The sequence below is a fragment of the Streptomyces sp. NPDC091292 genome (assembly GCF_044757265.1).
GTDB lineage: Bacteria > Actinomycetota > Actinomycetes > Streptomycetales > Streptomycetaceae > Streptomyces.
Window position 1 is genome coordinate 56979 of record NZ_JBIVUQ010000015.1, and the last position, 57036, is coordinate 114014.

52 protein-coding genes, 1 tRNA gene and 1 riboswitch (1 of these 54 cut by a window edge) are annotated in these 57036 nt (G+C 70.9%); of the genes, 29 read left to right on the forward strand and 24 right to left on the reverse strand.

Going from position 1 to position 57036, the window contains the following annotated elements; translation table 11 throughout:
* Positions 1-233: 233 nt before the first annotated feature.
* Positions 234-989, forward strand: a complete 756-nt coding sequence (locus ACIQNU_RS31585; protein WP_401372947.1) for a LuxR C-terminal-related transcriptional regulator — start codon at positions 234-236, stop codon at positions 987-989.
* A gap of 48 nt (positions 990-1037) precedes the next feature.
* Here the strand turns inward: ACIQNU_RS31585 and ACIQNU_RS31590 are convergent, their stop codons facing one another.
* On the reverse strand, positions 1038-1535 hold the full coding sequence (locus ACIQNU_RS31590; protein WP_401372948.1) for a MarR family winged helix-turn-helix transcriptional regulator: 498 nt from the start codon (positions 1533-1535) through the stop codon (positions 1038-1040).
* 108 nt (positions 1536-1643) lie between these two features.
* Between ACIQNU_RS31590 and ACIQNU_RS31595 the strand changes: the two genes are divergently transcribed.
* The gene (locus ACIQNU_RS31595; protein WP_401372950.1) at positions 1644-2462 is read left to right on the forward strand and encodes a trans-aconitate 2-methyltransferase; all 819 of its coding nucleotides are present in this window, start codon (positions 1644-1646) and stop codon (positions 2460-2462) included.
* Between the two features lie 25 nt (positions 2463-2487).
* On the opposite strand, the gene tgmC is transcribed toward ACIQNU_RS31595, so the two are convergent.
* The 6 genes from tgmC to ACIQNU_RS31625 form a co-directional block, all read right to left on the reverse strand.
* Complete coding sequence (gene tgmC, locus ACIQNU_RS31600; protein WP_401372952.1) at positions 2488-3624, reverse strand: ATP-grasp peptide maturase system methyltransferase; 1137 nt, start codon at positions 3622-3624, stop codon at positions 2488-2490.
* On the reverse strand, positions 3614-4585 hold the full coding sequence (gene tgmB / locus ACIQNU_RS31605; protein WP_401372953.1) for an ATP-grasp ribosomal peptide maturase: 972 nt from the start codon (positions 4583-4585) through the stop codon (positions 3614-3616). The genes tgmC and tgmB overlap by 11 nt, the downstream gene beginning before the upstream one ends.
* Positions 4582-4830 carry a putative ATP-grasp-modified RiPP gene (gene tgmA, locus ACIQNU_RS31610; protein ID WP_401372955.1) on the reverse strand — a complete coding sequence of 83 codons (249 nt, stop codon included), beginning with the start codon at positions 4828-4830 and terminating at the stop codon, positions 4582-4584. Before tgmA ends, tgmB begins: the two co-directional genes overlap by 4 nt.
* Positions 4831-5015: 185 nt before the next feature.
* Positions 5016-5570, reverse strand: coding sequence for a GNAT family N-acetyltransferase (locus ACIQNU_RS31615; RefSeq protein ID WP_401372957.1), 555 nt, complete (start codon positions 5568-5570; stop codon positions 5016-5018).
* A 147-nt stretch (positions 5571-5717) separates the two neighbouring features.
* Complete coding sequence (locus tag ACIQNU_RS31620; RefSeq protein ID WP_401372959.1) at positions 5718-5930, reverse strand: DUF397 domain-containing protein; 213 nt, start codon at positions 5928-5930, stop codon at positions 5718-5720.
* Positions 5930-6799, reverse strand: a complete 870-nt coding sequence (locus ACIQNU_RS31625) for a helix-turn-helix domain-containing protein (protein ID WP_401372961.1) — start codon at positions 6797-6799, stop codon at positions 5930-5932. Before ACIQNU_RS31625 ends, ACIQNU_RS31620 begins: the two co-directional genes overlap by 1 nt.
* Before the next feature lie 256 nt (positions 6800-7055).
* Between ACIQNU_RS31625 and ACIQNU_RS31630 the strand changes: the two genes are divergently transcribed.
* The 3 genes from ACIQNU_RS31630 (at position 7056) to ACIQNU_RS31640 (ending at position 8621) form a co-directional block, all read left to right on the forward strand.
* Positions 7056-7499, forward strand: coding sequence for an ATP-binding protein (locus tag ACIQNU_RS31630; RefSeq protein ID WP_401372963.1), 444 nt, complete (start codon positions 7056-7058; stop codon positions 7497-7499).
* On the forward strand, positions 7499-7915 hold the full coding sequence (locus tag ACIQNU_RS31635; RefSeq protein WP_401372964.1) for a DUF6415 family natural product biosynthesis protein: 417 nt from the start codon (positions 7499-7501) through the stop codon (positions 7913-7915). Before ACIQNU_RS31630 ends, ACIQNU_RS31635 begins: the two co-directional genes overlap by 1 nt.
* A 313-nt stretch (positions 7916-8228) precedes the next feature.
* Entirely contained in the window at positions 8229-8621 is a 393-nt protein-coding gene (locus tag ACIQNU_RS31640) for a hypothetical protein (protein WP_401372965.1), read from the forward strand.
* A gap of 10 nt (positions 8622-8631) precedes the next feature.
* Here ACIQNU_RS31640 and ACIQNU_RS31645 read toward each other — a convergent pair whose 3' ends face one another.
* Together ACIQNU_RS31645 and ACIQNU_RS31650 are read right to left on the reverse strand one after the other, a co-directional pair.
* Complete coding sequence (locus ACIQNU_RS31645) at positions 8632-9309, reverse strand: TetR family transcriptional regulator (RefSeq protein WP_401372967.1); 678 nt, start codon at positions 9307-9309, stop codon at positions 8632-8634.
* The gene (locus ACIQNU_RS31650; RefSeq protein ID WP_401372969.1) at positions 9306-10286 is read right to left on the reverse strand and encodes an acyl-CoA desaturase; all 981 of its coding nucleotides are present in this window, start codon (positions 10284-10286) and stop codon (positions 9306-9308) included. Before ACIQNU_RS31650 ends, ACIQNU_RS31645 begins: the two co-directional genes overlap by 4 nt.
* Before the next feature lie 287 nt (positions 10287-10573).
* Between ACIQNU_RS31650 and ppc the strand changes: the two genes are divergently transcribed.
* The gene (gene ppc, locus ACIQNU_RS31655) at positions 10574-13306 is read left to right on the forward strand and encodes a phosphoenolpyruvate carboxylase (RefSeq protein ID WP_401372970.1); all 2733 of its coding nucleotides are present in this window, start codon (positions 10574-10576) and stop codon (positions 13304-13306) included.
* Positions 13307-13331: 25 nt separating this feature from the next.
* Here ppc and ACIQNU_RS31660 read toward each other — a convergent pair whose 3' ends face one another.
* From ACIQNU_RS31660 to ACIQNU_RS31690, 7 genes are all read right to left on the reverse strand, one after another.
* A complete protein-coding gene (locus ACIQNU_RS31660; protein ID WP_401372972.1) occupies positions 13332-13835 on the reverse strand; it encodes a hypothetical protein in 504 nt (167 codons plus the stop codon).
* A gap of 93 nt (positions 13836-13928) precedes the next feature.
* Positions 13929-14534 carry an aminoacyl-tRNA hydrolase gene (pth, locus tag ACIQNU_RS31665; RefSeq protein WP_401372973.1) on the reverse strand — a complete coding sequence of 202 codons (606 nt, stop codon included), beginning with the start codon at positions 14532-14534 and terminating at the stop codon, positions 13929-13931.
* A gap of 77 nt (positions 14535-14611) precedes the next feature.
* Positions 14612-15205 carry a 50S ribosomal protein L25/general stress protein Ctc gene (locus tag ACIQNU_RS31670; protein ID WP_401372974.1) on the reverse strand — a complete coding sequence of 198 codons (594 nt, stop codon included), beginning with the start codon at positions 15203-15205 and terminating at the stop codon, positions 14612-14614.
* Positions 15206-15407: 202 nt separating this feature from the next.
* Positions 15408-16382, reverse strand: a complete 975-nt coding sequence (locus ACIQNU_RS31675; RefSeq protein WP_401372976.1) for a ribose-phosphate diphosphokinase — start codon at positions 16380-16382, stop codon at positions 15408-15410.
* Between the two features lie 137 nt (positions 16383-16519).
* A complete protein-coding gene (gene glmU, locus ACIQNU_RS31680) occupies positions 16520-17965 on the reverse strand; it encodes a bifunctional UDP-N-acetylglucosamine diphosphorylase/glucosamine-1-phosphate N-acetyltransferase GlmU (protein WP_401372977.1) in 1446 nt (481 codons plus the stop codon).
* A gap of 118 nt (positions 17966-18083) precedes the next feature.
* Positions 18084-18155, reverse strand: a tRNA-Gln gene (locus tag ACIQNU_RS31685).
* Positions 18156-18193: 38 nt separating this feature from the next.
* The gene (locus ACIQNU_RS31690) at positions 18194-18919 is read right to left on the reverse strand and encodes a helix-turn-helix domain-containing protein (protein ID WP_401372979.1); all 726 of its coding nucleotides are present in this window, start codon (positions 18917-18919) and stop codon (positions 18194-18196) included.
* A 177-nt stretch (positions 18920-19096) separates the two neighbouring features.
* Between ACIQNU_RS31690 and ACIQNU_RS31695 the strand changes: the two genes are divergently transcribed.
* Entirely contained in the window at positions 19097-20440 is a 1344-nt protein-coding gene (locus ACIQNU_RS31695; protein WP_401372981.1) for a sensor histidine kinase, read from the forward strand.
* 23 nt (positions 20441-20463) lie between these two features.
* Here the strand turns inward: ACIQNU_RS31695 and ACIQNU_RS31700 are convergent, their stop codons facing one another.
* Together ACIQNU_RS31700 and ACIQNU_RS31705 are read right to left on the reverse strand one after the other, a co-directional pair.
* Positions 20464-21096 (reverse strand): SUKH-3 domain-containing protein, encoded by a 633-nt coding sequence (locus ACIQNU_RS31700; protein ID WP_401372983.1) that lies wholly within the window; start codon positions 21094-21096, stop codon positions 20464-20466.
* Between the two features lie 56 nt (positions 21097-21152).
* Positions 21153-21653: a YwqJ-related putative deaminase gene (locus tag ACIQNU_RS31705; protein WP_401372984.1), complete on the reverse strand. Its 501-nt coding sequence runs from the start codon at positions 21651-21653 to the stop codon at positions 21153-21155.
* 310 nt (positions 21654-21963) lie between these two features.
* On the opposite strand from ACIQNU_RS31705, the gene ACIQNU_RS31710 reads away from it, so the two are divergent.
* From ACIQNU_RS31710 to ACIQNU_RS31720, 3 genes are all read left to right on the forward strand, one after another.
* Positions 21964-22950, forward strand: a complete 987-nt coding sequence (locus ACIQNU_RS31710; RefSeq protein ID WP_401372986.1) for an SMI1/KNR4 family protein — start codon at positions 21964-21966, stop codon at positions 22948-22950.
* Between the two features lie 7 nt (positions 22951-22957).
* A complete protein-coding gene (locus ACIQNU_RS31715; RefSeq protein WP_401372987.1) occupies positions 22958-25552 on the forward strand; it encodes an SUKH-4 family immunity protein in 2595 nt (864 codons plus the stop codon).
* Positions 25553-25771: 219 nt separating this feature from the next.
* Positions 25772-26656 carry a cellulose-binding protein gene (locus tag ACIQNU_RS31720; RefSeq protein ID WP_401372989.1) on the forward strand — a complete coding sequence of 295 codons (885 nt, stop codon included), beginning with the start codon at positions 25772-25774 and terminating at the stop codon, positions 26654-26656.
* Between the two features lie 71 nt (positions 26657-26727).
* Here ACIQNU_RS31720 and ACIQNU_RS31725 read toward each other — a convergent pair whose 3' ends face one another.
* Positions 26728-28383, reverse strand: a complete 1656-nt coding sequence (locus ACIQNU_RS31725; protein WP_401372990.1) for a cation acetate symporter — start codon at positions 28381-28383, stop codon at positions 26728-26730.
* Complete coding sequence (locus ACIQNU_RS31730) at positions 28380-28928, reverse strand: DUF485 domain-containing protein (RefSeq protein WP_401372991.1); 549 nt, start codon at positions 28926-28928, stop codon at positions 28380-28382. Before ACIQNU_RS31730 ends, ACIQNU_RS31725 begins: the two co-directional genes overlap by 4 nt.
* Positions 28929-29534: 606 nt before the next feature.
* Between ACIQNU_RS31730 and ACIQNU_RS31735 the strand changes: the two genes are divergently transcribed.
* The 4 genes from ACIQNU_RS31735 (at position 29535) to ACIQNU_RS31750 (ending at position 37892) form a co-directional block, all read left to right on the forward strand.
* Entirely contained in the window at positions 29535-30323 is a 789-nt protein-coding gene (locus tag ACIQNU_RS31735; protein ID WP_401372993.1) for an ABC transporter ATP-binding protein, read from the forward strand.
* Entirely contained in the window at positions 30320-32887 is a 2568-nt protein-coding gene (locus tag ACIQNU_RS31740; protein WP_401372994.1) for an ABC transporter permease, read from the forward strand. Before ACIQNU_RS31735 ends, ACIQNU_RS31740 begins: the two co-directional genes overlap by 4 nt.
* A gap of 436 nt (positions 32888-33323) precedes the next feature.
* Positions 33324-36932, forward strand: coding sequence for a transcription-repair coupling factor (mfd, locus tag ACIQNU_RS31745; protein ID WP_401372996.1), 3609 nt, complete (start codon positions 33324-33326; stop codon positions 36930-36932).
* A 261-nt stretch (positions 36933-37193) separates the two neighbouring features.
* Positions 37194-37892 carry an HNH endonuclease family protein gene (locus ACIQNU_RS31750; protein ID WP_401373148.1) on the forward strand — a complete coding sequence of 233 codons (699 nt, stop codon included), beginning with the start codon at positions 37194-37196 and terminating at the stop codon, positions 37890-37892.
* An 84-nt stretch (positions 37893-37976) separates the two neighbouring features.
* Here ACIQNU_RS31750 and ACIQNU_RS31755 read toward each other — a convergent pair whose 3' ends face one another.
* Both ACIQNU_RS31755 and ACIQNU_RS31760 read right to left on the reverse strand, forming a co-directional pair.
* Positions 37977-38768, reverse strand: coding sequence for a hypothetical protein (locus tag ACIQNU_RS31755; RefSeq protein ID WP_401372997.1), 792 nt, complete (start codon positions 38766-38768; stop codon positions 37977-37979).
* Between the two features lie 125 nt (positions 38769-38893).
* Positions 38894-39355 carry a hypothetical protein gene (locus tag ACIQNU_RS31760; RefSeq protein WP_401372998.1) on the reverse strand — a complete coding sequence of 154 codons (462 nt, stop codon included), beginning with the start codon at positions 39353-39355 and terminating at the stop codon, positions 38894-38896.
* 218 nt (positions 39356-39573) lie between these two features.
* On the opposite strand from ACIQNU_RS31760, the gene ACIQNU_RS31765 reads away from it, so the two are divergent.
* From ACIQNU_RS31765 to ACIQNU_RS31825, 13 genes are all read left to right on the forward strand, one after another.
* Positions 39574-41808 (forward strand): N-6 DNA methylase, encoded by a 2235-nt coding sequence (locus tag ACIQNU_RS31765; RefSeq protein WP_401373000.1) that lies wholly within the window; start codon positions 39574-39576, stop codon positions 41806-41808.
* Between the two features lie 223 nt (positions 41809-42031).
* A complete protein-coding gene (locus ACIQNU_RS31770; RefSeq protein WP_401373002.1) occupies positions 42032-42817 on the forward strand; it encodes a hypothetical protein in 786 nt (261 codons plus the stop codon).
* A 29-nt stretch (positions 42818-42846) separates the two neighbouring features.
* Entirely contained in the window at positions 42847-44358 is a 1512-nt protein-coding gene (locus tag ACIQNU_RS31775) for a protein kinase (RefSeq protein WP_401373149.1), read from the forward strand.
* 198 nt (positions 44359-44556) lie between these two features.
* Complete coding sequence (locus tag ACIQNU_RS31780) at positions 44557-45216, forward strand: SurA N-terminal domain-containing protein (RefSeq protein WP_401373003.1); 660 nt, start codon at positions 44557-44559, stop codon at positions 45214-45216.
* Positions 45217-45455: 239 nt separating this feature from the next.
* A complete protein-coding gene (locus ACIQNU_RS31785; protein ID WP_401373005.1) occupies positions 45456-46442 on the forward strand; it encodes a nucleoside triphosphate pyrophosphohydrolase in 987 nt (328 codons plus the stop codon).
* On the forward strand, positions 46439-47698 hold the full coding sequence (locus ACIQNU_RS31790; RefSeq protein WP_401373006.1) for a cytochrome P450: 1260 nt from the start codon (positions 46439-46441) through the stop codon (positions 47696-47698). The genes ACIQNU_RS31785 and ACIQNU_RS31790 overlap by 4 nt, the downstream gene beginning before the upstream one ends.
* A gap of 144 nt (positions 47699-47842) precedes the next feature.
* Positions 47843-48838: a transglycosylase family protein gene (locus tag ACIQNU_RS31795; protein WP_401373007.1), complete on the forward strand. Its 996-nt coding sequence runs from the start codon at positions 47843-47845 to the stop codon at positions 48836-48838.
* 164 nt (positions 48839-49002) lie between these two features.
* A riboswitch (cyclic di-AMP (ydaO/yuaA leader) is annotated at positions 49003-49235 on the forward strand.
* A 4-nt stretch (positions 49236-49239) separates the two neighbouring features.
* On the forward strand, positions 49240-49956 hold the full coding sequence (locus ACIQNU_RS31800; RefSeq protein ID WP_401373009.1) for a transglycosylase family protein: 717 nt from the start codon (positions 49240-49242) through the stop codon (positions 49954-49956).
* Between the two features lie 316 nt (positions 49957-50272).
* Positions 50273-51553 (forward strand): phosphopyruvate hydratase, encoded by a 1281-nt coding sequence (gene eno / locus ACIQNU_RS31805; RefSeq protein ID WP_401373011.1) that lies wholly within the window; start codon positions 50273-50275, stop codon positions 51551-51553.
* 112 nt (positions 51554-51665) lie between these two features.
* Complete coding sequence (locus tag ACIQNU_RS31810; RefSeq protein WP_401373151.1) at positions 51666-52142, forward strand: septum formation initiator family protein; 477 nt, start codon at positions 51666-51668, stop codon at positions 52140-52142.
* Positions 52143-52233: 91 nt separating this feature from the next.
* On the forward strand, positions 52234-52758 hold the full coding sequence (locus tag ACIQNU_RS31815; RefSeq protein ID WP_401373012.1) for a DUF501 domain-containing protein: 525 nt from the start codon (positions 52234-52236) through the stop codon (positions 52756-52758).
* Positions 52755-53696 carry an exopolyphosphatase gene (locus ACIQNU_RS31820; RefSeq protein ID WP_401373014.1) on the forward strand — a complete coding sequence of 314 codons (942 nt, stop codon included), beginning with the start codon at positions 52755-52757 and terminating at the stop codon, positions 53694-53696. Before ACIQNU_RS31815 ends, ACIQNU_RS31820 begins: the two co-directional genes overlap by 4 nt.
* Positions 53693-53866 carry a hypothetical protein gene (locus ACIQNU_RS31825; RefSeq protein ID WP_401373016.1) on the forward strand — a complete coding sequence of 58 codons (174 nt, stop codon included), beginning with the start codon at positions 53693-53695 and terminating at the stop codon, positions 53864-53866. Before ACIQNU_RS31820 ends, ACIQNU_RS31825 begins: the two co-directional genes overlap by 4 nt.
* 18 nt (positions 53867-53884) lie before the next feature.
* Here the strand turns inward: ACIQNU_RS31825 and ACIQNU_RS31830 are convergent, their stop codons facing one another.
* Together ACIQNU_RS31830 and ACIQNU_RS31835 are read right to left on the reverse strand one after the other, a co-directional pair.
* The gene (locus ACIQNU_RS31830; protein WP_401373017.1) at positions 53885-54154 is read right to left on the reverse strand and encodes a type II toxin-antitoxin system RelE/ParE family toxin; all 270 of its coding nucleotides are present in this window, start codon (positions 54152-54154) and stop codon (positions 53885-53887) included.
* Positions 54151-54444, reverse strand: a complete 294-nt coding sequence (locus ACIQNU_RS31835) for a type II toxin-antitoxin system Phd/YefM family antitoxin (protein WP_401373019.1) — start codon at positions 54442-54444, stop codon at positions 54151-54153. Before ACIQNU_RS31835 ends, ACIQNU_RS31830 begins: the two co-directional genes overlap by 4 nt.
* 444 nt (positions 54445-54888) lie before the next feature.
* Between ACIQNU_RS31835 and ACIQNU_RS31840 the strand changes: the two genes are divergently transcribed.
* Complete coding sequence (locus ACIQNU_RS31840) at positions 54889-56298, forward strand: NAD(P)/FAD-dependent oxidoreductase (RefSeq protein ID WP_401373021.1); 1410 nt, start codon at positions 54889-54891, stop codon at positions 56296-56298.
* Positions 56299-56530: 232 nt separating this feature from the next.
* Positions 56531-57036 carry the beginning of a class I SAM-dependent methyltransferase gene (locus tag ACIQNU_RS31845; protein ID WP_401373023.1) on the forward strand. 790 nt of this gene lie beyond the right edge of the window, so only the first 506 of its 1296 coding nucleotides appear in the window; its start codon is at positions 56531-56533; the stop codon falls past the right edge of the window.

Sequence of the window (57036 nt, forward strand, 5' to 3'; positions counted from 1 at the left end):
TCACCTTCCGCTCCCGGCCCCCGCCCGTACTCTGAGGGTCATGCACCGGTGGGGGCCGGTGTTGATCAGGGGGCGAGACAGTCGGGTACGACGCCCGGAGTGGGGGTAGCAGTCCCAGCACGGCGGCGGCCGTGCGGCTGCGGCGACCCGTTCCCGGGCCCTTCAGGGGTCCGGGCTTCACTCCGGGCGCCGTACCCGTTCCGGTCGCCCCCCGGCCAGTGGGGGGTAATCACATGGTTCGCATCCGAGTTCTGGTCGTAGACGACCATCGCATCTTCGCCGAGTCCCTTGCCGCGGCGCTCGCCGCGGAGCCCGACGTGGACGTGTCCGCGGCGGGCAGCGGCCCGGCGGCGCTGCGCTGCCTTGAGCGGGCGGCGGCCGAGGGCCGCAGATTCGACGTGCTGCTCGTGGACGCCGATCTGGGGGCCGCCGCCGTCGGCGTGGTCAACGGTCGGCGTCCGGCGGTCGCCGTCGCCGACAGCGCGGCGGACGGTCTGGTCGACGGCATCTCGCTCGTCGCGGGGGTCCGCCAGGGCCAGCCCGCCGTACGCAGCGTGGTGCTCGCCGAGCGGGACGATCCGCGCCGCGCGGCCCTCGCCCTTCAGGCGGGCGCGAACGGCTGGGTCGCCAAGGACTGCTCGCTGTCCCGGCTGCTCACGGTGGTCCGGGGGGTGCTGCGTGAGGAGACGCATCTGCCGCCGGCGCTGCTGACGGGCGTGCTGCGGGAGCTGACGGCGGCCCGAAAACACCGTACGGAGTCCGAACGCCTGGTGGAGTCGCTGACTCCGCGTGAGCGGGAGGTGCTGCGGTGCATGGTCGCGGGGCTGGGCCGCAAGGCGGTCGCCGAGCGGCTGTATCTGTCCCCGCACACCGTGCGGACCCATATGCAGAACGTGCTCGGGAAGCTCGGCGTGCACTCCACGCTCGCGGCGGTCGCACTGGCCCGGCGGGCCGGGGTGGGCCCGGCTGACTTGGAGGCCGCGTCGTGAGTCGCGGGGGCGTCATCGGTTGCCGGTGAGCGGTGCGGGGCAGGGGTCTCAGCCCGGGATGTTGTCGAACGGCGCGGTCAACTGGCGTAGCAGCGCGGCCAGTTCGCCGCGCTGCCCCTTCGACAGCTCGGCGAGGATGGCCCGCTCCTGGTCGAGCAGCCCCGACAGCGCCTGATCGGCGCGGTCCTGCCCCTCGGGCGTGAGCCGGACGAGCACGCCGCGCCGGTCGCTGGGGTCCGGCAACCGCTCCACCAGGCCCTTCTTCGTGAGCCGGTCGATCCGGTTGGTCATCGTGCCGGAGGTCACCAGCGTCTGCGTCAGCAACTGCCCCGGGGAGAGCTGGTACGGGGCGCCCGCGCGGCGCAGAGAGGTGAGTACGTCGAACTCCCAAGGCTCAAGCTGATGCTCCGAGAACGCGAGACGACGGGCGCGGTCGAGGTGCCGGGCGAGCCTGCTGACCCGGCTGAGCACTTCGAGCGGTTCCACGTCGAGGTCCGGGCGCTCCCGGCGCCACGCTGCGACCAGCCGATCGACCTCGTCCTCCATGCCGATCAGTGTAGTTGGTCTGTCGACATGAAGTCTCTTGACGTCAAGATAATATGGGGGTGAGGATGGCGCCGCGACGGCCCACTCTGGGAAGTAGGAGGTTCCACCATGCCCACCCCACCCTCACCCGTCTGGGATCCGCACCAGTATCTGCGGCACGCGGGACACCGTGCCCGCCCCTTCGTGGACCTGCTCGCCCGCGTACCGGAGCTGCCCTCCGGCCCTCGGATCGCCGACCTCGGATGCGGCCCCGGAACGGTCACGCGCCTCCTGGCCGACCGCTGGCCGGACGCCGACATCACGGGCTTCGACACGTCGCACGAGATGCTGGACCGGGCCCGGGGCCTCGCGGGCCCGACACCGGGCGGGGGATACCTGGACTTCGCCCACGGCGACGTGGCCGAGTGGACGCCGGCGGCGGACGAGCCGTACGACCTGATCATCAGCAATGCCACGCTCCAGTGGGTACCGGACCACGCCGACGCCTTCGCCCGCTGGGTCGCAGGGCTCGCACCCGGCGGAACCTTCGCCTTCCAGGTACCGGGGAACTTCGCGGCCCCCAGCCACGTCCTGATGCGGGAACTGGCGGAGTCCGAGGGCTGGCGGGAGCGGCTGGGCGGCGTCCTACGCCACGGAGACGCGGTACTGGCACCGGCCGCCTATCTGGACCGGCTGGTGGCCCTCGGCTGCGAGACGGACGTCTGGGAGACGACGTATCTGCACCTGCTGGAGGGGGAGGATCCGGTACTGGACTGGGTGAAGGGGACGGGCTTGCGCCCGGTTCTGACGGCGCTGTCCGAGGACGAGGACGCCCGGGAGGCCTTTGTGAGGGAGTACGCGGGGCGGTTGCGGGATGTGTACCCGAGGGGACCCCGCGGAACGGTGTTCCCTTTCCGGCGCCTTTTCGCGGTGGCCCGCAAGCCCTGACCGTCAGGTGGGTCCGTCCCCGGCTTCAGATGGGAAGCCGCCAGTTCGGTCCCGTCGGGGAGCCGATCCATACGGTCTGTTCGTAGGGGGTGGCGGTCATTCCGAACTCGGTGAGGTCGGGTGCTCCTGCCTTCTGCCAGGCGGCGAGGGCGTCTTCGACCTGGTCCCAGAGGCGGAGCGGCCCGTGTTGGTGCACCGTCGCCCCCTCGCCGTCGGATTCGGTCCATGCCTGTGAGCCGGTGGCTACGTCGCGGAGGACGATGCCGGACTCAATGGTCATGAACTCGGCTGAGGGAGCGGCGAGTTGGGCGACGAACTTTCCCGCCCACTCCTTCAGGAGGCCGGGGGCCTGGCGCGTGCTGCGGGTGTCTCCGTCGAGTCGGAAGACCCTGGAGGACGGGGGCCGTTCGTGGGGACGGGCCAGCATGTAGGTGATGGTGTCGTCCGTGAAGCGACCGTGGGCGGTTCCCTCATCATCGAGGACCAGGCGGATCAGTCCGGCGGCGAGCATCCAGCCGCTGATGGTGGTGGTGATCGATCCGCCGTCGTTCAGTTGCCAGAACCATGAGGGCGGGATGGACCGTACGGAGCAGGTGGCGATGATCGCGTCGTAGCCGGCGTGCTCCGTGCAGCCCTGGAGGCCGTCTCCGACGGCGAGCGTCGGCGTGTGTCCGGCGTCGTGGAGGTGCACGGCGGCGCGCGCCGCGACGCCGGGGTCGTACTCGATGCTGACGACGTTGCCGGCTCCGAGCCGGTGGCACAGTACGGCGGTGGAGTAGCCCGTACCGGTACCCACCTCAAGTACCTTCTGGCCTGGCTGGAGTTGGGCGACCTGGGCGGTGCGCACGACGAGGGAGGGGAGGGTGGCGGAGGAGGTGGGGCTGCCGGAGACGGGGCCGGTGGCGTCGGCGGCGTCCCGCCCGTCGATCTGGGTGACCCAGGTCTGGTCCGAGTAGACCATCCGCAGCCATTCGTCCTGCCCGACCTCGGCCCGGCGTACGGGCTCCCACACGCCCCCGGTGAGTCGGAAGACGGCATCGCCGACGAACAGTTCACGCGGGACGGCTGCGACGGCGTCGTGCCAGGCGGGGTCGAGTGTGGGGTTGGCGGTGGCGATCTCCTCGGCCAGGGCTTGGCGGAGCGCGGTGGGGTCAGCGGGCACGGTGCTCTCCTGCGTGCTGGAGCTGGTCGGCGACGGCGGTGACGATCCTGCCGGTGATCGGTTCGGGGAACCAGGCGAACTGCCCGTTCGGGTTGCACTCGTACAGCCAGATCCGGTCGTCACCGTCCATGCCGAAGTCGAAGGCTCCGAAGACGAGTCCGAAGGCTTTGAGGTAGTCGCGGATGGTCTTGGCCAGGCGCGGGGGTGTGTCGATGAGCGTGTAGTCCAGGGCGTCGTAGTGGCGTCGCCAGTCCAGGCCCGGGGAGCCTTCGATCCGTACCGTGAACATCTCGTCGCCCACAGCCGTCACCCGTAGATCGGCGACGGATCGCACCCGCTTTTGGAACAGGTGCATGGTCTGGGTGACGCCTGCGGTCAGGTCGGCGGGATCGACTTCTTCGACCCATACCGTCAGCGCCTGGCCTTCGGCATTCAGGTAGTCCGTGCTGCGCAGCGGCTTGTAGACGACGGGGTCGTGGTGGCGGACGAACTCGCGCGCGGCGGTCTCGTCGTTCGTTAGGAGGGTCGGCGGGATGTCGAAGCCGCAGCGTGCCGCGGTGGCGAGTTGGGCGGGCTTGTACTCGGCGTTCCGGTTCCGCCAGGGGTGGTTGACGTAGTGCGCGCCGGGGAGGGAGGCGAGGATGCCGCCGAGTCCGTAGCGGGCCTCTTCCCGGCACCAGTGGGCGTCCTGGTCTCCCAGCCCGGGTGGAGCTGTGTAGGGGCGCGGCCTGCGCCAGTACACGGAACGAACCCCGCTGAGGTCGATCGCGCGGGATGGAGTCGTGGCGCTCCCCTGTATCCCGTTCTCATCCAGACGTGCCGCGACGGTGATGCCTGTGGGGAAGTCGCCCGGGTCCAGGCGAACGACCGGGACCTGTCGGCGGTTCAGTTCCTCGATGACGGAATCGGCGGTTACGTCATCGACCTGTGAGACGACGAGAACGGGGGCGGCCGGCGTCAATCGGTGTCGCCATCCTGGTCGCTACCTTCATCCGTATTGCCGTCCAGACTCGTCGTGGGCTTCGTCTCTTTGTTCGTCTCGGACCTCTTGTGCCTACCTGCGAGGGGCACGTTCAGACCGTCCGAGCCGACCCATCGGCCGGTCTGCGTCGCGGGGTCCAGGACAACCTTCGCCGCTGGAAGGACGACTGCTTCGGGGTAGGGCCTCATGCGGGTGACACCCCAAGGCGCCGCTGTCTCGCTCACGTCAGGCTCCTGTCGCTTCTGATTTTTGGCGCACAGTGTGTCGCCCTGCTCAAATACTTCGGTAGACGGCATTCGGTCGATTACGCCTGGCGGCGTATGCCGGTCCCGACCTCAATCGACCGAGGCTCGGTGCATCTCTCAACCAGTGCGGGTCGCTGCGGGGGTGACAGAGACGCCGGATGCGCTCAGTGTTCGCCGGAAGACCACTCCCGGTCGAGGATCGCGTGCACCACGGAGTCCCGCCACGCGCCGTTCTTCTGGATGTGTTCGCGGATGACGCCCTCACGGACCATGCCGGCAGCGGTCATGGTGCGGTCGGAGGCCGTGTTCTCCGGGGATCGGGCGCCCCACACCCGGTGGAGGTTCAGGTCCTCGAAGGCCAGTCCGCAGAGGAGCCGTACGGTTTCCAGGCCGTAGCCCACGCCCCAGGACGCGGGGCGCAGTGCGAAGCCGATGGTCGCGGCACGCTGCTGGTGCGGGTCGATGGCCAGCCGGGCGACCCCCATCGTCTCGCCCGTACTCATCTCGACCACGGCGAGCGAGTATTCGCTGCGCGGCGTGGCCTGGGCGGATGCGATGACCCGAGCCGCCATGTCCTCCACCTCGGCCTTGCCGCGAGGTTCGAACGAGAGGTGTCGCGTCGCCTCGGGGCTGCTGTAGATCGCGTACACGGGGTCCACGTCGTTGAGGCTCAGTTCACGGAGTACGAGACGGCGGCTGGAGCGCGTGATCGGGTACACGCGGCGCACCCTACTCGTCCAACCCCGACAGCGGCTCCGTGAGTTGGCAGTTGACCGGTGCGCGCCTCGCGGCGTTCCGAGAAGGCTCGCCCCCCCGCACTGGTCGTGGAGGGAGGCGAGCCCTTTTCGGTCGGCGCGTCGTACGGGTTAGACCTCGAAATCTGACGCGAACCGAGCGAAGGCGGCGAACTCGGCAGGGGCGAAGGCCAGTACGGAGCCGTCGGGGGTCTTGGAGTCCCGCACATGTACTGCGCCGGCCGACTCGGCGATCTCCACGCACTGCCCTTGCTCTCCGCCGCTGTAGGACGACTTTCGCCAGGTCAGGCCAGTCTTCGTGTCGGTGTCGCTGTAACCGGTCATCAGAACTTCTCCTCAAGATGAGCATTGATGCGATCGCGCGACTTGTCTGCGGGGAGTGCCAGCTCGGCGATCTTCTCGAACATGACGGAAAGGTCGCTTACTTCGGTTGGGTCGTCCAAGAGGTTGCCGCCCAAGGAGTTGTCGATGGAGACGGTCGCGGGCCAGGGGTGGCGGAAGCTCATGATGGTCATGGCTTGGTTCGCTGCCGCGTAGGCGGGGACATCTGCCGGGACGATCTGGATGGTGATGTTGGGTTGCTCGGCGTCGTAGGCCAGCTTGCGTAGCTGCTCTTTCATTACCCCGGGAGCACTGGGGAAGCGGTGCAGGAGTGCGGCCTCGGAGATCAGTGCGTGAAGGTGGACTGCGTTTCCGGGGCGATGAAGGACTTCCTGACGTGCCATGCGGATGGCGCTCAGCATGTCTGACCGGCCTCGGTTGTCGGGGTGGAGCGGGCTGTTGAAGATCTCCCTGACGTATCCAGGCGCTTGAAGCAGGCCGGGGATGATCGAAGGGTGCTGAACTTGGATCTTCCTCGACTTCGACTCCAGGATGATGAAGTCGAGTAGGGCGTACGAGATTTGACCCATGTACGCGGCCCACCAGCCGGCGCCCGGTGCCTCGTTGGAGGCAGCGGCCATCTCGCGGACCGCCTCCTCGTCGTCGTGGATGCCATATGTCTCCAGCATCTTGCGGATGTCGTCGGCGCCAACTCTGTAGATGCCGCGCTCGATGCGCCCTTGCCGCGTGGAGTCCCAGTCGAGTCGCTTGGCGGCTGCGCCGGGTGCCAGGCCGGCGCGTTCACGGGATTCGCGCAGCACGCTACCAACCCGCCGCCTCATGACAGGCGGAGGGAGCTTCTTTTGGGTCATGGGGAGCAGTCTCTCAGTCGTAGGGAGCGTTGGCGATAAAACAACTGTTCCATCTTTTCGAGAATCTGATGCTCGATATTGCGCGATGACGCTCGATGAGAGCATGCTAATGCCCGTGAGGTGACGTGCAGTCATCTCACGGTCACTCAGTGACGTGCGGTCGCTCGTCGGCGTGGCCTTCCCGCGTGCCCTGCGCTGGGGGAGGCCACGTCACTCGCGTGAGGCGAACGCATCCTCCGACGAAGCGAGGCCAGCAATGCGCCAGAGCATCAACACCCGCAGGGTTCCCGACCGGATGAACTCCCAGCAGCACGCCAAGATGTCGCGCGGCTTCGAGGTAGCCACGACGCCGGACCGGGTGCGCATCTCCCGGATACGCCGTATCGCTGTCGCACACCTGCGGCTGTGGTCCGTACCCGCCCCGCTGACCGAAGACGTACGGCTCGTCGTCTCCGAACTGGTCACCAACTCCGTCGAGCACGGCCACGGAACCGTCGTCCTGCGGATGCGGCACACCGGCACCCAACTCCGTATCGAGGTCACCGACGAGAACCCGGCCCCCGCCCAGCTTCAGGACGCCGACGACGAAGACCTCTGCGGCCGGGGGCTGTTCCTCGTCGCCGCGCTGGCCGACACGTGGGGCGTCAGCGACGACGGCCGCACCACCTGGGCCGCCTTCGCCTTAACCGGCGGAACGTGATGACGGCCGTCACGCACGAGCCCTCACAGCCGAGCGGCGACTTCTCCGACAACGACGCCACAGCCGGCAGGCTCCTCCTCGGCCTGCTGCGCTCCCTCGCCGCCGAGGCCATCACCGATGAGCTGTACGACGACCTGGAAACCGTTCTCGGCGAGTACGCCGTCCCCGCTTCCCCCGCCGAAACCGCGGCCATCGCCAACCGCCTGCGGCAGACGGCGACCAAGCTCACCGACGTGGTCCCGCGCCTCACCAAGACGTATCCCGTGGACCAACAGCGCCGCGCAATGCACCAGTTGCGCACCGCGATCGACCTCAGCGCCGAGCAGCCCGCACCGGAAAACTCCCACGGTCACCTCGTGCGCTTCGCAAGCTCCCTCCTCACCCTCCTCGACCACCTGGGAGACGCCGCCTCATGACACTCCCTCCTCAGCCGCACACCAACCAACCGCAGCAACCACACCTACCGAGAGAGCAACCGACCATGTCCCACCTCTGGACCGCCCACCGCATCCGCACCCACCGCTCCCGCCGCCACGACCACGAGCCGCACACCCTCCTCGACATCCTCATGGACGGCGACGGAACCCAGCCTCCGCACCCGTTACCGGCACCGCCCGACCGCCAACAACACCCCGTACTCATCCACGTACTAGCCACCTACCTCAGCGTCGCCTCCCTCCTCACCGCCGTCCTCGCCGCCCACACCCTCCCCGGCCGGTGACCCAGCACATGGACATCAACACAGACATGATCCGGCGCGCACTCAAAGACCCCGCCTACATGACCACCCTCGCCACCCACCTCATCGAAACAGGCGAGATCCCCGCGACCTGCGCCCGGCAGGACTACCACCTCACCCCGCAACACACCGCCCTACTCGCCGACGACCCCGACGACCCCGACCTCACCCCAGACTCCTGCTGCACCCTCCACCCCCACCACCCCGGCCCCCACCACGCCCTCCTCCACTACCTCACCCACAACACAGCCCTATGGATCACCTGGCACGACCCCCACAGCGAAAGCGAACTCCTCACCCTCACCGACTGCCCCCACTCCACCACCCCCGACCACGCCTGCCCCCTCTACGCCGGCCACCCCGGACCCTGCCCCACCCCATGACCCCGTCGGGTCAGGACTTGCGGTGGCCCATCAACCGCGGCTTCGGCTCCAGGCCGTCCAAGCCGTGCCACGCCAGATTCACCAGATGCGCCGCCACCTCCGCCTTCTTCGGCTTGCGGACGTCCAGCCACCACTGGCCCGTCAGTGCGACCATCCCCACCAGCGCCTGCGCGTACAGCGGTGCCAGCTTCGAGTCGAAGCCGCGGTTCTTGAACTCGCGGCCGAGGATGTCCTCGACCTGCGTCGCGATGTCCGAGATCAGTGAGGCGAAAGAGCCCGTGGACTGGGCCACGGGCGAGTCGCGGACGAGGATGCGGAAGCCGTCCGTGTACTCCTCGATGTAGTCGAGGAGGGCGAAGGCGGCCTGTTCGCAGAGTTCCCGGGGGTGGCCCGCCGTCAGTGAACTCGTCACCATGTCGAGCAGCCGTCGCATCTCGCGGTCCACGACGACCGCGTACAGGCCCTCCTTGCCGCCGAAGTGCTCGTACACGACCGGCTTCGACACCCCCGCCTTCGCGGCGATCTCCTCCACCGACGTGCCCTCGAAGCCCTTCGCCGCGAACAGCGTGCGACCGATCTCCAGTAGCTGCTGGCGGCGCTCGGCACCGGTCATCCGGGTGCGGCGCGCGCGCCGCGGCTTGTCGTTGCTGCTCGGGGTGCTGGAGTCGGTCGCCACGCCGTCCATCATGCCGCGTCGGCGGCCACGCCCTTGCGGCGGGCGTCGATACGGGACTGCGAGGGCCAGCGCACGTCCGTCGCCCAGCCAAGCTGCTCGAACCAGCGGATGATCCGCGCCGACGAGTCGACCTGTCCGCGCATCACGCCGTGCCGCGCCGACGTCGGGTCGGCGTGGTGCAGGTTGTGCCAGGACTCGCCGCAGGACAGCACCGCGAGCCACCACACGTTGCCCGAACGGTCGCGGGATTTGAAGGGGCGCTTGCCCACGGCGTGGCAGATGGAGTTGATCGACCAGGTGACGTGGTGGAGGAGGCCGACGCGGACCAGGGAGCCCCAGAAGAAGCCGGTGAAAGCGCCCCACCACGACATCGTCGCCAGACCGCCGATCAGCGGCGGCAGCGCCAGCGACACCACCGTCCACAGCACGAACTGACGGGACACCGCGCGGATCGCCGGGTCCTTGATCAGATCCGGTGCGTACTTCTCCTGCGAGGTCTGCTCCTCGTCGAACAGCCATCCGATGTGCGCCCACCACAGGCCCTTCATCAGGGCCGGCACCGTCTCACCGAACCGCCACGGCGAATGCGGGTCGCCCTCCGCGTCGGAGAACTTGTGGTGCTTGCGGTGGTCCGCCACCCAGCGCACCAGCGGCCCCTCCACCGCCATCGACCCGGCGACCGCCAGCGCGATCCGCAGCGGACGCTTCGCCTTGAACGAACCGTGGGTGAAATATCGGTGGAAACCGATCGTGATGCCGTGGCAACCGAGGTAGTAGAAGAAGACGAGCAGGCCGATGTCCAGCCAGCTCACCCCCCAGCCCCAGACCAGCGGGACGGTGGCGATCAGGGCGATGAAGGGGACGGTGATGAACAGCAGCAGCGCGATCTGCTCGATCGAGCGCTTCCGCTCACCTCCCAGCGTGGCGGAAGGAACCGGCGTATCGGCCGCCTCGGAGGCGTCTTCGATCACTTCGGGGCTGGTGGACATGCGGCGTCCCTGTGGGGTCGAGGGGAGAAGGCAGAAGCACGCGGTTACGGCTTCCTACGGTTCCGTAACCTACGGCATCGTAAGTATGGCAGCGGACCACGCGGCGGCAAGAGGCCCAAGGACCGCGCGTCCCGCCCGGCGCCCGGCCACCTATCCTTGGACACGGTCGGACAGCGTGGTCCGCTCTGTTACTTCCCGGGACCGCGGGACGTCAGTCACCTCCCCGCCCGCCAGGAACCGGAATTCATCTCCCGGACGTGCTTCACACACTGCAAGGAGCCGCACCTGTGAGCAGTGCCGACGACCCGACCACGACGACCAACGCAGCACTCCGCGCAGACATCCGCCGACTGGGTGACCTCCTTGGCGAGACCCTCGTCCGCCAGGAAGGCCCCGAGCTGCTGGAACTGGTCGAGAAGGTCCGCCGACTGACCCGTGAGGACGGCGAGGCCGCCGCCGAGCTGCTCGGCGGCACCGAACTGGAGACCGCCGCGAAGCTCGTCCGCGCGTTCTCCACGTACTTCCATCTGGCGAACGTCACCGAGCAGGTCCACCGAGGCCGGGAGCTGCGCGCCCGCCGCGCCGCCGAGGGCGGACTCCTCGCCCGCACCGCCGACCGCCTCAAGGACGCCGACCCCGAGCACCTGCGCGCCACCGTCCGGCACCTCAATGTGCGTCCGGTCTTCACCGCGCACCCCACCGAGGCCGCCCGCCGCTCCGTCCTCACCAAGCTCCGCCGGATCGCCGCCCTCCTGGAGACCCCGGTCATCGAGGCCGACCGCCGGCGCTACGACACCCGCCTCGCCGAGAACATCGACCTCGTGTGGCAGACCGACGAGCTGCGTGTCGTCCGCCCCGAACCCGCCGACGAGGCCCGCAACGCCATCTACTACCTGGACGAGCTGCACGCCGGCGCCGTCGGTGACGTCCTCGAAGACCTCACCGCGGAGTTGGACCGCGTCGGCGTGAAGGTCCCCGACGACACCCGCCCCCTCACCTTCGGCACCTGGATCGGCGGCGACCGCGACGGCAACCCCAACGTCACCCCGCAGGTCACCTGGGACGTCCTGATCCTCCAGCACGAACACGGCATCAACGACGCCCTCGACCTCGTCGACGAACTCCGCGGCTTCCTCTCCAACTCCATCCGCTACACCGGCGCCACCGAGGACCTGCTCACCTCCCTCCAGGCCGACCTCGAACGCCTCCCGGAGATCAGCCCCCGCTACAAGCGCCTCAACGCCGAAGAGCCCTACCGGCTCAAGGCCACCTGCATCCGCCAGAAGCTCGTCAACACCAAGAGCCGCCTCGCCAAGGGCACCCCCCACGAGACCGGCCACGACTACCTCGGCACCAGCGAACTCCTGCGCGACCTCACCCTCATCCAGACCTCCCTGCGGCAGCACCGGGGCGCCCTGTTCGCCGACGGCCGGATGAACCGCACCATCCGCACCCTCGCCGCCTTCGGCCTCCAGCTCGCCACCATGGACGTACGCGAACACGCCGACGCCCACCACCACGCACTCGGCCAGCTCTTCGACCGGCTCGGCGAAGAGTCGTGGCGGTACGCGGACATGCCCCGCGAGTACCGCACCAAGCTGCTCGCCAAGGAGCTGCGCTCCCGCCGCCCCCTCGCCCCCACGCCCGCGCCCCTCGACGCGGCCGGCGAGAAGACCCTCGGCGTCTTCCACACCGTCGGCCGCGCCCTGAAGGTGTTCGGGCCCGAGGTCATCGAGTCGTACATCATCTCCATGTGCCAGGGCGCCGACGACGTGTTCGCCGCCGCCGTCCTCGCCCGCGAGGCCGGACTCATCGACCTGCACGCCGGCTGGGCGAAGATCGGCATCGTCCCCCTCCTGGAGACCACCGACGAACTCCGCGCCGCCGACGTCATCCTCGACGGCATGCTCGCCGACCCCTCCTACCGGCGCCTCGTCGCCCTGCGCGGCGACGTCCAGGAGGTCATGCTCGGCTACTCCGACTCCTCCAAGTTCGGCGGCATCACCACCAGCCAGTGGGAGATCCACCGCGCCCAGCGCCGCCTGCGCGACGTCGCCCACCGCTACGGCGTACGGCTCCGCCTCTTCCACGGCCGCGGCGGCACCGTCGGACGCGGCGGCGGCCCCTCGCACGACGCGATCCTCGCCCAGCCCTGGGGCACCCTCGAAGGCGAGATCAAGGTCACCGAACAGGGCGAGGTCATCTCCGACAAGTACCTCGTGCCCTCACTCGCCCGCGAGAACCTGGAACTCACCGTCGCCGCGACGCTCCAGGCATCCGCCCTGCACACCGCGCCCCGCCAGTCCGGCGAAGCCCTCGCCCGCTGGGACGCCGCCATGGACGTCGTATCGGACGCCGCGCACGGCGCGTACCGCCGCCTCGTCGAAGACCCCGACCTGCCCGCGTACTTCTTCGCCTCGACCCCCGTCGACCAGCTCGCCGACCTCCACCTCGGCTCCCGCCCCTCCCGCCGCCCCGACTCCGGCGCCGGACTCGACGGCCTGCGCGCCATCCCGTGGGTCTTCGGCTGGACCCAGTCCCGGCAGATCGTCCCCGGCTGGTACGGCGTCGGCTCCGGGCTCAAGGCGCTCCGCGAAAGCGGCCTGGACACGGTCCTGGACGAGATGCACGAGCACTGGCACTTCTTCCGGAACTTCCTGTCCAACGTCGAGATGACCCTCGCCAAGACGGACCTCAGGATCGCCCGGCACTACGTCGACACGCTCGTCCCCGACGACCTGAAGCACGTCTTCGCCACCATCGAGGCCGAACACGCCCTCACCGTCCGCGAGGTCCTGCGCATCACCGGCGGCGAACAGCTCCTGGACACCAACCCGGTCCTCCAGCAGACCTTCGCCATCCGCGACGCCTACCTCGACCCGATCTCGTACCTCCAGGTCTCCCTGCTCGCCCGCCAGCGCGCCGCCACCGCACAGGGCGAGGAGCCCGATCCGACACTGGCCCGCGCCCTGCTGCTCACCGTCAACGGTGTCGCGGCCGGCCTGCGCAACACCGGCTGACCCCGGCCGCCCCTCCCAGGGACGGTCAGATCGTGGCGATGGCCGCCGCCAGGAGCACCCCTCCGGCGGCGGCCGTCACCCACGCCGTACGCGGCATCCGCAACCCGCCCGCCACCACCACGGCGGCCAGCAACAGCCCCCCACCCAGCGGCGCCCACGCCCGCAGCAGCCCGGTCGTACCCGTCCGCACCACGTCGTCGGAGCCCGGCTTCACCGTCACCGCGATGCGGTCGCCCTTACGCGCCCCCACCGACTGGTCGAGCACCACCCGCACCCGCGCCTGCGACCCCGCGGTCCCCGGCGCGTACGACCCGGTGCACTCGTCGGCACCGCACCGCTCCACCGTCATCGTGCCGCGCTCCCGGCCCTTCGCCAGCATCACGTGCTGCGCGGTACCCCACGACGCCCACACCCCCGAGATCAGCAGCAACACCGCCACCGCCCCCATCACCACCCGCTGCCCCAGCAGCATCAAAGGGTGACCGGTGGGGCGAGAGCGCCCCGAGTGACGCGTACTGGTGGCGGACATGGCGGCGATCCTTGGCCATGACATGCCACCCGGTCAACCACAGCCGACGAGATGTCAGGAGTTGTACGGGCTCCTCGCCGACCGGGACGGATGTCAGGAGTTGTACGCGCTCTGCGCCCGCTCCAGCCCCTCCGACACCAGACACTCCACCGCGTCCGCCGCCCGGTCCACGAAGTAGTCCAGCTCCTTGCGCTCCGCCGACGAGAAGTCCTTCAGTACGAAATCGGCCACCTGCATCCGACCCGGCGGACGCCCGATACCGAACCGCACCCGGTGATACCCCGGACCCATCGCCTTCGTCATCGACTTCAGACCGTTGTGCCCGTTGTCCCCGCCGCCCAGCTTCAGCCGCAGCGTCCCGTAATCGATGTCCAGCTCGTCGTGGACCGCCACGATCCGCTCCACCGGCACCTTGTAGAAGTCCCGCAGCGCCACCACCGGACCGCCCGACAGATTCATGTACGACATCGGCTTCGCGAGGACCACCCGCCGGCTCCCCGGACCCGGCGCACCGACCCGCCCCTCGACGACCTGCGCCTGCGCCTTCGTCGCCCGCTTGAACCGGCCGCCCATCCGCTCCGCCAGCAGATCCGCGACCATGAACCCCACATTGTGCCGATTCGCCGCATAATCGGGCCCGGGATTCCCCAGCCCCACCACCAGCCACGGCCCGCTCGCGTCCATCGCGTCGGTCACCATCCGGAAAGTCTCCTCAGAACACGGCAGCCGCCGCCCCCGAAGGAGCGGCGGCGACCGACGGCACCGTCAGGAACGGATCAGGCCTCGGCGGTCTCTTCGCCCTCGCCCGCACCCTCCGCGGGCGCCTCCTCGGCCTGCGCGGCCAGCACCTGCAGAACGACCGCGTCGTCCTCGACGGCCAGCGTCACACCGGACGGCAGCTTGATGTCCTTGGCGAGGACGGAGGCACCGGCCTCCAGGCCCTCGATCGACACCGTGACCTGCTGCGGAATGTGCGTCGCCTCGGCCTCGACCGGCAGCGTGTTCAGCACGTGCTCCAGCAGGTTCCCACCCGGGGCCAGCTCGCCCTCGGCGACGACCGGGATCTCCACGCCGACCTTCTCGCCGCGCTTCACCAGCAGCAGGTCCACATGGACCAGGGAGCCCCTCAGCGCGTCACGCTGCACGGCCTTCGGGATCGCCAGCTGGCTCTTCCCCTCGATGTCCAGCGACAGCAGCACATTCGACGTACGCAGCGCCAGGTGCAGTTCGTGACCCGGCAGCGTGATGTGCACCGGGTCCGTGCCGTGACCGTACAGAACCCCGGGAACCTTGTTCTCGCGGCGGACGCGACGTGCCGCACCCTTGCCGAAGTCGGTACGGGACTCGGCGGCGAGCTTCACCTCGGACATATGCACTCCTCGTAACAGAGAAAGCGGACGATGGTCGGTCACCCGGCCAAACGACTGGCCTGCTACGAAGAGCGCGTCGATAACGGACCGCCGCACACAGAAGTGCGGCCTCCCTCGCCGAGCAACTTCACCAGCCTACTCGGCGGACAGACCGCACTCCAAAAGGATCACCCACCGGCCCCCAGGGGCCGGGCGCCTCCTCCTACTGCTCCTCGAAGAGGCTCGTCACCGAACCGTCCTCGAACACCTCACGCACCGCGCTCGCGATCGTCGGCGCGATAGACAGCACCGTGATCTTGTCCAGCTCCAGCTCGTTCGGCGTCGGCAGCGTGTCCGTGAACACGAACTCGCTCACCTTCGAATTCTTCAGCCGGTCCGCCGCCGGACCCGACAGCACACCGTGCGTCGCCGTCACGATGACGTCCTCCGCGCCATGCGCGAACAGGGCGTCCGCCGCCGCGCAGATCGTGCCGCCCGTGTCGATCATGTCGTCGACCAGGACACACACACGGCCCTTCACATCGCCGACGACCTCATGCACCGTGACCTGGTTCGCGACGTCCTTGTCGCGCCGCTTGTGCACGATCGCCAGGGGCGCGCCGAGACGGTCGCACCAGCGATCCGCGACCCGCACCCGGCCCGCGTCCGGCGAGACCACCGTCAGCTTCGAACGGTCCACCTTCGCGCCCACGTAATCCGCCAGGATCGGCAGCGCGAACAGATGATCCACCGGACCGTCGAAGAAGCCCTGGATCTGATCCGTGTGAAGATCCACGGTCAGAATCCGGTGCGCACCCGCCGTCTTCATCAGATCCGCGATCATCCGCGCCGAGATCGGCTCCCGCCCACGGTGCTTCTTGTCCTGCCGCGCATACCCGTAGAACGGCACGATCACGGTGATGCTCCGCGCCGACGCCCGCTTCAACGCGTCGATCATGATCAACTGCTCCATGATCCACTTATTGATCGGAGCCGTGTGGCTCTGGATCAGAAAACAGTCCGCACCCCGCGCCGACTCCTGATAGCGCACATAGATCTCACCATTGGCGAAATCAAACGCCTTCGTCGGAACGATCCCCACCCCCAACTGGTGGGCGACCTCCTCCGCCAACTCGGGGTGAGCGCGGCCGGAAAAGAGCATCAACTTCTTCTCGCCGGTCGTCTTGATCCCGGTCACAGCACAGTCTCCTCGACGTGAATCTCGCTGCCGCACCCGCCCGCGTCCCTCAGCGACGAGTCGGCCGCATTGTCTGCCCCAAACCAGCGGAAGGAGGCCCTATCACCGTACGCCGACTCCGACGCACCCAAATCCGGTCAGCTTTCGCCCGCGGACTCCCGCGAAGCCACCTCGGCCGCCCTCGCCGCCGCACTCCCCGGACGCTTCCGCGCCACCCAACCCTCGATATTCCGCTGCTGACCACGGGCCACGGCCAGCGAACCCGGCGGCACATCCTTCGTGATCACCGACCCCGCGGCCGTGTAAGCACCGTCCCCAATGGTGACCGGTGCCACAAACATGTTGTCCGAACCGGTCCGGCAGTGCGACCCCACAGTGGTGTGATGCTTGTCCCTGCCGTCGTAGTTCACGAACACACTCGCCGCCCCGATGTTCGAGTACTCACCGATCGTCGCGTCCCCCACATACGACAGATGCGGCACCTTCGTACCCTCACCGATCACCGCGTTCTTCATCTCCACAAACGTGCCGGCCTTCGCCTTCGCACCCAACCGCGTCCCCGGCCGCAGATACGCGAACGGACCCACACTCGCCCCCTCACCCACCACCGCCGAATCCGCCACCGTGTTGTCCACACGCGCCCCCGCACCCACCGACGTGTCCCGCAGCCGCGTGTTCGGCCCCACCTCGGCACCCTCACCGATATGCGTCGCACCCTCCAACTGCGTCCCCGGATGCACCACCGCGTCCCGCTCGAACGTCACCGTCACATCCACCCACGTCGACGCCGGATCGATCACCGTCACGCCGTCGAGCATCGCCTGCTCCACCAGCCGGCCGTTCAGGGTCCGCCGCGCCTCGGAGAGCTGCACCCGGTTGTTGATCCCGGCGATCTCCCGGTGATCCGCCGCGACCGACGCACCCACCCGGTGCCCCGCCTCCCGCAGAATCCCGAGGACGTCCGTCAGGTACTCCTCGCCCTGGCTGTTGTCCGTCCGCACCTTCCCCAGCGCGTCCGCCAGCAACTGCCCGTCGAACGCGAAGACCCCGGAATTGATCTCCCGGATCGCCCGCACCGACTCACTCGCGTCCTTGTGCTCCACGATCGCCGTCACGGCGCCCATCGCGTCCCGCACGATCCGGCCGTACCCCGTCGCGTCCGGCACCTCGGCGGTCAGGACCGTCACCGCGTTCCCGTCCCCGGTGTGGGTGGCCGCCAGCGCCCGCAGCGTCTCGCCACGCAGCAGCGGCGTGTCCCCGCACACCACGATCACCGTGCCGTCCACGGCACCGCCCAACTCCTCCAGGCCCATCCGGACCGCGTGCCCCGTCCCGTTCTGCTCGTGCTGCACCGCCGTACGGGTCGCCGGGTCCACGGCGGTCAGATGCTCGGTCACCCGCTCACGGGCGTGCCCCACGACCACGACGAGCTGCTGGGGGTCCAACTCCCGGGACGCGGCGAGCACATGCCCCACGAGGGACCGCCCACAGATCGCGTGCAGGACTTTGGGTGTGGCCGACTTCATACGGGTGCCCTCACCCGCTGCGAGAACGACGACGGCTGCCGGGCGATTGGCGCTCACGGGTTTGCCCCTCGGCTTTCGGTGCTACGGGAGGTGGACATCCGCAGGATACCGGGGCGTACCGGGCCGGAAACGGGGACGGGTCCTGACCTCGCGGTCAGGACCCGAACCCAGGAAGCTCCCCCGCCAGGACTTGAACCCGGACTTAAGACACCAAAAGTCTCAGTGCTGCCAATTACACCACGGGGGACCATAAACACGACCTAATCGGACATTTAGGTCGGGCTGTCATGTTGCACTGGACACTATGCCGCACCACCAGCCTTCGATGCGACGGTATAGGTCGGCGCCCTGCAAGACGCGGATCACGAGACAGCCTCGATAGTCCTCGCCGACGTTCTTCCGGACCGTCTTCGGGTTGTGCTGCTTGAGCGTTGTCTTCTGGAATGTCGCCGGGTCCACGCCGACGAGATCGGCCCAGTAGCGCTTGGCTGCATCGGGGTCGGCTGTGATGTGGATCATCAGGCGGTATCGGAGCCTGTCGGGGTCCACGTCCAGCAGGCGCAGCCAGGCGAGGTAGAGGCGGATCACGCCGGGGTCGCTGTTGATGAACAGGACGTCCTCGCGGCGGGCGTACGGCTTGTCCTTCGTGCCCTCCGCCCAGTAGAGAGCGGCACCCACGAAGAGCAGTTCCCGGTCGCTCAATGTGCCGACCTCGCTCGATGCCGCGGCTTTGGTCTGCTGACGCTGCACGTCGCGGAGCGCCAGTTCCTTGTCCCACCGCTTGCGCGAAGCTCGCCTCGCCTGCTCCGAAGGCGTCATCAGTTCCGGCTTCGGCAGATCCCGTACCCACAGCGACACCGAACTCTTCGAGCAGCCCAGTTCGGCCTGGATCTGGTTGTACGTCCAGCCCTGGGCGCGTAATTCGCGGGCTCGGTCGCGGAGGTCGTCCTTGGCGTTGGGGTGGCTTCGGCGGGGTTGGGGGGCGGGGGAAATGTCGGGTGTCTTTGCCATAGGCATACCTTCCGGCGGAATGTGGGGCTCCGGGATGGATGGTGGGGGTGATTCATCAGTTCGAGGGGTGGTGGCTTTGTTCGATTGCAGTGCGGGGCGTTTTGTTGCAGTGCGTGAGGGCGTATTCACTGGAAACTCGCCGGAAAGGTGGTGGCCGGCGCCCGTACGCTGGGGGGCATGACCAGGACGGGGGAAGACCTTCGGGCGGCGGTGACCGGGCCGTGGTGGTGGGCGCGGCGGCGCAGTGTCGTGCTCGATGGGGGGCTGGCGGTGGCGTCGGCCGCGGAGTGTGCGGCGGAGGGCATCGCCTTCTCGGGGGACGCGGGGCTGCCGGTTCCGGTGGGGTTGGTGTTCGGCCTGCTGGCGGGGTCCGTGCTGTTGCTGCGGCGGCGGTGGCCGATCGCGGTGGTGCTGGTGGCGATCGCGGTGACCCCGGCCCAGATGGGTTTCCTGATGAGCGTGGTGGGGCTGTACACGCTGGCCGCGTCGGAGTTGCCGCGGCGGATCATCGGGGCGCTGTCGGGGATGTCGCTGGCGGGCTCGCTGATCGTGACGTTCGTGCGGGCGCGGCAGGACATGGCGAGTGGTGCGCTGTCGATCGGTGAGTGGTTCGTGCCGTTCGTCTCGGTGACGACGGCGCTGGGGATGACGGCGCCTCCGGTGCTGCTCGGGCTGTACGTGGGGGCGCGGCGGCGGTTGATGGAGAGTCTGCGGGAGCGTGCGGATTCGCTGGAGCGGGAGTTGCAGTTGCTCGCGGAGCGCGCGGAGGAGCGGGCGGAGTGGGCGCGGGGTGAGGAGCGGACCCGTATCGCGCGGGAGATGCACGACGTGGTGGCGCACCGGGTGAGTCTGATGGTGGTGCACGCGGCGGCGTTGCAGGCCGTGGCGCGGAAGGACCCGGAGAAGGCGGTGAAGAACGCGGCGCTGGTCGGGGACATGGGCCGGCAGGCGTTGACGGAGTTGCGGGAGATGCTGGGCGTGCTGCGGGCGGGCGAGAGTCTGTCGGTGCCGGACGCGCGGTCGGCGCCGGCGCCTGTGCCGTTGGCGGCGGTGGGGTACGCGGCGGCGGCTGCGGCTTCGCGTCAGGTGGGCGGGTCCGGCGGTGCCGACGGTCCCGGTGCGGGGGGTGAGGGGCCTTCGCTCGCGGATCTGGACGAGTTGCTGGGGCAGTCGCGGACGGCGGGGATGGCCGTGGTGCTGTCGGTGGAGGGGGAGTTGCGGGCGTATGCGGCGGAGGTGGAGCAGACGGCGTTCCGGGTGGTGCAGGAGGCGTTGACGAACGTCCACAAGCACGCGGCGGGCGCGAAGACGTATGTGCGGGTGGCGCACCGGTTGTCGGAGATCGCGATGCAGGTGGAGAACGGGCCGCCGCCGGAGGGCGATCCGGAGCGGGCGCGGTTGCCGAGTGGGGGCAATGGGCTGGTGGGGATGAAGGAGCGGGTGAGTGAGCTGGGCGGGGTGTTCGTGTCGGGGCCGACGGATGCGGGGGGTTTCCGGGTGTCGGCGGTCATTCCGGCGTAGGGCCCTTGAGACGGGGCCCGGGGTCAGCCTGCTGCCGTGAGGCGGGTGGGGCGGGTGCCTGTGAGGAGGGTGGTGAGGGCGGTGTCGATGTCGGGGCCGAGGTACCAGTCGCCGGTGTGGTCGAGTCCGTAGACGCGGCCTTCGGTGTCGATGGCGAGGAGCGCCTGGTGGTCGCCGGGTGCGGGCGATCCGGTGGAGATCTCTTCGCCGAGCGGGCAGACCTCGGTGCCGAGTGCGCGGCCGAGGTCGGCGAGGGTGCGGGCCATGTGGAGGCCGCGCAGCGGGTCGAGGCGCAGGGGTGTGGGGGCGAGGGGGCGGCCGGGTCCTGGCGGCTGGGGCGCCGGGGTGATGTGGAGGCCGCCGAACGCGGCCCAGGCTTCGACGGCGGCGGGGAAGACGGCGTGGAGGTGTCCGCCGGGTGTGGTGTGGGCGCGGAGGGTGTCGGCCCAGTATTCGGCCTGTTTGATGTCCCAGCGGCCGGGGTGCCAGCCGGCGGCGCGCAGGGCGGTGTCGACGGGGGCGGGGAAGCGGGTGCCGGTGGTCAGGTCGGCGTGCGGGGGTACGGGGGCGGTGGAGGCGAAGTGGTGAGGGTCCGCGGGTGCCGGCTGCGGGTCGGAGTACGCGTCGGTGTACGGGTGTTCGTGTTCGGGGTGCATCGGCTCTCGTTCTGTCGCTGTCGTCGTCCTCGGGGGCTGCCTCGCCGCGGCGGTGGTCAGTCCTCGGGCGCGGGGGCGACGACGCGTACGCCGAAGTGGGCCGTGAGCGCGGTGCAGGCGCGGCAGGGGTGGGCGAAGGCGCCGTGCAGGGGGTCGCCGTCCTCGCGGATGCGGCGGGTGGTGAGTTTGGCTTGTTTGAGTGCCTTGCGGGCTTCGCCGTTGGTCATGGGTTTTCGGCGGGCGCGTTTGGAGCGTTCGGCGTCGGCGGTGGTGAGGTGCCGCGATATGAGGACGGCCTCGGCGCAGCGTCCGGTGAAGCGGTCGCGCCGGTCGCCGGTGAGGGTGTCGAGGAAGTCCTGTACGAGGGGGTGCAGCGCGGGTGGTTGGTCGGCGCGGGCCGCGGTGCCGGTGAGGGTGGTGCCGCGTACGGAGAGGGCGGCGGCGACGGTGGGCAGGATGCCGTCGCGGCGGTGGGTGAGGACGGGTGTGTGGGCGGCGTCGGTGCCGCTCCAGTGGACCCGGGGGTCGCCCGGTGTGCCTGTCTGAGCCGTGGTCATGAGTGGTGGTTCCCTCCCCGCCGGCGGGCGTCGGCCGGTGTGCGGGCCGCCCCCGGGCGTTGGGACAGCCTGCCAAATGGGGCGGGTGGTGCGGAAGCGGGGGCGCGGCGACACGCGGGGTCTTCGGCGTACGGTCACGGCGGGGTGACCGCTGGTCACGGAACCGGAGGCGGGTGACCGGCGCCCGGTGACCGGCGGTGCCGTACCGCTTAGGCTGTCGCCTGTCCGTGGCTTCGGGTGTCCGTACGTCGCTTCGGGTGCACGTGGTCGCCGAGTAGATCCATCGAGAGTGCCGCAGGGGGCAACCGCCATGACGACAGGTCGGCTCGGGCAGCGAGCCGTGCCGCCGAACGCGGCCTACGCCGGGCAGGTCGTGCATTTCCCGGACCCGGTGCGGGCCGCCCGGCATCCCGGAGGGGTGCGGATCGACGAGCGCGGCTACCCGGATTTCTCGGCGTACGCGCGCGCGGCGACCGAGATCGCGGAGCCGCCGGAGGGTTTCGGCGTCGACGAGTTGCGGCTGACGGACTACGTGTCGGCGAACGCGGCGATGGCGGCGGCGGGGCACGCGCTGTGGGACACGATTCCGTCGGTGGCGACGCCGCACGGCTGGACGTGGCATCACGTACCGGACACCCGGCGGCTTGAGTTGGTGCCGGTCGAGGTGAAGGCGCTGCTGCGGCATCACGGCGGTCTGGCGACGGCCGCGGTCGACCAGGACAAGCGGGGGACGCGTCCGTTGCAGGAGACGCGGCCCGCGCACTTCGGGCTGCCGAGGTCGTCGGTGGCGGTGACCGAGCAGCAGGTGCTGGGTGTGGAGGAGGACTTGGGGTACCGCCTGCCGGGCGCGTACCGGTCCTTCCTGAAGGCGGCGGGCGGGTGCGCGCCGCTGGGCGCCGCGCTGGACGCCGAGTTGGGCCTCCTGGTGGACCAGCCGTTCTTCACGGTGCGGGACGAGGCGGCGGTCAACGACCTGGTGTACGTGAACAAGTGCCTGCGGGACCATCTGACGAAGGACTACCTGGGCGTCGGGTTCGTGCAGGGCGGTCTCCTCGCGGTCAAGGTGCGGGGCGAAGGGGCCGGTTCGGTCTGGTTCTGCGCGTACGACGACGCCCGGGACCGGGACGGCTGGACGGTCGCGGAGCGGGTGCGGCTGCTGTTGCCGTGCGGCGAGGACTTCGACGCGTTCCTGGCGCGGCTCGCGGGCAATCCGCCGGAGTTGGAGACTGTGGCCAATCTGATGGTGGACGGCGGTTTCGCGCGGTCCGTTCCGGTGGACGGCGCGACGGGGGAGTGAGTGACCGATGGTGACTTTCGCACAGGCGCAGGAGCGCGCCGAGGAGTGGATCAACGCGGACGTGCCCGCGTATCAGCATCGCGAGGTGCGGGTACGGGAGTTCGAGCTGGGGTTCGTGGTCTGGGCGGAGGACCGCGCGGACGGTCCCCGCTCCGACGGCGGGCGGCAGCGGCTGGTGATCGCCCGGGACAGCGGTGAGGTGACGCTGTGGCCGGGGCTGCCGGTGGGTGAGGTGATCCGCCGGTACGAGGAGGAGTACGGGGTTGCCGATGACGGGCGGGGTACGGGTGCCGGGGCCGCGCGTCCGCCGGAGCGGATCGATCTGAATCAGACGTCGTTCCTGTTGAGCCCGCCGGAGTGGCTTCAGGAGGCGGCGGACAAGCTGGGGATTCCGGATCGGCGGGGGGAGCGGGACGGGGCGTCTGCGGCTGCCGCGGCTTCTTCGGTTGCCGGGGGTTCCGGTGCGGTGGACAGCGGGGCGACTCCGTGGCCCGCGGCGGCTTCCGGTGCGCACGCGCACGAGCCGACCGCGCAGGACGGGTCGCGGGCCGGGTCGCCGGGCGTGCCTGCCGGGGCGACCCCGTGGGCCGGGACGGACACGGCGCCCGGTCCGGGCGAGGACCGTTCGGTGCCGCTACCCGCGACGGTGTTCGCGCCGCCGGTGCAGCTCGCGGACGACGACGACACTCCGCCGCCGGTGGTGCCGCCGGAGGCGCAGACGGCGTTGATGTCGGGGGGGAGTCAGTTGCCGCCGACGGCGATGTCTCCTCGGATGCCGGGTGCGCCGGGTGCGCCGGGTGCGTCGGGTGCGCCGGGTGCGCCGGGTGGGTCGGGTCCGCAGGTGCCGGGTGCTCCGCAGGTGCCGGGCGCGCCGGCGGGTCCGGCCGGTGCCGGGGCGCAGGACATCGCGGATGCGGCGACGAGCAAGGCGCAGGTGGCGCCTCGGGGGGCGCGCGGGGGTGGGGCGACGACTCCGCCGCCGCCGGGTGCGCCGGGGACGCCGGGGGCCCGGCCGGGTGTGCCGGGTGTGCCGGGTGGGCCCGGTGCGGGTGGTGGGCAGCCGCCTGCCGCTCCGGGGGCGCCTCCTGGTGGTGCTGGCGGTGTGCATCATGCGGCGACGATGCTTGCCGGGCCGAGTCTGGGGGGTCCGGGTGCGCCTCCTCCGCCGCCGGGTGGGCCGGGTGTTCCCGGTGTTCCTGGTGTTCCCGGGCAGCCGCCCGCCGGTCCGGGTACGCCTCCTGGTGGCGTGCATCATGCGGCGACCATGCTGGCGGGTCCGAATCCGGGTGGTCCGCCGCCTCCGCCCGGCGCGCCGGGTGTTCCGGGCGCCCCCCAGCCTCCGTACGCGCCGGGCCCTCCTGGTGCCCCCGGTGTTCCCGGCGGTCCCGGTCCCGGGCAGCCGCCCGCCGGTCCCGGTACGCCTCCCGGTGGCGTCCATCATGCGGCGACCATGCTCGCCGGCCCCAACCCGGGCGGTCCTGGCACGCCCCCGCCCCCGCCCGGCGCCCCTGGCCCGTTGCCGGGCGCTCCGGTTCCGGGTGGTCCCGTACCCGGTGGTCCCGTATCGAATGGCCCCGTACCGAATGGACCTGGTGCTGCGTACGGCTATCCGCAGCCGCCCGCCGGGATGCCGACCGTCGGGCCCGGCTATCAGGCCGTGTTGCGGTACCGCGCGGCGGACGGGTCCGAGCAGCAGGTCATCCGGCGTTCGGCGCCGGGGACCCCGCACCCGGAGTGGCAGATCCTGCATGAGCTGCGCGCGCTGAACGTGCCGCCGCAGCAGGTGCTTGAGCTGCACACGGAGCTGGAGTCGTGCGAGCTGCCGGGCGCGTACTGCGCCCGGATGATCCGGGAGACCTGGCCCCAGGCCCGGATCGCGAGCATCGCGCCGTACGGCAGGGACCACGCGTCGCGGCAGCAGGGTATGCGTCAACTGCTGGCGCATCAGGGCGAGTTGCACCAGGTCGCGGACGGTCCCGCGCGGCCCGCGCCGGTGCGGGCGCCGCTGCCGCAGGTGCATCCGGCGCCGCCGCTTCCGCCGGAGGGCGTGGCGCAGGAGCTGGCCGCGGCGTTCGGGCCCGGTGTGTTCCGTTTCGAACAGCGCTCGGTGTCCCGGCAAGGGGTGCCCGAGGCCGTCGCGGTGACGCTGGTGTGGGCGGGCCTTCCGGTCGACTTCGGGCCGTTCTTCTGGGCGCAGGCGCAGCCGGGCCGCCCGGTGCCGACGCTGGCGGAGCTGGCGCAGGAGCGCGGGGTGCAGCCCGCGTCGGACGCGGGCTCGTACCTGGTGATGGGCAGTGACTTCGGGCGGGCGATCTGTGTCCAGTACGGGACGGCGAACATCGTCGCCGTGCCGGTGGAGGCCGGTCCGGGCGGCGCCCCGGTGCCGCCGCAGTTCGTGAACACGGGGCTGCCCGAGTTCGTACGGTGCATGGCGCTGCTCGGGCGGATGTGGCGGCTGCGGTACGGCCTGAACCAGGAGCAGGCGGGCCGCTGGACCGTCGACTTCCAGGCGCAGTTGGCCGCGCTCGACCCGGCGGCGCTGGGGTCTCCGGAGAGCTGGTGGTCCGTGCTGCTCGAACAGATGTGGGACGGCTTGCTGTAGCCGCTCCTGCCGTAACCACTCCGTCGAGTGCTGAGGCGCCCGGTCCCGAATGAGGGGCCGGGCGCCTTTGTGTGTCCGCTCTCCGCGTCCGCTATCCGTGTCAGTTGCGTGAGGTGGAGTGTCATGTTATGGGCACTTGCTCACCATCCGTCAGGATATGTGCCGCAGCCCGGTGCTGTGCGCGGGTGCGTCCTGCCGGCTTCGTGGAGGGAGACAAAGGTGAGCGGTGCATCGTCGGCGCCTCACGACTTCGTGACCGTACGGGGCCGTGGTTACCGTCCCGACCAGGTGCGGCGGCTCGTCGCCGCGCTGTCCCGGGAGCGGGACGACATCTGGGAGCGGGCTGCCCGGCTCACGGTCCTCTCCCGGCAGATGGAGACGGAGGCGGAGCGGCTGCGCGAGGTGGTGGCGGGGCTGGTCCCGCAGACGTACGAGACGCTGGGCGAGGGGGCGCGGCGGCTGTTCGCGCTGGGCGCCGAGGAGGGCGGTGCGGTACGGGCGGCGGGGCATGACGAGGCGCGCCGGATCGGTGACGCGGCGCGGGACACGGCGCGCGCGGCGCGCGAGGGGGCGGAGGCGTACGCGGACGGGGTGCGGGGTGAGGCCGAGGAGTGGGCGCGGCAGCGGGCGCTCGCGGACCGGGCGGAGGCGGACGGGATCCGGATCGCGGCGCGCCGTGAGGTGAAGGAGCGGCGGGGCGAGGCGCTGACGGCGCTGCGTGACGAGCGGGCGCGTGCGGCGGCGCTGCTCGCCGAGCAGGAGGCGGAGCGCGCGGCGCGGTGGGACGCGGCCGAGCAGGGGTACGCGGAGCGCGCGGCGGAAGCGGACGCGGCGCGGGCGGAGTCGGCGGCGCGGGCGGACGCGGAGCTGGCGACGGCGCGGCGGGAGCTGGCGGCGGCGGAGGAGTCGGCGCGGCACGGGCAGGAGGAGGCGGAGGCGCGGGGTGCGGCGCTGCTGGCCGAGGCGCGGGCGACGGCGGACCGGATCGCCCGCGAGACGGAACGGGTGCTGCGCGAACACGGCGACCGCTGGGACGAACTCCACACCCAGATGACCCAGGTCCGCAGCAGCCTTACGACGTTGACCAGCGGGACTCCGGAGTAGCCATTGGTCGGCGGCGGTAGTCGGGCGAGTTCGGCGGGCAGGGGCGGTCGGTGTACGTGATGTCGTCCGGCTCAGGGCTCCGTACCGCCCACCCCCTTTCCGGTGCCCGTTCCCGTTCCGGTGCCCGTTCCCGCTCCGGCGAGCAGCCAGCCCTCGACCGCCTCGTACTGGCGGCGTTGGGTGTCCACCGTGCGGCGGGACGAGAGGGCCGTGCCGAGCCAGCCGAGTGCGAAGCCGGCGGGGATGGTGACCAGGCCCGTGGTGGTGAAGGGGAACCAGTTGAAGTCGTGGTCGGGGAACGCGGCGGCGGGTGAGCCGGAGACCAGGTTGGTGCCGGGCAGCAGGACCAGGACGGTGAGGGTGCCGCCGATGAGGGTGCTCAGCAGCCCCGCGCGCGTGTAGCGGCGCCAGAACAGGGTGTAGACGAGCGCGGGCGCGAGAGCGGACGCGCCGATGCAGAACGACAGCGTCACCAGGGGTTGCAGACTGCGGTGCTGCACCAACGTCGCCAGGAGGATCGCGACAGCGCCGATGCCGACCGCGCACACGCGCGCGAGGGTCATCTCGCGCCGCCCCGACAGTTGCCGTTTCGCGCGGTGCGCGAAGACGTCGTGGGCGAGGGAGTTGGCGCACGCGAGGATCATCCCGGCGACGGAGGCGAGCAGCGTCAGGAAGATCGCGGTGGTCACCGTCGTGAACAGCAGGGTCTCCACCGTCGAGACGTCGACCCCGAACACGGCCCGGGAGCCCAGGAGATACGCGGTCTGGCCCTGCGGGTCGGCGCCCAGGACGGCGGAGCGGCCGATCAGGGCGACGGCGCCGAAGCCGACGATCGACATGATCAGGACGAAGCCGGCCACCGAGGACACCGCCCAGGACATCGAACGGCGCACCTCGCGCGCGTCGCGCGCGGTGTACATCCGCATGGTGATGTGCGGCAGGCAGGCGCCGCCCAGGACGACGGTCAGCTCGGAAGTGATCATGTCCAGGCGGGGGTTGGCGCCGCCCGCGAACTGGAGTCCGGAGTGCAGGAAGGCGTCCCCGACGCCGCTGTTCCGTGCGGCGGCGGCGAGCAGCGCCCCGGGGTCCCAGTCGAACCGGTTCAGCATGAGGACGGCGATGACGGTGCCTGACCCGAGGAGCATCACGATCTTCAGGATCTGGATGAGCGCGGTGCCCTTCATCCCGCCGATCACCGCGTACGTGATCATGAGCGTGCCGAGTCCGACGACGACACCCGTCTTGAGGCCCTGGCTGTCGAAGCCGAGGACGAACCCGAGGAGGTCGCCCGCGCCCGCGAGCTGGACCAGCATCAGCGGCAGGAGGGCGGCGAGGGTGACCGCGCAGGCGGCCATCCGGACCGTGCGGCCCGGCATCCGGCGCGCGAGCGCGTCGCCCATGGTGAACCGGCCCGCGTTGCGCAGCGGTTCGGCCATCAGGAACATCAGCAGCATCAGTGACAGCGCCGTACTGAGCGCGAGGACGACGCCGTCGTACCCGGCGACGGCGATGACGCCGCTGGTGCCGAGGACGGTCGCGGCGGAGATGTAGTCGCCCGCGATGGCGAGGCCGTTGCGCATCGGCGAGAGGGTGCCGTAGCCGGTGTAGAACTCGCCGATTCCGTCCCGGTCGGGGCCGGTCATCACACACAGGAGCAGGGTGAGGGTGACGACGGCGGTGAACGCCATCAGGGACATCGCCTGCGCGGAATCGCTGAATCCGTTCATCGTCCGCGCTCCTGTCGCTGCCGCTCTTGTTGCTGCCGGTTCTGTTGCTGCCGCTCTTGTTGTCCGTCGGCCTCGGTGTGGAGCCGCAGCCGTTCCGACAGCGGGTCGACGCGCCGCCGGGCCGTGTACTCGTACAGGGCGACGGCCAGGCAGGCGACGGGGAGTTGGCACACGCCCAGGAGCAGTCCTGTCGTCATCCCGCCGGAGAGCGCGCGGGTCATGGAACCGGGTGCGTACGCGGACAGGACGAGGAAGAGGGTGAAGTAGCCGAGCGCGGTGAGGGTCGCGACCCGGCGCTGCCAGCGGTACGCGCCGCGCAGCCGCCGCAGTTCGTCGCGGCGGGCGGCGGTGTGGGTGGGGCGGCAGGCGTGGGCCGGGTGGCGTGGCGGAGGTGTGGGTTCCGGGGGGTGGGGCTGTCGGGGGTACGTCGTGTACGACGGGGACGAGTCGTGCGAGGGCGGGAAGGCGTGCGGCAGGTGCTGGGTGGTGGGGGTGGGCGTCGGGGGTGGGTGGGGCGGCCGGTGGGGAGGCGGGTAGGCGGACATCCCGGAATCTCCTTTGCGCGGCTGTGGTCCGGTGCGGGACCGCAGAGGAGGGATGGGGGTATATGGGGGTGAGCGAGCACGTTACTCGCTGGTATCCGGGAGGTGGGGAGTTTTCCACAAACTGGATGGTCGGTATGTGGCGGCGTCCGGGAGGGGCGGGGGCGGGGTTGATCCTCACGCGGCGGGAGGGTGGAGGCTGGCCGGGCCGAAGGGTGGAGGAACCCCGAGAACCGCTCCACCAACGGGTGGAGAACCCCTAGGGGGACCTCCGCATCAGGGCCCGGGGCGGGTTCGTTCCGGCGGAGGAGGAGCGGGAGCCGGGTCGGTCTTTAGCCTGTTCTTATGCGGTCCGAGGGGGTCGACCGCAGGGGGACCGGGCGGTGGACCGCACCTTGGGGGGTGGGGTTTTCCCCAGGGAAAGACTGCGCTGTGCACCAGGGCGCGGGACCACCGCCCGGCTGGAGACTGAAGGCAGTTCCGCAGAGCGTGTCCGCCCGGCACGTCGGCGCATCCGCGCCTCCGGGCGACAACGCACCCACACGTCCGCATCCCTTCACCGGGTGGGCAGACGTCGTTTCTTCGCATGACCGACATAGGAGACTTACCGTGACAACGGCTGTGACCAAGACCAGGCACGGGGGCACTGGAGGGCGTACGGCCGTGGCCGCGAGGGCACGGCAGGTCGTCAAGGCGTACGGCGCGGGGGAGACCCGCGTCCTCGCCCTGGACCATGTCGATGTGGACATAGCGCGGGGGCAGTTCACCGCGATCATGGGCCCGTCGGGTTCCGGCAAGTCGACGCTGATGCACTGCCTCGCCGGTCTGGACTCGGTGACGGAGGGCCAGATCTATCTGGACGAGACCGAGATCACCGGGCTCAAGGACAAGAAGCTGACGCGGCTGCGGCGCGACCGGGTCGGCTTCATCTTCCAGGCGTTCAACCTGCTGCCGACGCTGAACGCGCTGGAGAACATCACGCTGCCGATGGACATCGCGGGCCGCAAGCCCGACCGTCCGTGGCTGGACCGCGTCGTGCAGACCGTCGGCCTCGCCGACCGTCTGAAGCACCGGCCGAACCAACTCTCCGGCGGCCAGCAGCAGCGCGTCGCCGTGGCCCGTGCCCTGGCCGCCCGGCCGGAGATCATCTTCGGTGACGAGCCGACCGGAAACCTCGACTCGCGGGCCGGCGCCGAGGTCCTGGGCTTCCTGCGCCGCTCGGTGGACGAGCTGGGCCAGACCATCGTGATGGTCACGCACGACCCGGTCGCCGCGTCCTACGCCGACCGCGTGCTGTATCTCGCGGACGGCCGCATCGTCGACGAGATGCTGCGGCCCACCGCCGACGCCGTTCTCGACCGCATGAAGGACTTCGACGCCCGGGGGCGTACGTCATGACCGTGTTCAAGACCTCCGTGCGCAACTTCTTCGCGCACAAGGGACGCATGGCGCTGTCCGCGGTGGCCGTGCTCCTGTCGGTCGCGTTCGTCTGCGGCACCCTGGTGTTCACGGACACGATGAACACGACGTTCGACAAGCTCTTCGCCGCGACGTCGTCCGATGTCACGGTCAGCCCCAAGTCCGCTTCGGGGTCCGGCGAGGCGGGACAGTCCGGCAAGCCGGAGTCGCTGCCCGCCTCCGTCCTGGAGAAGGCGCGGGCGACCGAGGGCGTGAAGTCCGCCGAGGGCGCCGTCAGTTCGATGAACGTGACGGTGGTCGACGCGAAGAACGACAACATGGGCTCCACCACCGGCGCCCCGACCATCGCCGGCAACTGGACCCGTAACGACCTGCGGTCCATGGAGATCACCTCCGGGCACGCCCCGCGCGGCCCGACCGACGTCATGGTCGACGCCGACACCGCCAAGAAGCACCACCTCGAACTCGGTGACGAACTGCGCACCATCGCCGTCACCGGCGACTTCACCGCGAAGATCAGTGGCATCGCCACCTTCAAGGTCACCAACCCGGGCGCGGCCGTCGTCTACTTCGACACCGCGACCTCGCAGCGCGAACTGCTCGGCGCCACGGGCCGGTTCACGCAGATCAACGTCACCGCGGCGGCGGGCGTGAGCCACACCCAGCTCAAGCAGAACGTCGCCTCGGCCCTCGAAGGCCCCTACAAGGTGCAGACCCAGAAGGAGACCGCGGACGCCAACCGCGAGGACATCGGCTCCTTCCTCGACGTGATGAAGTACGCGATGCTCGGCTTCGCCGGAATCGCCCTCCTCGTCGGTGTCTTCCTCATCATCAACACCTTCTCGATGCTGGTCGCCCAGCGCACCCGCGAGATCGGTCTGATGCGCGCCCTGGGCTCCTCGCGCCGCCAGGTCAACAGGTCCGTCCTCATCGAGGCCGTGTTCCTCGGCATCGTCGGATCCCTGCTCGGAGTCGCGGCCGGTGTCGGACTCGCCGTCGGGCTGATGCAGCTCATGGGCTCCATGGGCATGGATCTGTCCACCGACGATCTGACGGTCAAGTGGACGACGCCCGTGATCGGCCTCGTCCTCGGCGTCGTCGTCACCGTCCTCGCCGCCTATCTCCCGGCCCGCCGCGCGAGCAAGGTCTCCCCGATGGCCGCCCTGCGGGACGCCGGTACCCCGGCGGACGGCAAGGCCGGAGTGGTGCGCGGGGTGATCGGCCTGGTCCTCACCGGCGCCGGAGCCGCTTCGCTGTACGCGGCGGCGACCGCCGACAAGGCGAGCGAGGGTTCCCTCGTCCTCGGCCTCGGTGTGGTCCTCACCCTCATCGGGTTCGTCGTCGTCGGCCCGCTCCTCGCGGGCGGCATGGTCCGGGCGATCAGCGCGGTCGTCCTGCGCCTGTTCGGACCGGTCGGCCGGATGGCGGAGCGCAACGCGCTGCGCAACCCGCGCCGCACCGGAGCCACCGGCGCCGCCCTCATGATCGGCCTCGCCCTGGTGGCCTGCCTGTCCGTGGTCGGCTCCTCGATGGTCGCATCGGCCACCGACGAACTCGACAAGTCGGTCGGCGCGGACTTCATCATCCAGGGCCAGCAGCGGATCGTCCCGCAGGCCGAGAAGGTCATCGAGTCGACGCCGGGCCTGGAGCACGTCACCCGGTACAAGATCGTCGACGTCACGTTCACCGCGCCGGACGGCTCCACCGAGAAGAGCGACGTCTCGGCCGCCGACCCCACGTACGCGAGCGACCTGCGCCGCACCACGACAGCCGGCGACCTGTCCGCCGCGTACGGCATGGACGCGATGTCGATCGGTAACAAGTACGCGGCCGAGCACAAGATCAAGGTCGGTGACCGGATGACCGTCGCCTTCAAGGGCGGCGAGACCGCGAAGCTCAAGGTCGCCGCGATCACCGACGACGACGTCACCATCGACCAGGGCGCGCGGTACGTCGGCATCACGACCGTCGAGAAGTACCTGCCGGCCGACAAGATCCCGGCGAACGACATCATGTTCGCCAAGGCCAAGGACGGTCAGGAGAAGACGGCGTACGCCGCGCTGAAGTCCTCGCTGAAGGAGTACCCGCAGTACGAGGTGCGCGACCAGACGGACTTCAAGCAGCAGCTCAAGGACCAGATCGGCCAGCTCCTCTACATGGTGTACGGGCTGCTGGCACTGGCGATCATCGTGGCGGTCCTCGGTGTGGTGAACACCCTCGCCCTCTCGGTGGTCGAGCGGACCCGTGAGATCGGTCTGATGCGCGCCATCGGGCTCTCCCGCCGGCAGTTGCGCCGCATGATCCGGCTGGAGTCCGTGGTCATTGCCCTCTTCGGCGCCCTGCTCGGCCTCGGCCTGGGCATGGGCTGGGGTACGACGGCGCAGAAGCTCTTGGCGCTGGAGGGTCTGGGCGTCCTGGAGATCCCCTGGCCCACGATCATCACGGTCTTCATAGCCTCGGCGTTCGTGGGCCTCATGGCCGCCCTGATCCCCGCCTTCAGGGCCGGCCGAATGAACGTCCTGAACGCCATCGCGACGGAGTAGCCACGGGGGAACCGGGGGAGGCGCCCGGCACCTCGGACCACCCGAGGCGCCGGGCGCCATAGTTTCTCCGGCAACTACTCCTCCCCGGTCCCGTCGTGGGCAGGCGCCCCCCGCCCACCCCATTTCCCCGGTCCCGTTGTGGGCAGGCGCCCCGCACGGCACGCCACCCGCCCCCGCCCACCCTCGTACCCCGTACCCGTTGTGGGCAGGCGTTCCGCATGGCGGAACGGGTGGGCACAACCCGAGTCGACGGTCACTTGGAGAGAGAGCGGCAAGTCACGCGCCCCCTGGGCAAGGGAGGCACCGGGCACCGGAATGGCACCCGGCGCCAAGGGATGTCCGGTCAGCCGACGGCACGTCGTACCCTGGGGACCCCCGGCCCGTACGACGAGTCGGGTCGTTCGCGTTGCCCCCTGAGCCGGGATGGAACCCCTTCATGAGCCTGCACGGTCTGCTCGACGCCGTCCGCGAGGACCCCGCACTCACCGAAGCGGTGAAGGCGGCCCAGGACGGCAACCGTATGCACGTCGACCTGGTGGGCCCCCCGGCCGCCCGCCCCTTCACCCTGGCCGCCCTCGCCCGCGAGGCCCGCCGCCCGGTGCTCGCCGTCACCGCGACCGGCCGCGAGGCCGAGGACCTGGCGGCGGCCCTGAGGTCGCTGCTGCCACCGGACGGCGTGGTCGAGTACCCGTCGTGGGAGACGCTGCCGCACGAGCGTCTGTCACCGCGTTCGGACACGGTGGGCCGGCGGCTCGCGGTGCTGCGCAGGCTGGCGCATCCGAGAGCGGACGACCCGGAGACGGGCCCGGTGTCGGTGGTGGTGGCCCCGATCCGTTCGGTGCTCCAGCCGCAGGTCAAGGGCCTGGGGGACCTGGAGCCCGTGGCGCTGCGGACGGGACAGCAGGCCGATCTGAACGAGGTGGTGGACGCCCTCGCGGCAGCCGCGTACGCCCGGGTCGAGCTGGTCGAGAAGCGCGGTGAGTTCGCGGTGCGCGGCGGCATCCTGGACGTGTTCCCGCCGACCGAGGAGCACCCCCTGCGGGTGGAGTTCTGGGGCGACGACGTCGAGGAGATCCGGTACTTCAAGGTCGCCGACCAGCGGTCCCTGGAGGTCGCGGAGCACGGGCTGTGGGCGGCGCCGTGCCGGGAGCTGCTGCTGACCGACGAGGTGCGGAGGCGGGCGGCGGCGCTCGCCGAGGCCCACCCGGAGCTGGGCGAACTCCTCGGCAAGATCGCCGAGGGCATCGCCGTGGAGGGCATGGAGTCGCTGGCCCCGGTCCTCGTGGACGACATGGAGCTGCTGCTCGACGTGCTGCCGGCGGGCAGCATGGCGGTGGTGTGCGACCCGGAGCGGGTGCGGACCCGGGCGGCGGACCTGGTGGCGACGAGCCAGGAGTTCCTTCAGGCGTCCTGGGCGGCCACGGCGGGCGGCGGCGAGGCCCCGATCGATGTGGGCGCGGCGTCGCTGTGGTCGATCGCGGACGTCCGGGACCGGGCGCGTGAGCTGGGGATGATGTGGTGGTCGGTGTCGCCGTTCGCGGCCGGTGAGGCGGATGCCGACCTGGACGCGGGCGACAGGAGCGCCGACCCGGTGGCGGCGGCCCTGGCCCGCGCCGACGGGGACACCCTGAAGCTGGGCATGCACGCGCCGGAGACCTACCGGGGCGACACCGCGAAGGCGCTCGCCGACACCAAGGGCTGGCTCGCCGAGAGCTGGCGCGTCGTCTTCGTCACGGAGGGCCACGGCCCGGCGGCCCGTACGGTCGAGGTGCTCGGCGGTGAGGGCATCGCGGCCCGCCTCGTCGCGCGCGACGGCGCGCCGGGCGACCTCGCCGAGCTGACGCCGTCGGTGGTGCAGGTGGCGTGCGGCTCCATCGAGTACGGGTTCGTGGACCCGGCGCTGCGGCTCGCGGTGCTCACCGAGACCGATCTGACCGGGCAGCGCACGGCGGGCAAGGACGGCCGGCGGATGCCCGCGCGGCGCCGCAAGACCATCGACCCGCTCACCCTGGAGACCGGCGACTACATCGTCCACGAGCAGCACGGCGTGGGCCGCTACATCGAGATGGCGCAGCGCACGGTGCAGGGCGCGACACGTGAGTACCTGGTCGTGGAGTACGCGCCCGCCAAGCGCGGCCAGCCCGGCGACCGGCTGTACATCCCGACGGATCAACTGGAGCAGATCACCAAGTACGTCGGCGGTGAGGCGCCCACGCTGCACCGGCTCGGCGGCGCCGACTGGACGAAGACGAAGGCCCGCGCGAAGAAGGCCGTCAAGGAGATCGCGGCGGACCTGATCCGGCTGTACAGCGCGCGGATGGCGGCGCCAGGACACGCCTTCGGGCCGGACACGCCGTGGCAGCGGGAGCTGGAGGACGCGTTCCCGTACGCGGAGACGCCGGATCAGTTGACGACGATCGCCGAGGTGAAGGAGGACATGGAGAAGACGGTTCCGATGGACCGTCTGATCTGCGGTGACGTCGGGTACGGCAAGACGGAGATCGCGGTGCGCGCCGCGTTCAAGGCGGTGCAGGACGGCAAGCAGGTCGCCGTGCTCGTGCCGACGACGCTGCTGGTGCAGCAGCACTTCGGGACGTTCGGCGAGCGGTACGCGCAGTTCCCGGTGAAGGTGCGGGCGCTGAGCCGGTTCCAGTCGGACACCGAGGCGAAGGCGACCCTGGAGGGGCTGCGTGAGGGCGCCGTCGACATCGTCATCGGCACCCACCGGCTGTTCTCGTCGGAGACCAAGTTCAAGGACCTCGGCCTGGTCATCGTGGACGAGGAGCAGCGGTTCGGCGTCGAGCACAAGGAGCAGCTGAAGAAGCTCCGCGCCAATGTCGACGTACTGACCATGTCCGCGACGCCGATCCCCCGCACGCTCGAAATGGCCGTGACCGGGATCCGTGAGATGTCCACGATCACGACGCCGCCGGAGGAGCGGCACCCGGTGCTGACGTTCGTCGGGCCGTACGAGGAGCGGCAGATCGGCGCGGCCATCCGCCGTGAGCTGCTGCGCGAGGGCCAGGTCTTCTACATCCACAACCGCGTCGAGTCGATCGACCGGGCAGCGGCGCGGCTGCGTGAGATCGTGCCCGAGGCCCGGATCGCGACCGCGCACGGCCAGATGTCGGAACAGGCCCTGGAACAGGTCGTGGTCGACTTCTGGGAGAAGAAGTTCGACGTCCTGGTCTCCACGACGATCGTCGAGTCGGGAATCGACATCTCCAACGCGAACACCCTCATCGTGGAGCGCGGCGACAATTTCGGCCTCTCCCAGCTCCACCAGTTGCGCGGACGCGTCGGCCGGGGCCGTGACCGGGGGTACGCGTACTTCCTGTACCCGCCGGAGAAGCCGCTCACCGAGACCGCGCACGAACGCCTCGCGACGATCGCCCAGCACACCGAGATGGGCGCGGGCATGTACGTGGCGATGAAGGACCTGGAGATCCGGGGCGCGGGCAATCTGCTCGGCGGGGAGCAGTCCGGTCATATCGCGGGCGTCGGCTTCGACCTGTACGTACGGATGGTCGGCGAGGCCGTCGCGGACTACCGGGCGTCCCTGGACGGCGGTGTGGAGGAAGAGCCGCCGCTGGAGGTCAAGATCGAGCTGCCGGTCGACGCGCACGTCCCGCACGACTACGCGCCGGGCGAGCGCCTGCGCCTGCAGGCGTACCGCTCCATCGCGTCGGCCACCACCGAGGACGACATCCGCTCGGTCCGCGAGGAGCTGACCGACCGGTACGGCAAGCTGCCCGAGCCCGTCGAGAATCTGCTGCTCGTCGCCGGACTGCGGATGCTCGGGCGGGCCTGCGGGGTCGGCGAGGTCGTCCTCCAGGGCGCCAACATCCGTTTCGCACCGGTCGAGTTGAGGGAGTCGCAGGAGCTGCGGCTGAAGCGGCTCTACCCGGGCTCGGTCATCAAGCCGACCACCCATCAGATCCTTGTCCCGCGCCCGAAGGCGGCGAAGGTCGGCGGAAAGCCGCTGACAGGACGTGAACTGTTGGCCTGGACGGGGGAGTTCCTGACTACGATCCTGGGGTCGTAGTCAGTCAGTGTCCCTGCCGACCGCCGCCACCACTTCGGAGCGGCGTACGGCAGGACAAGGCGGGCACGCGGGCACGTGGGTGGTGGGGCACGGGTACGTGGCATGTGGGAAGCACGGTGACGCGCGGACCGCCGGGAACGCAGGGAAGGCGGGGGGAGCGCGATGACGCTCGGAATCGTCGAGGCGCACGCACAGCGCGGGACGGGCAGGGCAGGCGGGACGGGCAGGAAGCGCAGGGTCGTGGGGACGGCCGCGACGGCGATGGTGGTGGCGGTGCTGACCAGCGCCGCGAGCTGCTCGGTGACGGTCGGCAACGGCTCGTCGGAATCGCCGAAGCCGGGGGCCGAGGGCGAGGCGGGCTCCGCGCTCGCCGCTGTGGACGAGCTGACGGTCAAGGGCCGCGCGCCCAAGACCGGGTTCGACCGGGCCCGGTTCGGTACGGCGTGGGCGGACACCGACTCGAACGGCTGTCCCACCCGCGACGACATACTCAAACGGGACCTGGACGACGTGAAGTTCTCCGACGGCGTCTGCACGGTGGTGTCGGGAACGCTCACCAAGGACCCGTACACCGGCAATGAAGTGACGTTCCGGCGGGGCGCCAGCAAGGTCGACATCGATCATGTCGTGGCGCTCTCGGACGCCTGGCAGAAGGGCGCCCAGCAGTGGGACGCGAGCAAGCGGATCGCCCTCGCCAACGACCCGCTGAACCTCCTCGCGGTGGACGCGGGCCCCAACCGCAGCAAGGGCGACGGCGACACGGCGACCTGGCTGCCGCCGAACAAGGCGTACCGCTGTGACTACGTCGCCCACCAGGTCGGCGTGAAGAAGAAGTACGAGCTGTGGGTGACGGCCGCTGAGCGGGACGCGATGCGGAAGGTCCTGGCGGACTGCCCGGACCGCGCGCTGCCGACGGGCGGCAATCCGACGGAGGCGCCGTCACGGTTCAAGGCACGGTGACGAGGACGGCGGCCCTGTGACGACCGGTGCCCCGGACGCCGTACGGCATCCGGGGCACCGGCTTCTCACCCACCCCCCGGTGGGTCAGCCCAGCTTGTCGATGTCGACGACGTCCTTGTCGGCGGGCGCCTTCGCCGGCACCGGCTTGTCGTAGTCGGTGAAGGTGATCGTCTCGCCCTTCTTCCCCGAGGTGTTCTCGACCTTCAGCAGATACGGCTTGCCCTCGGTGGCGACGTAGAGGGTGTAGCGGTCCTTGCCCTCGCTCTCCGAGAGCGAGAAGGCGGGCGTGCCGTCGACCCTCGTCTCCTTGCCCTTGCGGGCGGCCGAGCGGATGTCGTCGAAGTCCTTCAGTACGGCGTCCAGATCGCAGAAGCCGGCCATGTCCTTGGCGTCCTTGCTGGTCGCGCTCATCTTGACCCAGCGGTCGGCGAGCATGTCCACCACACCGTCCGTCTCGGCCTTGGGCTGCCCCTTGCTCTGGGCGCGCAGGAACTCCTCGTCGTACTTCATGTAGACCAGGTCGCTGTTCGCGATCAGTTCGACCGTGCCCTCGCCGTTCATGCCCATGGTCCCCGCGCACCGGCCCTCGCGGTCCAGGGCCATGTCCAGCGAGATGGTGCCGCCGCCGTCGTCGGGGACGTCGCCCTTGAGGGTGAGCGAGGTGGCGGCCCGGGTGGCCTTGACGGCCCGGTCGACGATCTCCTGCCCCGACAGATCGGCGAACGCCGCCTTCTTCGACGGGCTGGGAGTCGCACTGCCGGCCGTGGACTTGCCGGACGAACCGGCCTTGTCGTCCTTGGTGTCGGTGCCACAGGCGGTCAGCGCGGTGGTGGCGACGGCGGCGAGGCAGAGGGCGGCGATGGTGGTGCGGCGCATGGGAGTTCCCCCAGGGGGTGCGGTGGTGAATGTGAGGGTGGTGTGGGGTGGGGCGGGGCGGGGTGGTTCCCGGTGGCGGCCGGGGGCCGGCGAGTCGGGCGCCGGCCCGGGAAGGTGCCGTCGGCTCAGAAGTTGCCGTTGCCGAGCATCTCGCCGTCGGCGTCGTACACCGTGACGAGACCGTTCTTGCTGGTCTTCCACTCGGCGAACGACGAGGCGATGAGCTGGGACGGGGCCTGGCCCTTGCCCATGATTCCGCCGGTGTAGTCGGTGTAGATGTCGACGCTGTCGAGGATGTCGTTCTGCTCGTCGGCGCCCTGGATCTTGGTGATGTGGCCTGCGGCTTCCTTCTCCTTGGCCGTGCCGTTCTTGTTGACGAAGTCCTTGAACTGGTCGGCCTGGGACGCCTTCTTCTCGCCCTTGTCGTCCTTCTTGTCCTTCTTGTCCTTCGCCTGCCCGTCGGAGCCCGAGGTCACGGAGGAGGACTTGTCGTCCTTCGTGCCGTCGTCGGCGGCGCTGCACGACACCGCGCCGATGATCGTGATCCCGACGACTGCGCCAAGTGCGAGCTTCGTCTTCATACCCATGACTGTGTCCCCTCCCGAGTGACGACCGTCGTTTTCGGCGGCCGTTCGTTCGCTGGGTCAATAAGAACAGAGACTGTGAACCGAGTCAACACGGTTCACGGCGAATCAATGATTCACGCCGTGAAGGGGCCGATCCGGCCTGGCTGGGTATGCTCATCGCCACAACAGCAGCCCTGGCAGAGCAGACGGGCCACGGGCAGTCGCGAGGGGAGCGGTGCGTGCAGGACAACGCCACGGAGGTGACCGCCGCCGGAATCGCCCGGCTCGCGGGGGTCGGGCGTGCCGCAGTCAGCAACTGGAGGCGCCGCCACACCGACTTCCCGCGCCCCGTCGGCGGCACCGAGACCAGCCCTTCCTTCGCCCTCACGGAGGTCGAGGACTGGCTGCGCAGGCAGGGGAAGCTCGCCGAGGTGCCCCTGCGTGAGCGCATCTGGCAGCAGCTCGCCGGACACCCGGCGGGACCCGTCACCGGCCTGGTGCACGCGGGCTGCGTGCTGCTCCTGGTCCGGGACCGGCCGACCGACTGGCTGGAGATCGCCGCCGTGTCCGACGCGCGCGTCGCCGACCTGCTGCCGCCGGCGCTGGCGAAGGTCCTCGCGGCCCGCTTCGGTTCACAGCAGGCTGTGAACACCCCGCCCGCCACACACCGGACGCCGCCCGCCAAGACCCCCGGCGCCCCGGCCCCCGACCCCGCGCTCCCCGGCCCCCTCGCCCTGGGCGTCCCCTCCGCCGCCGAACTCGCCCCCTCCGTCCCCCTGCTGCGCGGAGTCGCCGACCTGGCGGCCGAGCTGGGCACCCGGCAGACGTACGAGTTCCTGCTCGGCCGGCACCTCGACGCCAACCCGCGCCAGTACACGCTCACCCCGGCGGGCCCCGCCGAGCTGATGGCCGAGCTGGCCGGCGGTGCCCGTACCGTGCTCGACCCGGCGTCCGGCACCGGAGCGCTGCTGCGCGCCGTCCGCACGCCCGCCGCCGTCTACGCCCAGGACGCGGCGCCCGAACTCGCCGCCCTGACCGCCCTGCGGCTCGCCCTGCACACCGACGCCGAGGTCCACGCGCGCGTGGGCGACACACTGCGCGCCGACGCGTTCCCGAAACTCATCGTGGACGCCGTCCTGTGCCACCCGCCGTTCAACGAACGCAACTGGGGCCATGACGAACTCGCCTACGACGCACGCTGGGAGTACGGGTTCCCCGCCCGTACCGAATCGGAGCTGGCCTGGGTCCAGCACGCGCTCGCCCATCTGCGCGACGGCGGCACCGCCGTCCTGCTGATGCCACCGGCCGCCGCGTCCCGCCGCTCGGGCCGCCGCATCCGCGCCGATCTGCTGCGCCGGGGCGCCCTGCTCGCCGTGATCGCGCTGCCCGCCGGCTCGGCGCCCCCGTACAACATCCCGCTGCACCTGTGGGTGCTGCGCCGCCCGGCGCCCGGCGCGCACCCCGCGCAGCCCGAACTGCTGCTCGTGGACACCGCCGAGAGCGACACCGAGGCGCGCGCCCGCGCCGACTGGGGGGCCGTGCGCACCGCTGTCCTGAGCGCCTGGGGGCCCTTCGAGCGGGGGGACAGGCCCGTCGAGGTGCCGGGTCTGAGTCGTTCGGTTCCGGTCATCGAACTCCTCGACGACGACGTGGACCTCGCCCCCGCCCGCCATCTGCCGCCGCCCGCCGCCGGGGGCGGCGCCGAGGAGCTGGCCACCGTCCGCACCCGCCTCGGCGACACCCTGCGGCTGACCAGCGACCTCACCCCGCCGCCCCCGCCCGTCCCCGACCCGGCGTCCCGCCCCGCGCACTGGCCGCTCACGACCGTCGGCGAACTCGCCCGCGCGGGCGCGCTGGTGCTGCGCACGGCGAGCAGCGCGGGCATCGGGCACGCGCGCGGTACGGGCGGTACGGGGGGTTCCGGTGGCGGTACGGGTGGCGGTACGGGAGGTTCCGCGAGCCGTACTGACGGCTCCGGTGCCGACACCGCGCGCGTACCCGTACTCACCGACCACGACGTCCTCGCCGGAGCCGTGCCCTCTGGTGTGCTGCCCGAGGGCGACGCGGGCGGGGACACCGTGCTGACCGAACGCGGCGACGTCGTCGTCCCCGTGCTCGGCGGCGGCGCCGTCGCGCGCGTGATCGACGAGACCACCGAGGGCGCCGCGCTCGGCCGCAACCTCACCCTGCTGCGACCCGACCCGGCCGCGCTCGACCCGTGGTTCCTCGCCGGCTTCCTGCGCGGCACCGCCAACAACCGCCAGGCCAGCAGCTACGCGTCCACCGCGACCCGGCTCGACGTCCGCCGCCTCCAGCTCCCGAGAATCCCGCTGGACCAGCAGGCGCGGTACGGGGAACGGTTCCGTACGCTCGCCGCGTTCGAGGACGCGCTGCGGCTCGCCGGACGCCTCGGCGAACAGCTCGTACGCGGCATGCACGACGGCCTCACGGACGGCACGGTCACGCCCGACTGAGCACCCGCCGGGCACCCTCACCGGACCCCACCAAACGGACCCGTGGCCTCCGGGAACTGCGGGGAACGGGCGGGCGTGATCCGTACGGCAACGGTTCGGTACCACCCGGGACCGCATGTCCGACGCGGCCTATACGCTCGGACTCCGCACCGCACGTCCGACCACGACAGGTGCCCCTTCGCAGCGGCCTCGGGGCACCCGACCGACACCTTACGGAGCAGCCATGCACGGCCACGGCCTCGCGCCGCCGCAGCCTCAGCGCCCTTCGACCGCGCTGCTGGTGGTCCTGCGGGTGATCTTCGTGGCGCTCGCGCTGGGGAGCATCGGCTTCCTGGCGTGGGGCACGATGCTGCGGATCGCGATCGTGACCCGTAAGCGGCGGGACTGGATCCTCTTCTTCGCCTCGCTGGTGGCGCTCGTCGTCGCCTTCGCGATGCTCGTCGCGGACGGCACCGAGGATCTCAGCACCTGGCGCGGCGACCTCGGTATGGGCCTCCTGCTGCTGTCGGCGTTCGGCGGGGCGGTCTACTTCCTCTACTCGGACTTCCACCACTTCCGGGTGCCCCCGCCGCTGCCGTACGGCATCCCGCTGCCGCCCCGGCACGGCGGCCCGATACCGCCGACCGCGGGGTACGGCTACCCGCAGCAGCTCGGCACCCAGCACCCGGTCGGACAGCCGGTCCAGCCGGCCCCCGGCCCTCTCGGACAACCGGCCCCCGGCCCTCTCGGGCAGACGCTTCCCGGCTCTCTCGGCCAGTCCGCGCCCCCCACGCCCCCGCCCTTCGCCGCACCGCACTTCGCCACGCCCCCGCCCATGACCCCGGCGCCCGTTCCGCCGCCCCAGCCCCAGCCGCAGCCACTGTCCCCGCAGCCGCCCGGCCGTCCCGGGCCCGCGCGGATCGACCAGGTCCGCGCCGAACTGGACGAGCTGAGCGACTATCTGCGCGGCCAGGACCGCGACCGGAGCGGCGGCGGGCAGAGCGGCGGCGGGCAGGAGGGCGGCCGGTGACCGCACGCGTCGTCGCCGACCGGTACGCGCTGTCCACACTCATCGGCCAGGGCGGTATGGGCCAGGTCTGGACCGCCTACGACCAGCGGCTCGACCGGCGCGTCGCCGTCAAGCTGCTGCGCCCCGACAAGGTCGCGGGCCCCGACAGCCAGGACGCCGAAGAGCTGCGCCGCCGCTTCGTACGCGAGTGCCGGGTCACCGCCCAGGTCGACCACCCCGGCCTGGTCACCGTGCACGACGCGGGCAGCGACGCCGAAGAGCTGTACCTCGTCATGCAGTTCATCGACGGCGCCGACCTCTCCGACCACCTCGCCGAACACGACCCGTACCCCTGGCAGTGGGGCGTCGCCGTCGCCGCGCAACTGTGCGCCGTGCTCTCCGCCGTGCACGCCGTCCCGATCGTCCACCGCGACCTCAAACCGCGGAACGTGATGGTCAAGCAGGACGGCACCGTCACCGTCCTCGACCTCGGCGTCGCCTCGGTCATGGACACCGACACCACCCGCCTCACCCACACCGGCTCCCCGATCGGCAGCCCCGCGTACATGGCGCCCGAGCAGGCCATGGGCGGCGCGGTCGGCCCGTACACCGATCTGTACGCGCTCGGGGTGCTGCTGCACGAACTGCTCAGCGGAGACGTGCCGTTCGCCGGGTCCACCGCGCTCGGCGTGCTGCACCGCCATCTCTACGAGCCGCCGCTGCCCGTGCGCCGGTTGCGCCCCGAGGTCCCCGACGCTCTCGAATCGCTCGTCCTGCGGCTCCTCGCCAAGGACCCGCAGCACCGCCCGGCCAGCGCCCAGGAGGTGTACGAGGAGCTGCTGCCGCTGCTGCCCGCGCGCTCCACGCCGACCCGTGGCCCGCTCGACCCCACCCGCCCGTTCCTGCGCCCGCACGCGCCGTGGCCCGACCGCGCGGTCACGCCCGCGCCGCGCCCCGAGGCGCCGGTGGCCCCGCCCGCCGGGCGCCCCGACGTCGCCGCCGCCGTCGACGAGGTCAAGCGGCTGTTGGGTGAGGGCCGTATCACGCAGGCCGTCGACATCCTCGGCGCGATCCTCCCGGCCGCCGCCGGGCAGCACGGCGAGCACTCGCCGGTCGTCCGCACGCTGCGCAAGCAGTACGCGGCGACGCTGATGGACGACGGCCAGTACCGGCGCGCGCTGCCCGAGCTGCGCCGCCTCGCCGACGAGCGGGCCGCCGAGGCCGGCCACGCCGACCCGCAGTCGCTCCGCTTCCGGTACGACGCGGCGCAGTGCCTCGAACAACTCGGGGAACCGGCCGCCGCGCTCAACGAGTACCGGGCGCTGCTGCCGTACTACGAGAACCGGTACGCGGAGAATCCGTACACCGCCGCCGACCCCGACCTGCCGCTGGACATCCGGCGCCGGATCGGCCACCTGCTGCTCGCGCTCGGCGACCGGGCCGCCGCCCACGACACGCTGGTACGGCTGCTGCACGACGCGGAACGCCTGCACGGACCGAGCCATCCGCTGCCGGCGGAGGTCCAGCGGACTTTGCACTGGCTGGGGCAGGTACGGGGATAGTACGTAGCCGATACGTACCTGATCTTGGGGGCCTGGGTGGGTCTGTGCCGGGCGTGCCCCGAATCGTCCCGCGTCGTTGGTGGGGGCAGTGTCGAAACTGTGCTGCCGAATCAGTGGCCGAGAGCGCGGCCACTGCCTACCATCGATCACCGCAAGACTTTGTGCACCGACGCACAATCTCGCCGCCGGGAGGCTCCTTTGCACCGCCGCCGTCGCACCGCAGTCACCGTCTCCGCCGTCGCGCTGCTCGCGGGGGCCCCACTGCTGACCGCCTGCGGCGGCGACGCGCATCCGGGCGCGGCGGCCGTCGTCGGCGGGCAGCGCATCACGGTCGCGCAGCTGGAGAGCCGCGTGAACGAGGTGCGCAGCGCACAGCGGAACGGCACGGCGAATCAGGAGCAGTACGACCAGGTGGTCGCCAAGTCCGGCGGGCTGACGCGGTCCACGCTGCACACGATGGTCCTCGACAAGGTGCTGGACCGGGCCGCCGAGGACGCCGGTGTCAGCGTCTCCCGCAAGGAGATCCAGGCGCTGCGCGGCAACCTGGAGAAGCAGGCGGGCGGCAGCAAGGCCTTGCAGGCGGCCTGGTTGCAGCAGTACAACGTGCCGCCGTCCCGCCTGGACGCCAACCTTCGTACCGAGGTCGAGGCCCAGAAACTCGCCCAGGCCCTCGGTATCGACATGAACACGACCGAGGGTCAGGCCGTGTTCTGGAACGCCCTCGGCAAGGCGTCGAAGGAACTCTCCATCGACCTGAACCCGCGCTACGGGGCATGGGACGTGAAGAAGAGCGCCCGGGTGGACGCGAAGATGCCGTGGCTGCACGAGGTCTCGGCATCACAGCCAACAGAGGCGTGACGCCGGGGGCGCCCTGACCGGCCCCCACCCCCGGGCTGCGCCCGGCCCCCTCCCGCACCGGGCCCCCGGCCCCGGGGGTGGGCTCGGCACCGCCGGAGAGGCGCGGGGTGGCTGAGCGCCGCTGCGGCGGAAATGAGATGAAGGGCGGTGCCCTTCATGCAACCCGGAGGGATCGCGCTGCGCACCCACACCCGCACCCGCAGGCGGTGGTCGTTCGTCTCGGGTTGTACGTTCGAGCTGTGAAGGTAATTGGTTCCCCTGGGCCCGGTGGGCGGGTTGTTCTGTTGAGTACCAGCCATCGTGTTGCTCCTGGGCTGTTGTCCTGGGATGCCTGGCAGGTGTTGCGTGGTGCCGATCTCGTGGTGTGCCGGGACGGCGGGCACCCTCAGTTGCCGTACATCCGTGAGGCGGGTGTCACCGTCGAGGTGGGCTCGCCGTCCGCCGACGACCTGGTTCAGGCCGCCGCAGGCACCCGTACCGTCGTCGTGGTCTCCGGTGCCGACGGTGAGTCGCGCCTCACCGACGGGCTCGCCCGGCTCGCCGGTTCGGGGCGGGGCGCGCTGCCCGATCTGGAGCTGCTGCCCGCCTCGTACGACCTGCCGGGCGCCCGGCTTCTCGACCTGGTGCAGGTCATGGACCGTATCCGCACCGAGTGCCCCTGGTCGTCACGGCAGACGCACGAGGGCCTGGCGAAGTACGGGATCGAGGAGGCGTACGAACTCGTCGAGGCCATCGAGGACGGCGACCGGGACGAGCTGCGCGAGGAGCTGGGGGACGTCCTGCTCCAAGTCGTCTTCCACGCGCGGATCGCCGAGGAGGGCGGCCCGGACGAGGACGACCACCCCTTCTCCATCGACGACGTCGCCGCCGGCATCGTCGCCAAGCTGATCCACCGCCACCCGCACGTCTTCGGCGACGCCACCGCCGAGACCCCCGAGGACGTCAAGGAACACTGGCTGCGCACCAAGGCCGAGGAGAAGCAGCGCGCGTCGGTGACCGACGGTGTGCCGCTGGGACAGCCCGGTCTCGCGCTCGCCGCGAAGCTCGCCTCGCGGGTGCGGACGGCGGGTCTGGAGGTGCCCGCGCCGTCCGGTGACGGCATCGGGTACGAGCTGCTCGCCCTGGCGGTACGGGCCGAGGCGGCCGGCGTCGACCCGGAGGCCGCGCTGCGGGCCGCAGCCCGCGCCTACCGCGACGCGATCCGCGCGACCGAGACCGCCCGGTGACCGAAGGCATCCCCGCCGCCCCGGAACTCTTCACCTGGGAGTTCGCCACCGACCCGTACCCGGCGTACGCCTGGCTGCGCGAGCACGCCCCCGTGCACCGCACCCGGCTGCCCAGCGGAGTCGACGCGTGGCTCGTCACACGGTACGCCGACGCCCGGCAGGCGCTCGCCGACCAGCGGCTGTCGAAGAAGCCGCTGCACCACGCCGAGGACGCGCCGGGCAAGAGCAGGACCGGCATCCCCGGTGAGCGCAGCGCCAATCTGATGACGCATCTGCTGAACATCGACCCGCCGGACCACACCCGGCTGCGCCGCCTCGTGTCGAAGGCGTTCACGCCGCGCCGCGTCGCCGAGTTCGAGCCCCGGGTGCGGGAGCTGACGGACCAGCTGATCGACGGCTTCGCGGAGCGGGGCAGTGCGGACCTCATTCACGAGTTTGCCTTCCCCCTTCCGATTTACGCCATCTGCGATTTGCTCGGCGTCCCCCGCGAGGATCAGGACGACTTCCGCGACTGGGCGGGCATGATGATCCGTCACGGCGGCGGCCCGCGCGGCGGAGTCGCCCGGTCCGTGAAGAAGATCCGCGCCTATCTCGCCGACCTCATCCACCGCAAGCGCGAGAACCTGGGCGAGCAGGGCGACGACGACTTGATCTCCGGCCTCATCCGCGCCTCCGACCACGGCGAACACCTCACCGAGGACGAGGCCGCCGCCATGTGTTTCGTGCTGCTCTTCGCGGGTTTCGAGACGACCATCAACTTGATCGGGAATGGGGCTTATGCCCTGCTTCGGAACCCCGTGCAGCGGGCGCTCCTCCAGGACAGCCTCGTACGCGGTGACACCGGACTCCTGGAGACCGGGATCGAGGAACTCCTGCGCTACGACGGGCCGGTGGAGCTGGCCACCTGGCGGTACGCGACGCAGCCCCTGGAGATCGGGGGACAGGAGATTCCGCGCGGCGACCCCGTCCTCGTCGTCCTCGCGGCGGCCGACCGCGACCCCGCCCGCTTCGACGCCCCCGACACCCTCGACCTGTCCCGCCGCGACAACCCCCACCTCGGATACGGCCACGGCATCCACTACTGCCTCGGCGCCCCGCTGGCCCGTCTGGAGGGCCGGACCGCCCTCGCGACCCTGCTGCGCCGCCTGCCCGATCTGCAACTCGCCGCCGACCCGGCCGACCTGAGATGGCGCGGCGGGCTCATCATGCGCGGATTGCGCACCTTGCCCGTACATTTCACCCCACAGGGCAGGTGAATTGACGGCCCGTCACCATTGTGACTTTCACGTGATCTGCGCTGCATCGACTTGTGACCACTGTTCGAATACGGCTACGTTCACGTCGACTCGGCGGTCCCCACGCGCCGCAGTCGGCCCAGTTGTCCCACGAAAGGCCTCCGCATGCTCTCCGGGAACGGTCGTCACCGTCGCCCCCGCCAGGTACCCGCCCTGGTCGTCGCGGCCGGCGTGACAGGCTCCGCCCTCGCCATTCCGCTGCTCGGCGCGACCGGCGCGTCCGCCGCCGACGGCGCCGCCTGGGACCGGCTCGCGGAGTGCGAGAGCGGCGGCTCCTGGAGCGCCGACCCCGGCAACGGGTACTTCGGCGGACTCCAGTTCTCGCAGGAGACCTGGGAGGACTTCGGCGGTCTCGCCTACGCGCCCCGCGCGGACCAGGCCAGCCGCTCCCAGCAGATCGCGGTCGCCGAGCGCGTCCTCGCGGTGCAGGGCCCGGACGCCTGGGTGAGCTGCGCCCCGATCGCCGGGCTCACGAAGGGCGGCGCGTCGGCGGACGTCGACACGGGCACGGCTCCCTCGGGGACGCCGTCGAAGGTCCCGGGCAAGAGTTCCGGTTCGAGCGGCTCCTCGCAGACGAACAACTCGTCAGATGCAACGAAAAAGCCGGTTCCCTCCACCTCGCCCGATTCATCCCCCACGACCGATCCGTCGAGCCCGGCCGGCGATGCCACCTCCTCCGAGGGGAAGAATCAGGACTCCACCGGCAAGACGGACAAGTCGGCCGACTCCACCACCGACCTCGCCAAGTCAGATGAAAACGAGGCCAGTTCCGGCAGCGGCTCCTCCGGCGACTCGTCGGCCACCGGCCGCCACCGCGGCGACTCGGCCGACGAGGGCGCCGGGGACGCGGCCGATTCCCGCACCGACGACTCCGCGGGCCGGCACGCCTCACGCGGCGACGGCGAGCGCGGCGCGGCCGACGGCACCTACACCGTGCGCCCCGGCGACAGCCTCTGGGGCATCGCCGACAGCCATGACCTCAAGGGCGGATGGACCGCGCTCTACGACGGCAACAAGGCGACCGTAGGCGCCGATCCGGACCTGATCCTGCCCGGCCAAAGCCTTGATCTTCTTCCCGAATCGGACATCACCCAGCAGTAGTTCGGGCCTAATGTCCGGTTTGGCGAGAGTGAGAGATGAGTCTCACCCACCCCGAACGGCTTTGAAATAAGGCCGTTCACGTGTCTACCGTCAGGACCGCTCGCCACAGCGGGCACCGATGGCCGTCACGCCGAATCCTGCCGACGGCCGTTCGGGAACAGTCGTCGCGTCAAGCGCCGTAGGCAGGAGCGGGGGACCCAAGGTAAGTGCCGGGCGAGGCCGCCCACGAAGTCGCAACAGCAGCAAGCAGGGCCAAGCAGCACCACGCTGCACCGCGACTTCGTGACAGCGACCGCCGACCGGCTAGGGGTGAAGTCGTGCGCCAGGGGCGCACGGCCGGGCAACTCACACGGCCCGAACCCGACAGCTCACCTCGCAGGCGTCGGTGAGGGGATCACTCCATGCTGTTTTCCGGCAAGGGCAAGCACCGCCGCCCGACCGCTCTCGACCGCTCCACCCGTGCCGTCACGCTCGCCGGTGTGGCCGGTGCCGCCGTCGCCGCTCCGCTGATGGCGTCCGGCACCGCGTCCGCCGCCACCGCGTCCGAGTGGGACGCCGTCGCCCAGTGCGAGTCCGGCGGCAACTGGGCCATCAACACCGGAAACGGCTACTACGGCGGCGTCCAGTTCTCGGCGTCGACCTGGGCCGGCTACGGCGGCACCGCCTACGCGCCGCAGGCCAACCAGGCCACCAAGGCCCAGCAGATCGAGATCGCCGAGAAGGTCCTCGCCGGACAGGGCAAGGGTGCCTGGCCGACCTGTGGCGTGGGCCTCTCCAACACCCCGTACAACGGCGGTTCGGGCTCCACGCAGCCCGCCCAGCCCGCCCAGCCGTCGCAGCCCTCGCAGCAGCAGAGCGCCCCGGCCAAGGAGCAGAGCACGCAGGACCGCGCCTCGCGCGCGCAGGAGCGCACCGCCCCGAAGACCGTCGAGACCCCGACCGGCAAGAAGGTCAAGAAGGGTGACGGCGAGTACAAGGTGAAGAAGGGCGACACGCTCAGCGGCATCGCCGAGGCGCACGGCGTCAAGGGCGGGTGGATGACCCTGTTCAAGGCGAACAGCGACATCATCGACGACGCCAATCTCATCTACCCGGGCCAGCAGCTCCACCTGAGCTGACCCGAGCTGACCCGAGCGGCCCCGATCCCGAGGTCCCTCACCGAACCGCCCTCCTTCCCCAGGGCCGCCCCGTCCCGGCGCGTGTACCCCCGTACGCGCCGGGGCGGGGCTCTGTCCATGCCCGGCACGTGCCCGCCCCGCTCCCGCCCCGCTTTGTTTCGTTCAGAAACAATTTGCTCTCGGTTCTGTCCAGCGGGTGGGCGGCGGACTGGCCGATGCCCCCGGGCCCGTTAGGCTCATGACCGCGAGGCCACGCGGCCCCGTGTACCCGCACCACATCGTGTACCCGCGCCACATCCCATAAAAGGAGATGCTCGTGCCGTCCATCGACGTCGTCGTAGCCCGGGAAATCCTGGACTCCCGAGGCAACCCCACGGTCGAGGTCGAGGTCGGCCTCGACGACCTCAGCACGGGTCGTGCCGCCGTCCCCTCCGGTGCGTCCACCGGAGCGTTCGAGGCCCTGGAGCTTCGCGACGGAGACGCCAACCGCTACGGCGGCAAGGGCGTCGAGAAGGCCGTACTCGCCGTCATCGAACAGATCGGCCCGGAGCTGGTCGGGTACGACGCCACCGAGCAGCGCCTCATCGACCAGGCGATGCTCGACCTGGACGCCACGCCGGACAAGTCGTCGCTCGGCGCCAACGCCATCCTCGGCGTCTCGCTCGCCGTCGCGCACGCCGCCGCCGAGGCGTCCGACCTGCCGCTCTTCCGCTACCTGGGCGGACCCAACGCGCACCTGCTGCCGGTGCCGATGATGAACATCCTGAACGGCGGCTCGCACGCCGACTCCAATGTGGACATCCAGGAGTTCATGATCGCCCCGATCGGCGCCGAGTCCTTCTCGGAGGCGCTGCGCTGGGGCACCGAGGTCTACCACACCCTCAAGAAGGTGCTGAAGACCAAGGGTCTGGCCACCGGCCTCGGCGACGAGGGCGGTTTCGCGCCGAACCTCGGCTCGAACCGTGAGGCGCTCGACCTCATCCTCGAAGCGATCAAGGAGGCCGGTTACGTCCCCGGCCAGCAGATCGCCCTCGCGCTCGACGTCGCCGCCTCCGAGTTCTACAAGGAGGGCAAGTACCTCTTCGAGGGCAAGGAGCGCTCCGCCGCCGAGATGACGGAGTACTACGAGGAGCTGGTCGCGGCCTACCCCCTCGTCTCCATCGAGGACCCGCTGTTCGAGGACGACTGGGCCGGCTGGCACGTCATCACCGAGAAGCTGGGCGACAAGGTGCAGCTCGTCGGCGACGACCTGTTCGTCACCAACCCGGAGCGCCTGGCCCGCGGCATCGAGGAGAACTCCGCGAACGCCCTGCTCGTCAAGGTCAACCAGATCGGTTCGCTGACCGAGACCCTGGACGCCGTCGAGCTGGCCCAGCGCAGCGGCTTCAAGTGCATGATGTCGCACCGCTCCGGCGAGACCGAGGACGTCACCATCGCCGACCTCGCCGTCGCCACCAACTGCGGCCAGATCAAGACCGGCGCCCCGGCCCGCTCCGAGCGCGTCGCCAAGTACAACCAGCTCCTGCGCATCGAGGAGATCCTGGACGACGCGGCCGTGTACGCGGGCCGCAGCGCCTTCCCGCGCTACAAGGGCTGACCCGCCTCCGGGCGTTACGTGCCCGGTTGCGCACCCCGGCCTCCGTACGTCCCCGCACCCGGTCCCGTACCGTGTGCGGGGACGTACGCACATGACGGGGAGGCGGGACACGATGGCCGTCAAGGACCGGGACCGGTTCTCCACCGCGACCAGGCTGCGGCTGCTCGGCGAGCAGACCGCCGCGCGCGTGTACCGCTCCCAGACCAAGCGGCAGGCCCGCCGCTCCCGGCTCACCGGGCGGGCCGCGCTGCTCGCCCTGGTCCTGTGCTCCCTCGTCGTCGCCCTCGCGTACCCGATGCGGCAGTACGTGTCCCAGCGCGCCGAGATCGCCGATCTGCGGCGGCAGAAGGAGCAGGCCCGCGAGCGCGTCGAGGAGTTGCGCGACGCCAAGGCCCGCTGGCAGGACGACGCCTACGCCGAGCACCGCATCCGCGAACGGCTGCACTACGTGATGCCCGGCGAGACCGGCTACACGGTCGTGGACCCGAGCGCCGCCGACCAGAAGCGTACCGACCGGGGCGCGGCCGACCGGCCCTGGTACGCGAACGTCTGGGACGCCGTCGACAAGGCGGACCGCTCCCGCCGCTGACCGCGCCGGCGCCCGTCCGCGTACCCTCGACCCCTACCACCACACCCCCGACCACCCCACCCCCGACCCCGGAAAGAACACGACCCCAGGCATGGACACGCCCCCGCCGACCACTCCGCGCACCGAGCCGACCGACGCCGATGTCGCGGCGTTCAAGGAGCAGCTCGGCCGCCCTCCGCGCGGGCTGCGCGCCATCACGCACCGCTGCCCCTGCGGACAGCCGGACGTCGTGGAGACCGCGCCCCGGCTGCCCGACGGCACGCCCTTCCCGACGCTGTACTACCTGACGTGCCCCCGGGCCGCGTCCGCGATCGGCACGCTGGAGGCGGGCGGTGTCATGAAGGAGATGACGCAGCGCCTCGCGACCGATCCGGAGCTGGCCGCCGCGTACCGCGCGGCGCACGAGGACTACATCCGGCGCCGCGACGAGATCGAGGAGCTGACGGGGTTCCCCAGCGCGGGCGGCATGCCGGACCGCGTGAAGTGCCTGCACGTCCTGGTCGCCCACTCGCTGGCCGCCGGGCCCGGGGTCAACCCGCTCGGCGACGAGGCCCTGGCGATGCTGCCCGAGTGGTGGGCCAAGGGGCCGTGCGTGGCGGGCGAGGGCGACCGGTGACCCGGGTCGCCGCCGTCGACTGCGGTACGAACTCGATCCGGCTGCTCGTCGCCGACGCGGACCCCGCGACCGGTGAACTCGCCGATCTGGACCGGCGGATGCAGGTCGTCCGGCTCGGTCAGGGCGTCGACCGCACCGGACGGCTCGCCCCCGAGGCGCTGGAGCGGACCTTCGCGGCCTGCCGCGAGTACGCCGCCGTGATCAAGGAGCACGGCGCGCAGCGCGTCCGCTTCGTCGCCACCTCCGCCTCGCGCGACGCCGAGAACCGCGACGCGTTCACGCGCGGCGTCCTCGACACGCTGGGCGTCGAGCCCGAGGTGATCTCGGGCGACGAGGAGGCCGCGTTCTCCTTCACCGGCGCGACCCGGGAGCTGACGGGCCGCCAGGACCTGGCGCAGCCGTATCTCGTCGTGGACATCGGCGGCGGCTCCACCGAGTTCGTGGTCGGCGACGACACGGTGCGCGCCGCGCGGTCCGTCGACATCGGCTGCGTACGGATGACCGAGCGGCACCTCGTGCACGACGGTGTGGTGTCCGACCCGCCGATCGACGCGGAGATCGCCGCCATACGCGCGGATGTCGAGGCCGCGCTCGACCTCGCCGAACGGACGGTCCCGCTGCGCGAGGCCCGCACCCTGGTCGGCCTCGCGGGCTCGGTCACGACGGTCGCGGCCATCGCCCTCGGCCTCACCGCGTACGACTCGACGGCAATCCACCACTCCCGCATCCCGTACGCCCGGGTACGCGAGATCACCACCCGCATGCTGACGTCGACCCACGCCGAACGCGCCGCGATCCCGGTCATGCACCCGGGCCGAGTCGACGTCATCGCGGCAGGCGCCCTGATCCTCCAGTCGATCATGGACCGCACGGGGGCGGAGGAGGTCGTGGTGAGCGAACACGACATTTTGGACGGGATCGCGTGGTCGATCGCGTGACGGGTGCCGAGGAGGAGCGGCAGGCGACGCCCGTACGCGAACGGCTCGCGGCGGAAGGAAGGGTCCGGGCCGCGGCGCGCCCCGGCCACCGGCCGCCGATGCGGGCCGGCGACGGCAGCGAGCGGCTGGGCGACGCACTGGCCGCGCTGCGCGAGGAAGAGCCCTGGTGAGCCTCCGCTCCGGCGGAATCAGAGGTTGCGGTACACCTCACGGCGGTCGCCCACCTTCACCACCAGGATGACGAGTTGGCCGTCGTCGATCTGGTAGGCGATGCGGTACGGGCCGACCCGGAGGCGGTAGAGGCCGGAGGGGCCGCTGAGCTTCTTGATGTCGGCGTCCTCCCGGTACGGGTCGTCGCCGAGCGCCGTCAGCGCGGTCAGGATGCGCATGGCCGCCGGGCGGTCGATGGCCCGCAGTTGGCGCTGCGCCGCCGTGGTGAAGCGGAACGCGTACTTCACGCGGCGCCCTCGGAGTGATCCCCGGTGCGGTCCCCGCGCTCGGTGAACAGGTCCGCCAGCAGCTCGGCCATCGTCACGGTCGGACCACCGTCGGCGAGGACCGCCTCGGCCTCACGCGCCAGCATCTCGTCGGCCGCTTCCTCCAGCGCGTCGAAGTCGGCGATGGGCACCAGGGCCGCCACGGGCTCCCCATTGCGCGTGATCACGGTCGCGGTGCCCTGTTCGGCGCGGTTGATGTGGTCGGCGAGGTGTGCGCGGGCCTCGCGGACGGTCACGGGGTTCTCTGCCATACGGCCAGTGTACGCGTCACGGTGTACACGCGTCAGCGGGGCGGCTGAGCAGGCCCCCCATCGTCTGAGCGGGCTTTCCGGGGGGTTTCGCGGCGCGGCGCGACACCCCGCCGGAAAAGTTCGTGAAGTTCTTCACAAGGAATTCGGTCCTCTTGGGCGAGGTTCGGCGGAGAAGGGGTCCCCGGGCGGGTTTCCAGGGGGGTTCCGGGGTGTGCGCGGGGGGTTCCGGGAGTGTTACGGCGGGGTGAATCGGGGGCTGGTCCACCCCCCTGAATGACCCGGACGGGCAGCTCACGGGCGTGATGCAACGTGCCGCCGGTCGTCGTGGTTCCCGCCGCGTGACATGACGTGTGTCACGGTGGTCGCGCAGGGTAGCACAGGCCAGGCGAGTGCTTGTGAAGGGGCGCACGAACGGCCCTCCGGAGGGGGTGGATACTCGTTGCCATGAGCACCACGGAGCGTCCCAGGATCCTCGTAGTAGGCGGTGGGTACGTAGGTCTTTACGCGGCGCGTCGCATTCTGAAGAAGATGCGGTACGGCGAGGCGACAGTCACGGTCGTCGACCCGCGCTCGTACATGACGTACCAGCCCTTCCTCCCCGAAGCCGCCGCCGGCAGCATCTCGCCCCGGCATGTCGTCGTCCCGCTACGACGCGTGCTGCCGAAGGCGGAGGTGCTCACCGGCCGGGTCACCACCATCGACCAGGACCGCAAGGTCGCCACCGTCGCGCCGCTCGTCGGCGAGGCGTACGAGCTGCCCTTCGACTACCTGATCGTCGCGCTCGGCGCCGTCTCGCGTACCTTCCCGATCCCCGGCCTCGCCGAGCAGGGCATCGGCATGAAGGGCATCGAGGAGGCCATCGGCCTGCGCAACCACGTCCTGGAGCAGCTCGACAAGGCCGACTCGACCACCGACGAGGACGTCCGCCGCCGCGCGCTCACCTTCGTCTTCGTCGGCGGCGGCTTCGCGGGCGCGGAGACCATCGGCGAGGTCGAGGACATGGCCCGGGACGCGGCCAAGTACTACAACAACGTCTCGCGCGAGGACATGCGCTTCGTCCTCGTCGACGCCGCGGACAAGATCCTCCCCGAGGTCGGCCCCAAGCTCGGCCAGTACGGCCGCGAGCACCTGGAGGGCCGCGGGGTCGAGGTCTACCTCTCCACCTCGCTCGACTCCTGCGTCGACGGCCACGTGGTGCTCAAGAACGGCCTGGAGGTCGACTCCAACACCATCGTGTGGACCGCCGGCGTGAAGCCGAACCCGGTCCTCGCCCGCTACGGCCTCCCGCTGGGCCCCCGTGGCCACGTCGACACCCGCACCACGCTCCAGGTGCAGGGCGCCGACCACATCTGGGCCGCCGGCGACAACGCCCAGGTCCCGGACCTCGTCGGCCGCAAGGCCGGCAACCCGAACGCCTGGTGCCCGCCCAACGCCCAGCACGCGCTGCGCCAGGCGAAGACCCTCGGCGACAACGTCATCTCCGGCCTGCGGGGCTTCCCGCAGCAGGAGTACAGCCACGCCAACAAGGGTGCGGTCGCCGGGCTCGGCCTGCACAAGGGCGTCGCGATGATCGTCATGGGCAAGATGAAGATCAAGCTCAAGGGCCGGCTCGCCTGGTACATGCACCGTGGCTACCACGGTCTGGCGATGCCGACCTGGAACCGCAAGATCCGCGTCTTCGCCGACTGGACCCTCGCGATGTTCCTCAAGCGCGAGGTCGTCTCGCTCGGCGCGATGGAGACCCCGCGCGAGGAGTTCTACGAGGCCGCCCGCCCGACGCCCGTACCGGTGGCCGCAGGCGCGGCGCCCGCGCAGTCCGCCGTCCGGAGCGAGGAGAAGGCCAAGGCCTCCTGACCTCCGTACCACCCCGCCTCCGTTGAAGGCTCCGCCGAAGGGGCCGTCCGCCATCCGTGGTGCGGACGGCCCCTTCGGCGTTCCCGGGCGGCCCAATGTATGGAGTCTGCACGTATTTTGCGGATCCGTAACGGGAAAACGGGACTGTGCGGCCGACCCGTTGGTGTTGACGTGGTGTTGGACCGTCACGGGATCTGCGATCACGGGATCTGCCATCACGGAGGTGTGTGCCATGCAGGACGCCGCACTGCGGCTGAGGAACCTCGCCGAGCAGCTCATCGGAGCCAGGCTGCCGGTGCGTATCCGCGCCTGGGACGGTTCGGAGGCGGGTCCTCCGGACGGCCCCACCCTCGTCGTACGCCACCGCCGCGCGCTGCGGCGGCTGTTGTGGAAGCCGGGGGAGCTGGGCCTGGCCCGCGCCTGGGTCTCCGGTGACATCGACGTCGACGGGGATCTGTACGAAGCACTCGGCCTGATGTCCTCGCTGATCTGGGACCGGGGCGAGGACGCCAGGACCCTGCGGCAGGCCCTGCGCGACCCCGAGTTCCGCGCCGCCGCCCGCTCGCTCGCCACCCTCGCGGGCCCCTATCCGCCGCCGCCCCCGCCGCGCGAGGAGACCCGCCGCACCGGCCGTCTCCATCTGCACACCAAGCGGACCGACCGGCGCGCCATCAGCCACCACTACGACGTCGGCAACGACTTCTACTCCCTCGTCCTCGGCCCCTCCATGGTCTATTC

Coding starts and splice junctions, on each gene's coding strand:
- ACIQNU_RS31585 (WP_401372947.1), top strand. CDS start 234: ATGGTTCGCATCCGAGTTCTGGTCGTAGACGACCATCGCATCTTCGCC.
- ACIQNU_RS31590 (WP_401372948.1), bottom strand. CDS start 1,535: ATGGAGGACGAGGTCGATCGGCTGGTCGCAGCGTGGCGCCGGGAGCGC.
- ACIQNU_RS31595 (WP_401372950.1), top strand. CDS start 1,644: ATGCCCACCCCACCCTCACCCGTCTGGGATCCGCACCAGTATCTGCGG.
- ACIQNU_RS31620 (WP_401372959.1), bottom strand. CDS start 5,930: ATGACCGGTTACAGCGACACCGACACGAAGACTGGCCTGACCTGGCGA.
- ACIQNU_RS31625 (WP_401372961.1), bottom strand. CDS start 6,799: ATGACCCAAAAGAAGCTCCCTCCGCCTGTCATGAGGCGGCGGGTTGGT.
- ACIQNU_RS31630 (WP_401372963.1), top strand. CDS start 7,056: ATGCGCCAGAGCATCAACACCCGCAGGGTTCCCGACCGGATGAACTCC.
- ACIQNU_RS31635 (WP_401372964.1), top strand. CDS start 7,499: ATGACGGCCGTCACGCACGAGCCCTCACAGCCGAGCGGCGACTTCTCC.
- ACIQNU_RS31640 (WP_401372965.1), top strand. CDS start 8,229: ATGGACATCAACACAGACATGATCCGGCGCGCACTCAAAGACCCCGCC.
- ACIQNU_RS31645 (WP_401372967.1), bottom strand. CDS start 9,309: ATGATGGACGGCGTGGCGACCGACTCCAGCACCCCGAGCAGCAACGAC.
- ACIQNU_RS31650 (WP_401372969.1), bottom strand. CDS start 10,286: ATGTCCACCAGCCCCGAAGTGATCGAAGACGCCTCCGAGGCGGCCGAT.
- ACIQNU_RS31660 (WP_401372972.1), bottom strand. CDS start 13,835: ATGTCCGCCACCAGTACGCGTCACTCGGGGCGCTCTCGCCCCACCGGT.
- pth (WP_401372973.1), bottom strand. CDS start 14,534: ATGGTGACCGACGCGATGGACGCGAGCGGGCCGTGGCTGGTGGTGGGG.
- ACIQNU_RS31670 (WP_401372974.1), bottom strand. CDS start 15,205: ATGTCCGAGGTGAAGCTCGCCGCCGAGTCCCGTACCGACTTCGGCAAG.
- ACIQNU_RS31690 (WP_401372979.1), bottom strand. CDS start 18,919: ATGGCAAAGACACCCGACATTTCCCCCGCCCCCCAACCCCGCCGAAGC.
- ACIQNU_RS31695 (WP_401372981.1), top strand. CDS start 19,097: ATGACCAGGACGGGGGAAGACCTTCGGGCGGCGGTGACCGGGCCGTGG.
- ACIQNU_RS31700 (WP_401372983.1), bottom strand. CDS start 21,096: ATGCACCCCGAACACGAACACCCGTACACCGACGCGTACTCCGACCCG.
- ACIQNU_RS31705 (WP_401372984.1), bottom strand. CDS start 21,653: ATGACCACGGCTCAGACAGGCACACCGGGCGACCCCCGGGTCCACTGG.
- ACIQNU_RS31710 (WP_401372986.1), top strand. CDS start 21,964: ATGACGACAGGTCGGCTCGGGCAGCGAGCCGTGCCGCCGAACGCGGCC.
- ACIQNU_RS31715 (WP_401372987.1), top strand. CDS start 22,958: ATGGTGACTTTCGCACAGGCGCAGGAGCGCGCCGAGGAGTGGATCAAC.
- ACIQNU_RS31725 (WP_401372990.1), bottom strand. CDS start 28,383: ATGAACGGATTCAGCGATTCCGCGCAGGCGATGTCCCTGATGGCGTTC.
- ACIQNU_RS31730 (WP_401372991.1), bottom strand. CDS start 28,928: ATGTCCGCCTACCCGCCTCCCCACCGGCCGCCCCACCCACCCCCGACG.
- ACIQNU_RS31740 (WP_401372994.1), top strand. CDS start 30,320: ATGACCGTGTTCAAGACCTCCGTGCGCAACTTCTTCGCGCACAAGGGA.
- mfd (WP_401372996.1), top strand. CDS start 33,324: ATGAGCCTGCACGGTCTGCTCGACGCCGTCCGCGAGGACCCCGCACTC.
- ACIQNU_RS31750 (WP_401373148.1), top strand. CDS start 37,194: ATGGTGGTGGCGGTGCTGACCAGCGCCGCGAGCTGCTCGGTGACGGTC.
- ACIQNU_RS31755 (WP_401372997.1), bottom strand. CDS start 38,768: ATGCGCCGCACCACCATCGCCGCCCTCTGCCTCGCCGCCGTCGCCACC.
- ACIQNU_RS31760 (WP_401372998.1), bottom strand. CDS start 39,355: ATGGGTATGAAGACGAAGCTCGCACTTGGCGCAGTCGTCGGGATCACG.
- ACIQNU_RS31770 (WP_401373002.1), top strand. CDS start 42,032: ATGCACGGCCACGGCCTCGCGCCGCCGCAGCCTCAGCGCCCTTCGACC.
- ACIQNU_RS31795 (WP_401373007.1), top strand. CDS start 47,843: ATGCTCTCCGGGAACGGTCGTCACCGTCGCCCCCGCCAGGTACCCGCC.
- ACIQNU_RS31800 (WP_401373009.1), top strand. CDS start 49,240: ATGCTGTTTTCCGGCAAGGGCAAGCACCGCCGCCCGACCGCTCTCGAC.
- ACIQNU_RS31810 (WP_401373151.1), top strand. CDS start 51,666: ATGGCCGTCAAGGACCGGGACCGGTTCTCCACCGCGACCAGGCTGCGG.
- ACIQNU_RS31815 (WP_401373012.1), top strand. CDS start 52,234: ATGGACACGCCCCCGCCGACCACTCCGCGCACCGAGCCGACCGACGCC.
- ACIQNU_RS31835 (WP_401373019.1), bottom strand. CDS start 54,444: ATGGCAGAGAACCCCGTGACCGTCCGCGAGGCCCGCGCACACCTCGCC.
- ACIQNU_RS31840 (WP_401373021.1), top strand. CDS start 54,889: ATGAGCACCACGGAGCGTCCCAGGATCCTCGTAGTAGGCGGTGGGTAC.